Raw genomic sequence first — 57,129 nt, 5'->3', positions numbered from 1 at the left:
CGACCGTGATGTGGCTGGTCCGCTTGCGGATCCGGTAGGCGCGGCCCTGGGCACGCGGCCGGATGCGCTTGAGCGTCGGGCCCTCGTCGGCGTAGGCGTTCTTGATCCAGAGCGTGTCCGGGTCAAGGTCGAGGTTGTTCTCGGCGTTGGCCATGGCGCTGGCGAGCACCTTCGCCACCGGCTCGCTGGCCGCCTGCGGGGCGAACCGGAGCACGGCCAGGGCCTCGTTGGCGTTGCGGCCCTTGATCAGCTCGATCACCCGGCGCACCTTGGTCGGCGAGTCCCGGACGAACCGAGCGCGAGCGAAAGCCGTCGGCAGTGCTTCCGCTGCCTCGGCCTCCGCACCATTACGCGCGTTCATCGTTACTTCCTTCTCTCAGGTGCGCGCTCAGCGGCGACGCGACTTGCGGTCATCCTTGACGTGGCCCTTGAAGGTCCGCGTCGGGGCGAACTCGCCCAGCTTGTGCCCCACCATGGCCTCGGTGACGAACACCGGGACGTGCTTGCGGCCGTCGTGGACCGCGATGGTGTGACCGAGCATGTCCGGGATGATCGTGGACCTGCGGGACCAGGTCTTGATCACGGTCTTCTTGCCCGACTCGTTGAGCGCGTCCACCTTCTTGAGCAGGTGGTCGTCCACGAACGGGCCCTTTTTCAGGCTACGCGGCATGTTCTTCTACCTCCCTGCTCAGCGCTTCTTGCCGGTACGCCGGCGGCGGACGATCAGCTTGTCGCTTTCCTTGCGACGGCGGGTGCGGCCCTCCGGCTTACCGTTCGGGTTCACCGGGTGACGACCACCGGACGTCTTGCCCTCACCACCACCGTGCGGGTGGTCCACCGGGTTCATGACGACACCGCGGACGGTGGGGCGCTTGCCCCGCCAGCGGTTGCGGCCCGCCTTGCCCCAGTTGATGTTCGAGTGGTCGGAGTTGCCGACCTCGCCCACGGTGGCCCGGTTGCGCACGTCCACGTTGCGGATCTCGCCCGAGGGCATCCGCAGCTGGGCGTACGGCCCGTCCTTGGCGACGAGCTGCACGCGGGCACCCGCCGACCGGGCGATCTTGGCGCCGCCGCCGGGCCGGAGCTCAATCGCGTGGATCACGGTGCCGACCGGGATGTTGCGCAGCGGCAGGTTGTTGCCGGGCTTGATGTCGGCGCGAGGGCCGCTCTCCACCCGGTCACCCTGCTTGAGCTTGTCCGGCGCGATGATGTAGCGCTTCTCGCCGTCGGCGAAGTGCAGCAGCGCGATGCGGGCCGAGCGGTTGGGGTCGTACTCGATGTGCGCGACCTTGGCGGGAACGCCGTCCTTGTCGTTGCGCCGGAAGTCGATGATCCGGTACGCACGCTTGTGGCCGCCGCCCTTGTGCCGGGTGGTGATCTTGCCCGACGAGTTGCGGCCACCGGACTTGCTCAGCGGGGCCAGGAGCGACTTCTCCGGCGTCGACCGGGTGATCTCGGCGAAGTCGGAGACGCTCGAGCCACGCCGTCCCGGCGTAGTCGGCTTGTACTTGCGGATGCCCATGTCTTCTCAGTCCCTTACGCGGCTGGTCCGCCGAAGATCTCGATCGGCTTGCTCTCGGCCGACAGCGTCACGATGGCGCGCTTGGTGTCCTTGCGCTTGCCGAAGCCGTACCGGGTGCGCTTGCGCTTGCCGGGGCGGTTGATCGTGTTCACGCTGATGACCTTCACGCCGAACACCTTCTCGACCGCGACCTTGATCTGGGTCTTGTTGGCGTCCGGGCGAACCAGGAACGTGTACTTGTGGTCCTCGAGCAGCCCGTAGGACTTCTCGGAGATCACCGGCGCGATGAGGATGTCGCGGGGGTCGGGGATCGCCACGGAACTCACTGCTCGTCACTCCCTTCGGCCTCGCTCGACGTCGCGGAAGCCTTGGCGCTCCTGCCCTTGGCCGGGCCCGCAAGGAAGGCGTCGAACGCCGCCTTGGTGAACACCACGTCGTCGTTGACCAGCACGTCGTAGGTGTTGAGCTGGTCCGGCGTGATCAGGTGGACGTGCGAGAGGTTGCGGGCCGAAAGCCAGCTCAGCTCGTCGTCACGGTGCAGCACCACGAGAACGCGCTTCGCCTGCGACAACGACGAGAGAACCTTCTTGGCGTCCTTCGTGGACGGCTTCTCGCCGGTGACCAGCTCGGTCACCACGTGCACCTGGCCGGCCCGCGCCCGGTCCGAGAGGGCGCCACGCAGTGCGGCGGCCTTCATCTTCTTCGGGGTGCGCTGCGTGTAGTCACGCGGCGTGGGGCCGTGCACCGTGCCACCGCCGGTGAACTGCGGCGCGCGAACCGAACCCTGACGAGCCCGGCCGGTGCCCTTCTGCCGGTACGGCTTGCGGCCACCGCCGCGGACCTCGCCGCGGGTCTTCGTGTCGTGCGTGCCCTGGCGAGCGGCGGCCAGCTGAGCCACCACGACCTGGTGCATCAGCGGGATGTTCGCCTGCACGTCGAAGATCTCGTCGGGGAGCTCGACCGTGCCGTCGGCCGTGCCCGCCGGGGTCTTCACCTCGACCGTCGCGGTCATGCCGTCACACCACCCTTCGCGGCGCTGCGGACGAAGATCAGGCCGCCCTTGGGGCCGGGAACGGCACCCTTGATCAGCAGCAGGCCGTCCTCAGCGCGCACCGAGTGCACGGTGAGGCCCTGCGTGGTGACCCTCGCGTTACCCATCCGGCCCGCCATGCGGAGGCCCTTGAACACCCGACCCGGCGTGGCGCAGCCGCCGATCGAACCGGGAGCGCGGTGCTTGGCCTGGTTACCGTGGCTGGCGCCCTGGCCCTTGAAGCCATGGCGCTTCATCACACCGGCGTAGCCCTTGCCCTTGCTGGTGCCGGTCACGTCGACCACCGCACCGGTCTCGAACACCTCGGCCGTGATCTCCTGGCCGACCTCGTACGAGTCCGCGTCGGTGGTGCGCAGCTCGGCAACGTAGCGCCGGGGCGTCACGCCCGCCTTCTCGAAGTGACCGGTCTTCGGCTTGCTGACCCGGCGCGGGTCGATCGCGCCGAAAGCCAGCTGCACGGCCGAGTAGCCGTCCTTCTCCTGGTTGCGCACCTGGGTCACCACGTTCGGCCCGGCCTGCACGACGGTCACCGGAATGATCCGGTTGTTCTCGTCGAAGACCTGCGTCATGCCGAGCTTGGTGCCCAGAATGCCCTTCACTTGCCTGTCAGACATAATCCGTCTCTTATCTCCGCCGCTGCGCGTGCCCGATGGTCGGACCCTGCAAGCAGGTCCTCCGACGCTTACTGGATGTTCACGTCGACACTCGCCGGCAGGTCGATGCGCATGAGCGCGTCGACCGTCTTCGGCGTCGGGTCGAGGATGTCGATCAGCCGCTTGTGCGTGCGCATCTCGAAGTGCTCGCGCGAGTCCTTGTACTTGTGCGGCGAGCGGATGACGCAGTAAACGTTCTTTTCGGTGGGCAGCGGCACCGGCCCGACCACGGAAGCGCCGGTGCGCGTGACCGTCTCGACGATCTTGCGTGCGCTGGCGTCGATCGCCTCGTGGTCGTAGGCCTTGAGCCGGATGCGGATCTTCTGTCCCGCCATGGTGGCAGCTCGTTCCTTCGTCTCGTGCCGCTATCTCAAACCAACGCTCGGCGCCGGTTCTCGCACGTCAACGACCTGGTCTCCGGTCCACGCGGTCGGGCGTGTCGCGCCCACTGCACAGACCGATCCCTCAGGATCGTCGTTCGTGCCTAGGTCTTTACCTCGTGAAGCACCGGCCAAGCCGGATGCTCCTGACTCGCGGAAGCCGCAAGCCCAGGACACTCACGGCAGGGCGGCCGATTCATATTGGGTTTGATTCCTCAGAATCGGCCGCCCCGCGTCGAGCAACCTTAATAGGATGCCATATCGAAATCAGGCATCCGCACCCGGGGGTGCGTTACTTGATGATCTTGGTGACCTGGCCGGCGCCGACGGTACGGCCACCCTCGCGGATGGCGAACCGCAGACCCTCGTCCATGGCGATCGGCTGGATCAGCTTCACCGAGATGTTGGTGTTGTCGCCCGGCATGACCATCTCGGTGCCCTCCTCGAGGGTCACCACGCCGGTCACGTCCGTGGTACGGAAGTAGAACTGCGGGCGGTAGTTGTTGAAGAACGGCGTGTGACGGCCACCCTCGTCCTTGGAGAGGATGTAGACCGAACCCTCGAACTCCGTGTGCGGAGTCGTGGTGCCGGGCTTCACGACGACCTGGCCGCGCTCGACGTCCTCGCGCTTGATACCACGGAGCAGCAGGGCGGCGTTGTCACCGGCCTGGCCGTAGTCGAGCATCTTGTTGAACATCTCGATGCTCGTCACGGTGGTCTTGCGAGCCTCGGGGCGGATGCCGACGATCTCGACCTCTTCGTTCAGCTTGATCTCGCCGCGCTCGATACGGCCGGTGACGACCGTACCGCGACCGGTGATCGTGAAGACGTCCTCGACCGGCATGAGGAACGGCTTGTCGACCTCACGCTCCGGCTCCGGAACGTTGTCGTCCACGGCCTCCATGAGGTCGAGCACGCTCTGCGCCCACTGCTCGTCGCCCTCGAGGGCCTTGAGGCCGGAGACGCGGACCACCGGAGCGTCGTCGCCGGGGAACTCCTGCGAGCTGAGCAGCTCACGGACCTCCATCTCGACGAGCTCGAGGATCTCCTCGTCGTCGACCATGTCGGCCTTGTTCAGGGCCACCACGATGTAGGGCACACCGACCTGACGCGCGAGCAGCACGTGCTCACGGGTCTGCGGCATCGGGCCGTCGGTCGCCGCGACCACGAGGATCGCGCCGTCCATCTGGGCCGCACCGGTGATCATGTTCTTGATGTAGTCGGCGTGACCCGGGGCGTCGACGTGCGCGTAGTGACGCTTGTCGGTCTGGTACTCGACGTGCGAGATGTTGATCGTGATACCGCGCTGCTTCTCCTCAGGCGCGTTGTCGATCTGGTCGAACGCACGCGACTGGTTCAGCTCCGGGAACTTGTCGTGCAGAACCTTGGTGATCGCCGCGGTCAGGGTGGTCTTCCCGTGGTCGACGTGACCGATGGTTCCGATGTTGACGTGCGGCTTGCTCCGCTCGAACTTCGCCTTCGCCACTGGAATGTCCTCCTGGACTTACTTACTCGCTGGCCAGCGTGGCTGCCGGCCTGCGACTCGATCTGGTCGGTTGTGCGGACCTTAGGGGGAGGCCCCTTTCGCGCCCGCGTTGGGTGCTGGTGGAGAGTTACTCCCCCGTCGCCACTGGGTCTGATGGAAGGCTCCGGGCTCGCTCCGCTCCTCGCTCGCCGGGGCTCGCTACGATGCTCACTCCCCCGTCGCCTTCGCGATGATCTCCTTCGCCACGTTCGCCGGAACCTCGGCGTAGGAGTCGAACTGCATGGAGTAGTTCGCACGACCCTGGGTGCGCGACCGCAGGTCGCCCACGTAGCCGAACATCTCCGACAGCGGCACGAGCGCCTTCACGACGCGCGTGCCAGACCGCTCCTCCATGGCCTGAATCTGGCCACGGCGGGAGTTCAGGTCACCGATGACGTCACCCATGTAGTCCTCAGGGGTGGTGACCTCGACGGCCATCATCGGCTCGAGCAGTACCGGGTTCGCCTTCCTCGCGGCTTCCTTCATCGCCATCGAACCGGCGATCTTGAAGGCCATTTCCGAGGAGTCGACCTCGTGGTACGCACCGTCCAACAGGGTGAACTTCAACCCGACGAGCGGGTAGCCGGCCAGCACGCCGTACTGCATCGCGTCCTGGGCGCCCGCGTCGACCGACGGGATGTACTCCCTCGGCACGCGGCCACCGGTCACCTTGTTGTCGAACTCGTAGAGCGCGCCGTCCGTGGTCTGCAGCGGCTCGAGCTTGACGATCACCTTCGCGAACTGACCGGAGCCACCGGTCTGCTTCTTGTGGGTGAACTCGAGCTTCTCGACCGTGTTGCGGACGGTCTCGCGGTAGGCGACCTGCGGCTTACCGATGTTCGCCTCGACCTTGTAGTCCGACTTCATCCGGTTGACGAGCACCTCGAGGTGCAGTTCGCCCATACCCTCGATGATCGTCTGACCGGTCTCCTCGTCCTGGCTGACCCGGAAGGTCGGGTCCTCCTCGGCGAGCTTCTGGATCGCCGTGGAGAGCTTCTCCTGGTCGGCCTTGGTCTTCGGCTCGATGGCGACCTTGATGACCGGCTCGGGGAAGGTCATCGACTCCAGCACGATCGGGTTCTGCGGATCGCACAGGGTCTCACCGGTCGTGGTGTCCTTCAGGCCGATCACGGCGTAGATGTGACCGACCTGGGCCTCGTCGACCGGGTTCTCCTTGTTGGAGTGCATCTGGAAGATCTTGCCGATGCGCTCCTTGCGCTCCTTGGTCGAGTTCATGACCTGAGCGCCGGAGGCGACCTTGCCCGAGTAGACCCGGATGTAGGTCAGCTTGCCGAAGAACGGGTGCGCGGCGATCTTGAACGCCAGCGCCGAGAACGGCTCGTCGACCGAAGCCTTGCGCGAGGCCGGGGTCTCGCCGTCGGTCAGGGTGCCCTCGACCGCGGGGACGTCCAGCGGCGAAGGCAGGTAGTCGATGACGGCGTCGAGCATGGGCTGCACGCCCTTGTTCTTGAACGCCGAACCGGCCAGCACCGGGAAGGCGGAGCGCTCGATCACCATCTTGCGGATGGCGGCCTTGATCTCGGCCTCGGACAGCTCCTCGCCGCCGAAGAACTTCTCCATCAGGGAGTCGTCGGTCTCCGCGACGGCCTCGACGAGCTTCTCGCGGTACTCGGCGGCCTTGTCGGCGAGCTCGGCCGGGATGTCCTCGACCTCGTAGTCCTCGCCCTTCTTGACATCGCCGCGCCAGGTCAGCGCCTTCATGCGGACCAGGTCGATGACGCCCTGGAAGTCGCTCTCGGCGCCGATCGGCAGCTGGATGACCAGCGGGCGCGCACCGAGGCGCTCCTCGATGGTGCGCACGGTGAAGTAGAAGTCCGCGCCCAGCTTGTCCATCTTGTTGACGAAGCAGATCCGGGGGACGTCGTACTTGTCGGCCTGGCGCCACACCTGCTCGGACTGGGGCTCGACGCCCTCCTTGCCGTCGAAGACGGCGACCGCGCCGTCGAGCACCCGCAGGTTGCGCTCCACCTCGACGGTGAAGTCGACGTGCCCCGGGGTGTCGATCAGGTTGATCTGGTGGTCGGCCCAGAAGGTGGTGGTGGCAGCCGAGGTGATGGTGATACCCCGCTTCTGCTCCTCCTCCATCCAGTCCATCGTCGCGGCGCCGTCGTGCACCTCGCCGATCTTGTAGTTGATCCCGGTGTAGAACAGGATCCGCTCGGTGGTGGTGGTCTTACCGGCGTCGATGTGGGCCATGATGCCGATGTTGCGGACCTTGTTCAGGTCTGTCAGCACGTCACGTGCCACTTCAGTGTTCCCCTGTCTCAAGCGTGGGGCCCGGCATTGGCTCGATCAGTCGGACCGGGCGGCGGTGTTCGTTGCTCACCAGCGGTAGTGGGCGAAAGCCTTGTTGGACTCGGCCATCTTGTGGGTGTCCTCGCGGCGCTTCACGCTGGCCCCGAGGCCGTTGCTCGCGTCGAGCAACTCGTTCTGCAGGCGCTCGATCATGGTCTTCTCGCGGCGGGCCCGCGCGAAGGTGACGATCCAGCGCAGCGCAAGGGTGGTCGACCGGCCGGGCTTGACCTCGATCGGCACCTGGTAGGTGGCACCACCGACCCGGCGGCTCTTCACCTCGAGGGTGGGCTTCACGTTGTCCAGCGCGCGCTTCAGCGTGACGACCGGATCCGTGCCGGTCTTCTCGCGAGCGCCTTCCAGTGCGCCGTAGACGATGCGCTCGGCCAGCGAACGCTTGCCGTCCGTCAGCACCTTGTTCACCAGCTGCGTGACGAGCGGCGAGGCGTAGACCGGGTCAGCGATCAGCGGCCGCTTCGGGGCCGGACCCTTGCGGGGCATTAGCTCTTCTCCTTCTTCGCGCCGTACCGGCTGCGCGCCTGCTTGCGGTTCTTCACGCCCTGCGTGTCGAGCGAACCGCGGATGATCTTGTAGCGAACACCCGGCAGGTCCTTCACACGGCCGCCACGCACGAGCACCATCGAGTGCTCCTGCAGGTTGTGGCCTTCACCGGGAATGTAGGCGGTGACCTCGATGCCGCTGGTCAGCTTCACACGCGCGACCTTGCGCAGCGCCGAGTTCGGCTTCTTGGGCGTGGTGGTGTACACGCGGGTGCACACGCCGCGCCGCTGCGGGCTCCCCTTGAGCGCCGCGGTCTTCTGCTTGGCAGCCTTGTCCTGGCGGCCCTTGCGGACCAGCTGCTGGATCGTGGGCAATGGACCAGCTTTCTGTCGCGTCCTGTAGCTCTACGTTGTCTCCCCGGTCCCCGAGGTCGGGCGTGTCGGCCCGCGTCAGGATCTCTCGATCCGCTAACTTCCCATCGGGATTGCCGTGGATCTCCGTCTGGCCCTGGTCGCGAACCGGGCACGAGGCACCGGCTCATGAGCCGACAGGCACACGGAGTGGCCCGACAGCCTGCCGGGCACGGTCGTCAAAGATACCCGCCTGTGTTCATGGCGACCACATCGGGGGTCGGTTTCGACCGACGACGCGGCACGGACGGGTGGCTTACGTCCACCAGTTTACCGGATACGCACCCGGAAACGAGGTCCGATGGTCCATGATGGGGCCGCATCGCGCTGGTCAGTGCCAGCAACCATAGTCCGGGAGGCCCCTCGTGTCAGCGGAGTTCGAGCAACTCGTCGCGGAGTTCGAAAAATTCCAGTCGAAGATCAAGAATGTCGACGACCAGCTCGCCAACCTCGGCCAGATGCAGAGTGAGATCTCCGAGCTCCAGGGAGTCGCCACCTCGGCCGACCGCTCCGTCACCGTCGTGGCCGGCCCCGGCGGGGCCATCAAGGACATCCAGCTCACTGACAAGGCGATGGCCCAGCCCCCACAGGCCCTCTCGGCCACGCTGCTCTCGACCGTGCAGCAGGCGGTCGCCGAGTCGGCCCGCAAGCAGGCCGCGATCGTCGAGGAGCACATGGGCGGCGGACTGAACCTCACCGACCAGGTGCTGGACTCGCAGGCGCGGTTGTTCGGCAAGGACCCGGAGGAGCTGCGAGCCGCCATGGCGGAGGAGCGCCCTCGCCACCGGTCGGCCGAGGAGGAGCGCCACGACGACTACTCGCAGCGGAGCGTGCTGAGCTCCGGCGACGACCGGGGCAGGCAGACTCCCCCACCGCCCAGCTCTGGCGGCTCCTCCGCTGGCGACACGTTCCTCAAGAACCTGTTCGACGACCAGCGATGAGCGGCGGCTACCACGTCGACGTCCCGGCGTTGCACGAGTACAAGGACAACCTGGGCAGCTACCAGGAGCAGGCGGGCAGGTTCACCGAGCTGGTCGCCAGTGCCGACGTCGGCGACGAGTCCTGGGGGATCATCGGGCTCTTCACCAAGAGCCAGTACACGGAGACGCTCGGTCAGCTCCAGGAGCACCTGAGGAGCATGCAGGACGGGCTGAAGTCCGCTTCGGACAAGATCACCAGCGCCGCCGAGCTGTACCAGGCCATGGACGACGAGGTGGCGCGGCTCATGAACGAGATCCTGAACCGGATCGAGGCCGCCAAGGAGTCACGTCATGGCTGAGGTGAAGGACGCCACCGAGGGCGTCGACGTCCAGGTCTCCGGCGACTCCGGCTTCATCAACACCGGCAACATCGTCGGTGCGCTGCCCGGACCGATCAGCGGCGGCGTCGGCCTGGTCAGCAGTTTCGTCGAGGGGCCAGGCAAGGACCCCGACGTCGGCGACGTCGCCCACCACGCCGCGTCACTGCTCACCGACAGTGTCGGGTTCGTGCAGTCGCTCGCGAGCACGGCGATGGAAATCGCCTCCGATCCGCTCGGCTGGCTGATCGGGCAGGGCCTCGACTTCCTCATCAGCGTGATCCAGCCCCTGCAGGACGCCCTGCACTTCGTGAGCGGGGACGGTCCGGCGCTGGAGGAGGCCGCCGGCAACTTCGGCAGTATCGGCGAGGGCTTCCAGGCGATGAGCGAGGACTTCGTCCGCGTAGCCGACGAGGCGCTCGCCGGGTGGAGCGGCGAGGCGTCGGAGGCCGCGAAGGCCGCGCTGGCCGACTTCGCCGACGGGGTCAGCGGCGTCGCCGCCAAGTCCGGCAACGTCGCTGAGATCCTGCAAGCCTCCAGCATGCTGATGACCGTCGTGGAGGAGGTCATCAAGGCGATCATCACCGAGTTCGTCAAGTGGCTGATCATGATCTGGGTTCCGGCGCTCGCCGCCGCGATCCCCACCGCGGGCGCGTCGACGGCCGCCGCGGGCACGGCCACCACCGCTCAGGCGACCACCACGGTCACCAGCACCACGCAGAAGGTCAACAAGCTGACCCAGCTGCTCAACAAGATCAAGGCCTGGTTCGCCAAGCTCAAGTCCACGTTCACCAAGACGTTCACGAAGGGCGGCATCATGGACGCCGCCCGCGACGGCGTCGCGGACGCGGCACGGGACGCCGGGATCGACGCGAGTCAGAGCATGGGCCGCAAGCTCGCCAACGCCGGTCTCGCGAGCCTCGACAAGGGCGCCGAGGCCGCGATCAAGCAGGTGACCGGCATCGACCCCGGCAAGACCGACGACCCGGGCGGGCTCGCACAGGGCTTCGTCAAGCACCAGCTCGACCAGTCCGAGAAGGAAGGCAAGCGCGCCGACTACGACGCCATCGGCACCGAGCAGTCCGACAGGGAAACCTCGAGCGACCTCGATGTCTGAGATGCCTGAGAGGAACCGGCTTGGGTAGCAGCGAGATCGTCGGCGGCGCCATCGGTGCCGTCATCCTCCTGGCGGTGATCGCCGTGGGGCTGCACCGCGTGTTCGTGGCCGGGCCGCGCAGGCGGGCGACCGAAACCGACCGCGTGGCAGGCATGACAGGGCTCGTGCAGCGTCTCAACGCGACAGTCCACACGGCACAGAGCGGGACGCGGCCCTCCTTCGGCGTCCTGCCCGAACCCCGCTACAACCACGCCAGCGACGCGCTCCGCCCGATCGAGCAGTTCGACCAGGCGGTCGAGTTCGCCCACCGCAACCACCAGGTGCTGGGCGTCGACTACACGTACAACGTCAGGGCCATCGAGGCAGGCCGGAGCGTGGTCCGGTGGCTGCAGAACAACATCGTCCAGGTGCGCACCCCGCCGACCCCGCGCCTGCGGATCTCGGCGCGCAAGCCGGCGGGGCTCACCTACCGAGGTGACGAACTGACCGTGTTCCAGCTCGGCAACGCGCGCTTCGACGACGTCTTCGAGGTGGCGGCCGCGGACGAGCGTTTCGCCAGGACGGTGCTCACCGGGCCGGTGCTCGACCTCCTGCTGTACGGAAGCCGGTACCGGGACAAGTTCCTCGAGTTCGACGAAGGCGTGGTGCGCTCCGAGTTCGCTGGGCGGCTGGACGCGGACGTGCTGCTCGCCAACGCCGACCTGCTCATCGACTTCGTCGAACGCCTCCCCGCGCAGGCGTGGCAGTTCCGCTAGGCGGCGAGGCCTCCGGTGGCGAGGGCAGCCCTCGGACCGCAGTGAAGGCCACCTTCACTGCGTTCAACGCAGTCAAGGTGGCCTTCACTGCGGTTGGGGCGAGGGCGGAGGTCGCCGCCCTCGCCCGCTCCCAGCAGTAGGCACGGAAAACGAAGAGCCCCCGCAGCACCTGGCTGCGGGGGCTCCGTCGTTCGTGCCTTCTAGCGGAAGTCGCGACCGAAGTCGTAGTCGTCCAGCGGCACGGCGGCACCGGTGCCCGTACCGAACACGTCCGGGGTGTAGTAGCCGTCGTCGTAGGACGGGATCGCGTACGCCGCGACCCGCGCCTCCTCGGTCGGCTGCACCTGGATGTTGCGGTACCGGTTGATGCCCGTACCGGCCGGGATCAACTTACCGATGATCACGTTCTCCTTGAGGCCCACGAGCTTGTCGCTGCGGCCGTTGATCGCCGCGTCGGTCAGGACACGCGTGGTCTCCTGGAACGACGCCGCCGACAGCCACGAGTCCGTGGTCAGCGAGGCCTTCGTGATACCCATCAGCACCGGGCGACCCGAGGCAGGCTCGCCGCCCTCGGCCACCGCCTGCCGGTTGACCTGCTCGAAGCGCGTGCGCTCGGGCAGCTCGCCGGGCAGGAACTCGGTGGCGCCGGAATCGATGATCGTCACGCGGCGCAGCATCTGCCGCACGATGACCTCGATGTGCTTGTCGTGGATCGACACACCCTGCGCCCGGTACACCTTCTGGACCTCGTCCACCAGGTGCATCTGAGCCTCGCGCGGACCCATCACACGCAGCACCTCGTGCGGGTCCGGCGTGCCCTCGAGCAGCAGCTGACCGACGTTGACGTGGTCGCCGTCCGCCAGCGGGCCGTTCGGGCCGACCGCGAGCCGCTGCCGCTTCGACAGCTTGTCGAAGACGATCTCCTCGCTGCCGTCGTCCGGGATCAGCGTGATCTTCCAGAACCGCTCGCTCTCCTCGATGCGCACACGGCCATCGACGTCGGCGATCGGCGCCTTGCCCTTCGGGACCCGGGCCTCGAACAGCTCGGTCACACGGGGCAGACCCGTGGTGATGTCGTCACCGGCGACACCACCCTGGTGGAAGGTACGCATGGTCAGCTGCGTGCCGGGCTCACCGATCGACTGGGCGGCGACGATACCCACGGCCTCACCGACGTCGACCAGCTTGCCGGTCGCCATCGAGCGGCCGTAGCAGGTCGCACACACACCCTGAGCCGACTCGCAGGTGAGCACGCTGCGCACCTTGACCTTGGTGATGCCGCTCGAGATCAGCGTCTCGATGGCCGGGTCACCGAGGTCGTCACCGGCGTTGAGCACCACGTTGCCCTGAGCGTCGACCGCGTCGACCGCGAGGCAGCGCGCGTAGGCGCTGGTCTCGACGTGCTGGGTGCGCACGACCCTGCCGTCGCCGAGGTCCTCACCGATGACCATGTTGATGCCGCGACCGGTGCCACAGTTGATCTCGCGGACGATGACGTCCTGCGACACGTCCACCAGACGACGGGTCAGGTAACCCGAGTCGGCGGTCCGCAGCGCGGTGTCGGCAAGACCCTTCCGGGCACCGTGGGTGGCGATGAAGTACTCCGCCACCGAGAGACCCTCACGGAAGTTGGACTTGATCGGACGCGGGATGTACTCACCCTTCGGGTTCGACACCAGACCGCGCATACCGGCCAGCGACCGGACCTGGGTCATGTTGCCCGCCGCGCCGGACTTCACGATCATCGCGATCGGGTTGTCCTCGGGGAAGTGCTCCTCCATGACCTTGGCGACGTCCTCCGTCGCCTGGCCCCACACCTTGACGAGCTCGTTGTTGCGCTCGGCGTGCGAGAGCTGGCCACGCTGGTAGCGCTTCTCCACCTGCGACGCCCTGGCCTCGTACTGGTCCAGGATCTCCTTCTTCTCCGGCGGCACGAGCACGTCGGAGATGGCGACCGTGACACCGGAGCGCGTGGCCCAGTGGAAGCCGGCGTCCTTGAGCCGGTCCAGGGTCTGCGCGACCTGCGTCATCGAGTACCGCTCGGCGAGGTCGTTCACGATGACCGCCTGCCGCTTCTTCGGCAGGGGCTCGTTGACGAACGGGTAGTCGGCGGGCAGCAGCTCGTTGAACAGCACCCGGCCCAGCGTCGTCTCGGCCAGCCAGGTCTGGCCCGGCTCCCAGCCGTTCTCGCGGAGCTTGGCCTCCTCGGCCTTCGGCGGCTGGCGGTCCTTGACGCGGATCTTGACCGGCGCGTGCAGACCGACCTGCTTCATGTCGAACGCCATGATGGCCTCGGCCACCGAGGAGAACGCCTGACCGGCGCCCTTGGCCTTCTCGTCCAGCCTGGTCAGGTGGAACAGACCGGTGACCATGTCCAGACGCGGCATGGCGAGCGGACGACCCGAAGCGGGCGACAGGATGTTGTTCGCCGACAGCATCAGGATGCGGGCCTCGGCCTGCGCCTCCGCCGACAGCGGGAGGTGCACGGCCATCTGGTCACCGTCGAAGTCCGCGTTGAACGCCTCGCAGACCAGCGGGTGCAGCTGGATGGCCTTGCCTTCCACCAGCTGCGGCTCGAAGGCCTGGATGCCGAGGCGGTGCAGCGTCGGAGCACGGTTGAGCAGCACCGGGTGGCCGTTGATGACCTCTTCCAGCACGTCCCAGACCTGCGGGCGAGCCCGCTCCACCATGCGCTTGGCGGACTTGATGTTCTGCGCGTGGTTGAGGTCGACCAGCCGCTTCATGACGAACGGCTTGAACAGCTCCAGCGCCATGTCCTTCGGCAGACCGCACTGGTGCAGCTTCAGCTGCGGACCGACGATGATGACCGAACGGCCGGAGTAGTCGACACGCTTGCCCAGCAGGTTCTGGCGGAACCGGCCCTGCTTGCCCTTGAGCAGGTCGGACAGGGACTTCAGCGGACGGTTGCCGGGGCCGGTCACCGGGCGCCCGCGGCGGCCGTTGTCGAACAGCGCGTCGACGGCCTCCTGCAGCATCCGCTTCTCGTTGTTGACGATGATCTCGGGCGCGCCGAGGTCGATCAGTCGCTTGAGGCGGTTGTTGCGGTTGATCACGCGGCGGTACAGGTCGTTGAGGTCCGACGTGGCGAAGCGGCCACCGTCGAGCTGCACCATCGGCCGCAGCTCCGGCGGGATCACCGGGACGGCGTCGAGCACCATGCCGCGCGGGTCGTTGCCGGTGGCCTGGAAGGCCGCGACGACCTTGAGCCGCTTGAGGGCACGGAGCTTCTTCTGCCCCTTGCCGCTGCGGATGGTCTCGCGCAGCGACTCGGCCTCGGCGTCCACGTCGAACTCGGTGGCCAGCTTCTGGATGGCCTCAGCGCCCATGCCGCCGGTGAAGTACTCGCCGTAGCGGTCGACCAGCTCGCGGTAGAGCAGCTCGTCGACGATCAGCTGCCGCGGCTCGAGCTTGGTGAACGTGGACCAGACCTCCTCGAGGCGGTCCAGCTCACGCTGGGCCCGGTCGCGGAGCTGGCGCATCTCACGCTCGCCGCCCTCCTTGACCTTGCGGCGCACGTCGGCCTTGGCGCCCTCGGCCTCGAGCTCGGCGAGGTCGGCCTCGAGCTTCTGCGCCCGCGCCTCGATGTCGGCGTCGCGCTTCGCCTCGATGTTCTTGCGCTCGACGCTGATCTCGTTCTCCAGCGTCGGCTGGTCGTTGTGCCGCAGCTCGGTGTTGACGCCGGTGATGACGTAGGCCGCGAAGTAGATGATCTTCTCGAGGTCCTTCGGCGCCAGGTCGAGCAGGTAGCCCAGGCGCGAGGGAACACCCTTGAAGTACCAGATGTGCGTGACCGGGGCGGCCAGCTCGATGTGGCCCATCCGCTCACGGCGCACCTTGGCACGGGTCACCTCGACACCACAGCGCTCGCAGATGATGCCCTTGAAGCGAACTCGCTTGTACTTGCCGCAGTAGCATTCCCAGTCGCGGGTCGGACCGAAGATCTTCTCGCAGAAGAGCCCGTCCTTCTCCGGCTTCAGGGTGCGGTAGTTGATGGTCTCCGGCTTCTTGACCTCACCGAAGGACCACTGACGGATGTCGTCGGCGGTGGCCAGCCCGATCCGGAGCTCATCGAAGAAGTTGACGTCCAGCAAGATGCTGCATCCCCTTGGGGTTGATTCGACTGGAGGGGTCGGCTACCTGGTGGCGGGCGTGCGGGAGGCTCGCCCGCCACCAGGTGGCTGGGTCATTGCACGACGTCGTCCACCGAGGGCGACTCGTTGCGGGACAGGTTGATGCCGAGGTTCGCAGCCGCACGCTCGAGGTCCTCGTCGTCGGAGTCGCGCATCTCGATGGCGGCCCCGTCGCTGGAGAGCACCTCGACGTTGAGGCAGAGCGACTGCAGCTCCTTCAAGAGGACCTTGAAGGACTCCGGGATACCCGGCGACGGCATGTTCTCGCCCTTGACGATGGCCTCGTAGACCTTCACGCGGCCGAGCACGTCGTCGGACTTGATGGTCAGCAGCTCCTGCAGCGTGTACGCCGCGCCGTAGGCCTGCATCGCCCAGCACTCCATCTCACCGAAGCGCTGGCCACCGAACTGCGCCTTACCACCCAGCGGCTGCTGCGTGATCATGGAGTACGGACCCGTCGAACGGGCGTGGATCTTGTCGTCCACCATGTGGTGCAGCTTCAGGATGTACATGTAGCCGACCGACACCGGGTACGGGAACGGCTCGCCGGAGCGGCCGTCCAGCAGGGTCGCCTTGCCCTCCGGGCCGACCATGCGGTCGCCGTCGCGGTTCGGCTTGGTGCAGGAGAGCAGCCCCATGAGCTCCTCCTCCTTGGCACCGTCGAACACCGGGGTGGCGGTGTTCGTGCCGGGCTCGACGTCCCGCAGCTCGTCGGAGAGGTTCTTCGCCCACTCCGGAGCCCCGTCGACCTTCCAGCCCTGCGAGGCCAGCCAGCCGAGGTGCAGCTCGAGGATCTGCCCGATGTTCATCCGGCGCGGCACACCGTGGGTGTTCAGCACGACGTCGACCGGGGTGCCGTCCTCGAGGAACGGCATGTCCTCGACCGGGAGGATCTTGCCGATGACGCCCTTGTTGCCGTGCCGGCCCGCGAGCTTGTCGCCGTCCTGCACCTTGCTCTTCTTCGCCACGTAGACGCGGACGAGCTCGTTGACGCCCGGGGGCAGCTCGTCGTCGTCCTCGCGGGAGAACACGCGGATACCGATGACCTTGCCGGTCTCGCCGTGCGGCACCTTCAGCGAGGTGTCGCGGACCTCGCGCGCCTTCTCACCGAAGATCGCGCGGAGCAGGCGCTCCTCCGGGGTCAGCTCGGTCTCGCCCTTCGGCGTGACCTTGCCGACCAGGATGTCGCCGTCGCGGACCTCGGCACCGATGCGGATGATGCCGCGCTCGTCGAGGTCGGCGAGCACGTCCTCGGAGACGTTCGGGATGTCCCGCGTGATCTCCTCGGCACCCAGCTTGGTGTCGCGCGCGTCGATCTCGTGCTCCTCGATGTGGATCGAGGTGAGCACGTCGTCCTGGACGAGCCGCTGCGAGATGACGATGGCGTCCTCGTAGTTGTGGCCCTCCCACGGCATGACCGCCACGAGCAGGTTCTTGCCGAGCGCCATCTCACCCTTGTCGGTGGACGGCCCGTCGGCGATGACCTGGCCCTTCTCGACCCGGTCACCCTCGTCGACCACCGGGCGGTGGTTGAAGCACGTGCCCGCGTTGGTGCGACGGAACTTGTACAGTCCGTAGCTCTTCCGCGTGCCGTCGTCGTGCATGATCGTGACCATGTCGGCCGAGAGCTCCTCGACCACGCCGGCCTGCTCGGCCACGAGCACGTCACCGGCGTCGACGGCGGCGGTCAGCTCGACACCCGTGCCCACCAGCGGCGACTCGTTGCGCAGCAGCGGCACAGCCTGACGCTGCATGTTCGCGCCCATCAGCGCGCGGTTGGCGTCGTCGTGCTCGAGGAACGGGATCATGCCGGTGGCCACCGACACCATCTGCCGCGGCGAGACGTCCATGTAGTCGATCTCGAGCGGGTCGATCAGCTCGACCTCGCCGCCCTTGCGGCGACCCAGCACCGACTCCTCGACGAAGTGGCCGTCCTCGGTCAGCGGCGCGTTGGCCTGCGCCTTGACGAAGCGGTCCTCCTCGTCGGCGGTCAGGTAGTCGACCTGGTCGGTGACCCGGCCCTCGACGACCTTCCGGTACGGCGTCTCGATGAAGCCGAACGGGTTCACCCGCGCGTAGGAGCACAGCGAGCCGATCAGACCGATGTTCGGGCCTTCAGGCGTCTCGATCGGGCACATCCGGCCGTAGTGGCTGGGGTGCACGTCGCGGACGTCCATGCCGGCGCGCTCACGGGACAGACCACCGGGGCCCAGCGCCGAGAGGCGGCGCTTGTGGGTCAGGCCCGACAGCGGGTTGTTCTGGTCCATGAACTGCGACAGCTGGGAGGTTCCGAAGAACTCCTTGATCGCCGCGACGACCGGGCGGATGTTGATCAGGGTCTGCGGCGTGATCGCCTCGACGTCCTGGGTGGTCATCCGCTCGCGGACCACGCGCTCCATGCGGGAGAGACCGACCCGGATCTGGTTCTGGATCAGCTCGCCGACGGTGCGAAGGCGACGGTTGCCGAAGTGGTCGATGTCGTCGGTCTCGACGGGGACCTCGGTCTCACCGGGCTTCATCGTCTCCTCGCCCGCGTGCAGGCGGACGAGGTACTCGATGGTGGTGACGATGTCCTCTTCGGTGAGCGTGCCGCTGTCGTACGGCAGGTCGAGGCCGAGCTTCTTGTTGATCTTGTACCGGCCGACCTTGGCGAGGTCGTAGCGCTTGTCCTTGAAGAACAGGTTCTCCAGGAGCGTCTGCGCGCTCTCCTTCGTCGGCGGCTCGCCCGGACGCAGCTTGCGGTAGATGTCGAGCAGCGCCTCGTCGGTGCCGGCCGTGTGGTCCTTCTCCAGCGTCGCGAGCAGCGTCTCGGAGAAGGAGAACCGCTCCCGGATCGCCTCGGTGGTCCAGCCGAGGGCCTTCAGCAGGACGGTGACCGGCTGGCGGCGCTTGCGGTCGATGCGCACCCCGACCGTGTCGCGCTTGTCGACGTCGAACTCGAGCCACGCACCACGGCTCGGGATGATCTTGACGCTGAAGACGTCCTTGTCGGTCGTCTTGTCGATGGTCTGGTCGAAATACACACCCGGCGAACGGACGAGCTGCGAGACCACGACGCGCTCGGTGCCGTTGATGATGAAGGTGCCCTTGTCGGTCATCACGGGGAAGTCGCCCATGAAGACCGTCTGGCTCTTGATCTCGCCGGTGTTGTTGTTGACGAACTCGGCGGTGACGAACAACGGCGCCGCGTAGGTCATGTCCTTGTCCTTGCACTCCTCGACCGAGGCCTTGACCTCGTCGAAGCGCGGATCGGAGAAGGACAGGGACATCGAACCCGAGAAATCCTCGATCGGGGAGATCTCGTTGAGGACCTCCTCGAGACCACCGACCGGGTGCTCGTCACCCTCGTTGACGGCGCGTTCGAACCACGCCTCCGAGCCGGTGAACCATTCGAAAGACCGAATCTGCACGTCAAGCAGGTTGGGAGTACTCAGCGGTTCACGGATCTTCGCGAAAGAGACCCGCTTCGGTGCTCCTGGAATTCCCGTTGACTCTCGAGTCGAGTTGGTCGCAGCAGTGGCCTGGTTCGCGGGAGAGACTGCCAAGATGCGTCCTTCCGGGGACATAGCGGTTGAGCAGCCGCGTTAGCAACTAGCAACACGTACTGTCAAGGGTGCGGTGTTGCCGACCATCCTAGCTACCGCATATGGGCAGCCTGAAAGTGGGCAGCGCAAAGAAGCAGTCTAGCCCTGAAGACGCTACTTGTCGAGGGGGCACGCCCGACGGGGCCCAGCCTCATTCGCCGTCCTCCTGGCTCGCCTCCCGCAAGGCTCGCCGTTGCCTGTAAGCGTGAACCCCCGTGGACGCTGAGTCAAGCGCCCACGCGCTCTTGCCGTCGGTTGGCGCAGTGGCGCCGGGGCGCACAAGTGCTTGCCACCTCGGCACACGCCGAATCCGCTCAGCGCTCTGTTCAGTTCTCGGCGGGCGGCGGAGGACGAGCCGCCCGGAGCGCGGCCTCGCGAGACGTGCACGTCGGCGGGCCCTGTGCCCCTCCGGCCGGCCGGTCATGGCCAGGAGCTTCCGTCAGGGGAGCTCCTCCGGCCCGAACGTGGGGCCTGCCGCCCTCGCGGTCCGCACCACGGCAGCGGCGCGATTCAGTTCTCCGCGGGCGGCTGGTTCTGCTGGCCCGACGGCGGCACCGGAGTGGGCTGGCCCGCGGCGTAGGTGTCCATGTCGGTCACCTTCCACTTGCCGTCGCGCTTCTCCGTCGTGAACCACAGCGCCGCGCCTCCCGAGGAGTTCTGGTTGTCCGACGCCCGCGTGGCGGTCTGGTCGATGTACACCATGACCTTGGCCCGGTCGTCGTCCAGCATCACCACGGCGCTGCGCGTCGCCTTCACGGTGACGACCATCTGCTGCTCGGGAGCCAGCCGCTTGAGCTCGCCCATGAACTGCTCGTACTGCTGCCGTACCTGGTCGTTGACCAGCAGCTCGTCCGCCGCCTGCTCGTTCTTCGGGATGTCGTTGTAGTCGATCGAGAACAGCCGCTCGGCCGCCGAGCTCATCTCCTGCTTGACCTGCGCCGTGCCGGCCACGTCGAGCAGAGCCGTGTTCTCCGTCCGCGCCGAGGCGTCACTGCCCTTGAACTGGAAGAAGACCGCCAGCCCCGCGAAGAGCAGGCCGACCACGAGCAGCACGCCGACCAGCGCGAACGAGTTCCGGAAACCCCGCTTCGGCAGGGGCTCGCCGTCGGGTTCGGCGACCTCGACCTCGTCCTCGGAGGCGGGCTTGGCCGTGCCCGAGTCCCGGACTTTGCGGCGCGGGGCGGGTCGTTTCGGGGCCTCGGTCTCGCTCTCCGCCGGTTCCGGCGGCGTCAGCGCCTCGGGTTCCGGCCCCGGCGGCTCGACGGCCTCAGCGGCCTCCTGAACCTCAGCAGGCTCAAGAGCCTCGGGCTCCTCCGGCTCGGTGCTCTCGGGAGTCTCCGGACGCGGGCGGGGCGAGGGCGCCGCCGGCTTGCGCAGACCGGCGACGCGCGGGCGCCGGGCGGGCGGCGGCGTCGCCCCGGTCGCTCGGGGAAGGCGGCGGGAAGCTGACACGACTGACTCCGATCCGATGCTGCTCGTTGCGCTTACTGCGTCGTCGCCGCGACCGGCACGTCACCGATCTGCGACACCTTCCAGACCTGCTCGCCGTTGTCGTCGACGCGCTTGAGCTGGACCTCCAGGCGCAGCGTCTTGGTGCCCTGCTCCTGCCCGCGCGTGACCTTGGTGCTCACGGTGGCGAGCGCGCTCGCCACGCCCTCACGCTCGTTGAGCTCCTCGACGGCGACGTCCTGCACCGTCGACACCACCTTGGTCTTGGCGTCCGAGATCGCCTTTCGATAGGTCTGCTCGGCGCTGCTGATCTGGGTCTTCAGGTCCTCGGTGACCAGCGACTTCTGGCGGTTGAAGTACTCGTCGAGGTTCTCGTGGTCGACCTCGGTGAACGCGGTGACGGCCTGTCCGGCCACGCGCACGACGTCCTCGCGCGCCGCCGCGACGTCGGCGTTGTCGTCGGCGGCCGCGACCCACCACATCGCCCCGAACACCGCGGCCACGACGACGGCCGCGATCGCGAACGCCGCGCTGCCGAACAGGAGCCACCTCGGCGGCCCCGAACTCGCCCGCGGCTCCGGTCCGCCCGGCTCCCGCTCGGGAGCCTCGGCGTCGACCCGCGTCTCTTCCGGCTCCTCCGAACTCATAACGCTCCAGGGTAGGTCGGGGGTGTGTGGTCTGGATCAGCCCGGCAGGCCGATCAGCTGCCCAAGGCTCGTGATGCTCAAGCCGGGGCTGCCCGCGACGCCGGGGACGCCGCGCAGCGACGCGAGCTCCTCCTCGTCACGGGTGGAGTTGGCCTGCACCTGCTCCTGGCTCGGCGCGACCGGCACGCCGTTGAACGGCGCGTTCTGCGATCCGCGCACGCTGATCGGGCTGCCCGCAGGCTCGGCGCAGTACGCGTCCTCCTTCGGCGCGCGCTCGCTCATGTCGTTGCCGGGCCGGTACTCCTCGGGCGGCAGGTAGCCCTTCGTGCACGACGGCGGGTTGAACAGGTTCAACGCGAGCCCGAGGTGGGCGGTGCCGTCGCCCGGCGCCACGCTGAACGCGCCCGCGGACACCATCGGGTAGGTCACCATCGCCTGCTCGAGCCCGTCGAGCCTGGTCACGAAGATGTTCGACGTGGTCAGCAGGTTCGCCACCAGCGAGCTGAGCCCGGGGCCCGTTTCCGCGAGCACCTCGCTGACCTGAGTGGACACCTGCGGCGTGATGTCGATCAGCCTGCGGATGTCGCCGTCGGAGTTCTTCAGCGTCTCCGACAGCGAGGCCAGGTCGCTGCTGAAGGAACGCATCGACCCGGCCAGGTCGTTCTGCGTGTCGAGCACGATGTTGCCCTGCTCCAGCAGTTGAACGGTCTGCGGGAGGTACTGCTGCGCGACCCTCGTGAAGTCGCGCGTGGTGTCCATCAGCACCTGAAGGTCGTCGCCGGTGCCCCGGAAGGCGTCGTAGGACTCGTCCACCACCGTGCGCAGCGCGTCGGTGGGAACGGACGTGGCGAGGCTGTCCAGGTCGCCGATCACCTTCTCGGTCGGGATCGGCGTCTTGGTGCGTTCGGCCGGGATCACGGCGCCGTCCTCGAGATACGGACCGTGCTCGGTCACCGGCTGCAGGTCCACGTACTGCTCGCCGACCGCCGAGCGGTTGGCGACCAGCGCATGCAGGTCGCGCGGCACCTGCGGGGCGTCCGGCTCGATCTCGAGGTTCGCCTGCAGGCCGGTCTCGGTGAGGCTGAGCTGGCCGACCTTGCCGATGTTGTAGCCGCGGTAGGTCACCTCGGCACCGGTGAAGATGCCGCCCGACTCGTCGAGCTGGAGCCGGACCGTGTAGCCGCCCTCGCCGAAGACCTTCTCGACGTCGGTGAAGCGCACCAGCGCGTACACGATCGCGAGCACCGAGATGATCGCGAATGCGACGAGCTGGATCTTCGTCCTGCGCACGAGCATCAGCCGGCACCCCCTGACAACACGTCGAAGATCCCCTGGACGCCCGTGTTCCGCGGCTGCTGCGGCTGTCCCGTCGGGGCCTGCTGGGTGGCCTGCGGCTGCGAGCCCGGCAGGGGCAGCGGCGGCGGCGCGTTGTCCGGCGTGCCCTGCTGCCCGCTGGTCAGCTGGCCGAGGATCGGGACGTCCTGCAGCGGGTTCTGCCTGCTGCGGCCCATGTTGGCCAGCACCTCGCCGAGGTTGAGGTCGATCTTCGCGTAGAGGTTGAAGTAGTCACCCTTCGCGCCCTCGACGGCCGCGTCGCTGAACGGGTAGGTCAGCAGGATCTCGAGCGCCTTCGGCAGGTCGGAGCCCGCCTCGCCGAGCTTCTGCAGCGTCGGCAGGAGCGCCCGGAGGTTGGCCACCAGGTCCTCCTGGCTGGCGTTGACGGTGTCCACCGCGACGCCGGAGAGGCCCTCCAGCGCCTGGAGCATCGTCACGAGCTGTCCGCGCTGCTGTTCGAGCACCTGCAGGCCGGGGCCGAGGTCCTCGATCGCGCCCGCGATCTGGTCCTTCTGCGCGTTGAGCGTGCCGGAGAGCCGGTTGAGCCCGTCGAGTGCGCGGGTGATGTCGCCCGACTGCGCGTCGAGGGTGCTCACCAGCCGCTCCGCGTTGTGCAGCAGGGCGCGGACGTCGGGCTCGTTGCCCTCAAGGGTGTTGTTGAGCTCCTTGGTGATGACGTTGAGCTGCTCGACCCCGCCGCCGTTGAGCAGCATCGACAGCGCGCCGAGCACCTCCTCGACCTCGACGTTGCGGTTGGTGCGCGACACCGGGATGAGGTCCCCGTCCGCGAGCTTCGCCTGGGCGGGCGCCTCGGGCGGGGTGGTCAGCTCGACGTACTTCTCGCCGAGCAGGCTCGACTGGCGCAGGTTCGCGATGGCGTTGGCGGGCAGCTGGACGTCGCCGTTGACCACCACGGTCACCTCGGCGGTCCAGCCGTCCTCGGCGAGGCCGATGCTCTCCACCTGGCCCACCGGGACCTCGTTGACGCGAACACCCGACTGCGGCACCAGGTCCAGCACGTCGCGGAACTGCACCTTGACGCGGTACGGGTCGTCGCCGAGGTCCGCGCCGCCCGGGAGCGGCACGTCGTAGATGCCCGTGAAACCGCAGCCGGACACGGCGAGCAGCGCCGAGGCGGACACGGCGACCAGGGTCTTCCGGAACCGCATCACTGCCCACCTCCCGAGCTCAGCAGCTGGTCGGTCAGCGGCACCGGCAGCGGCGGCAGCTTGCCCTGGTTCAGCGCGTTCACCGACTGGGCCAGCGACGGCAGCTGGAGTGTGCCGTCGAGCAGCGGCGCCACCTGCCCGCACAGGTCGCCGAGCGCGTCGAGCGCGTCCGGCGTCTGCTTGAGGAAGCCGCAGATCATCGCGATGGGCGGCTGGGTCAGCTCGTTGAGGTTGGCGCGGGCGTCGAGCGTGCCCGACGACGCGTTGTAGGTGTTGGCGAGGTTGCCCAGCGCCAGCGGGGCGATGTCGAGCGTCTCCGCGAGCGCGGCGCGCTGGTCGACGAGCACCCTGGTGACGCTGGCGAGCTTGTCCACGTTGGACTTCACTCGGCCGCGGTTGTCCTCGATGAAGTCCCGCACGGAGTACAGGGTGGTGCTCAGTTGCTGGACCGTGGCGGCCAGGTTGTCCTTCTCCCCCTCCAGGAAGGAGCTGACGTCGGCGAGCTGGGTCTCGAACTGGCGCACCTGGTCGTCGCTGTTCGCGAGCGTCGTAGACAGCTTGGCGAGGTTCTCGACGGTCTTGAACAGGTCACCCGAGTTGCCCGACAACGTGCCAGCGGCCTGGCTGAGCCGGTTGATCGTGTCGTTCAGCGCCTTGCCGTTGCCCTCCATGTTGTCGGAGAGGGTGTTCAGCAGGTCCGACAGCGACCCGTCACGGTTGGCGCCGTTGGGGCCGAGCGACTCCGAAACGCGGCTGAGACTCTCGTTGAGCTCGTCGACCTCCAGCGGCACGGCCGTGCGGTTCATCGGAATGGTGGCGCCCTCCTCCAGCGTGGGCCCGCCGGTGTAGGCGGGGCCGAACTGGACGTAACGGTCGGACACCAGCGACGGCGCGACGATCACGGCCTGCGCGTCGGCGGGGATCGCGACCTCGCGGTCGTAGGTCATCTCGACCTTGACCCGCTCCCCCTGCGGCTCGACCTTGGTGACCTCGCCCATCTCGACGCCGAGCACGCGCACGCTGTTGCCGACGTAGAGGCCGACCGCGCTGGGAAAGTACGCCGTCACGTGCTTCTGGCCGGCGTCCTTCAGGGTCCACCACAGGCCGCCCGCGACCACGAGCCCGAGCACGCACGCGATCGTGATGGCCCGCGCGAGGCTCTGACCGAAGCGGGTGTCACTCATCGCGCGTTGCACCCCTCTTCGTTGAGCGGGCCGACCGAGGGCAGCAGCAGGCCGCAGATGTAGTTGTCGAACCAGCGGCCGTTGCCGATCGTGTTGTTGAAGACCCGGATGAACGGCGCGAACCGGCGGATGCCCTCCGACAGCGACTCCTGGTTGCGCTGCAGCATGCTCGTGAGCTGGTCGAGCTGGGTCAGCACGGGATCGAGTTGCCCCTGGTTGTCGTCCACCAGGCCCTGGAGTTCGGTGGCCAGCGCCTGGCTGCCCTGCAGCAGGGCCGAGATGGCCTGTTCGCGCCTGGTCAGCTCGGCCAGCAGCAGGTTGCCGTCCTCGATGAGCTTCGTCAGCTCGGCGTCGCGGTCGGCGAGGGTCTGGCTGACCTGCCGCGTGTTGGCCAGCAGCGTCGAGAGCTGCTGGTCGCGCGAGGCGATCGTGTTGGACAGCTGTGAGAGCCCGTCGAGCGCGCCACGCACGTCGTCAGGGGTGTCGGCGAAGGTCTCCGAGAGGACGTCGAAGCTCTGCGCGAGCTGCTCGGTGTCGATCTCGTCGACGGTCTGGGACAGCCCACGGAAGGCCTCCAGCACGTCGTAGGGCGCGACCGTCCGCTCCCTCGGGATGGTGTCGCCGGGGTCGAGCGCCCGCTCGCCGACCGGGTCGAGGGCCACGTACTTCTGCCCGAGCAACGTCTTGATCTTGATGGCCGCGCTGGTGCGGTCGCCCAGCCACGCGTCCTTGACCTTGAACGACACGCGCACCCGGTCGCCCGCGAGCTCGACGTCGGTCACCTTGCCGACCTTGACCCCCGCGATGCGGACCTCGTCGTCGGACTGCAGGCCGGCCGCCTCGCTGAACTCGGCGGTGTAGGTGGTGCCGCCGCCGATGATCGGCAGGTCGTCGGAGTTCAGCGCCGCGACCGTGCCCAGCACCATGAGCACGATGCCGACGACGGCGATCGGGATCGGGTTGCGTTTCTGGAAGCTCGTCATCAGCCCATGCACCGTTCCCTGCCGACCGGGGCGATCGGCACCTCGACCGGCTTGCTCATCAGGCCGGGGATCTGCACGCTGCCCTCGGTGGAGCACAGGTAGAAGTTGAACCACGAGCCGTAGTCGGCGGTCGCGGTCATCCTGGTGACCTTCTCGGGCAGGAACCGGATGAAGTGCTCCACGAGCGGCTCACTGTCGTTCAGGTTCTTCGCCAGTACGCCCAGTGCCTCGATGTCCTGCTTCAGCGGCTCTCTCGCCTCGTCGAGCAGGCCCGCCGTGGTGGTGGTGAGTTCGCCGAGCGACTCGATCGCGTCGCCGATCGGCTCGCGGTCGCTGGAGAGGCCGGACACGAACTGCTGGAGCCGCACGATGAGGTCGGACAGCTGGGGCGTGCGTTCGTTGACGGTGGCCAGCACGCTGTTGAGGTTGTCGATCACCTGGCCGATGACCTGGTCCTTCTCGGCGATGGTCGTGGTAAGCGACGCCGTGTGCGCCAGCAGGCTCTCCACGGTGCCGCCCTCGCCCTGCAGAACCTGGATGATCTCGAAGGACAGCTTGTTCACGTCCTCGGGAGCCAGCGCGCGGAAGAGCGGCTTGAAACCGTTGAACAGCTCGTTGAGGTCGAGGGCGGGCCTCGTGCGCTCGACCGGGATGTTCCCGCCGGGTTCGAGCTGTCCCGCGGGCTGGCCAGTGCCCTGGTCGAGCGAGACGTAACGCTGGCCGACGAGGTTGCGGAACTTGATCGTGGCGGTGACCCCGGCAGGCAACCTGCGGCCCGAGTCCACCTCGAACTCCACCTCGGCCTGCCTGCGATCGACGATCCGCACATCGCTCACCTGGCCGACGCGTACACCCGCGATCCGCACGTCGTCGCCGGGCAGCAACATCGCGGCGTCGGTGAACCGGGCCGTGTAGGCGTTGGTCTTGGTCAGGTTCACGTTGGCGATGCTGATGCCGAGGATCGCGGTGAACACGACGGTGACCACGATGAAGATCGTCAGCTTGGTGAGCGGAGCTGCCAAACCCCTCATGCCCGGCCCCCCGTCTGAACGCGCGACCGCGAACGTGCCTTCGGCGAGAGCGCGTTCGTGGCACTCAGCTCAGGCGACGGGGCACATCCACCCTTTCTATTCACGCACGTTCACCTCCGCTCCCCGATACAGCGGTCCGACCAGCAGCGCGCCCCAGCCGGGCACGTCGGCGGCGTCCATGCCCACCTGCGGGCCGAGGAGCTGCGACAGGAGCGCGTACTCGGCCGGGGTGTTGGCGGGGTTGCCGCCCGCCGTGGTGCCGCTGCCGTTGTAGCCGCCCGCGTTGGCCGCGTTGTTCGCCGGGTTCAGCCCATCGTTCTGCGAACGCGCGGGCTCCGGCGGCTCGCTGCCGTCCTTGACGGGGCCGTCCGGCGGGTACTGCGGGAAGGGGTCCGGGTACTCGTCCATGGCGTAGCAGCGCGGACCGCGCTTGTCCGCGTACTCCGGCTCGTCCTGGCCGGGGATGTAGGGCCCGCGGTTGGTGGTGATCTCGATCGTCGCGTGCAGGCCGGGCCTGTCGGTGCCCTTGCCGAACGCCTCGTCGATGCGCGGCAGCAGATCGGCCATCTGCCCGATGAAGCAGGGGTACTCGGGCGAGTACTTCGCGAGCAGCTCGGCGGTGGGTCTCGCCGTCTCGCCGAGGCTGACGATGTTGGCCGAGTTGGCTTCGAGGAACGACCGCAGGTCGGTGGACGCCGTGGTGAGGTTGCCGTAGAGCGTCTGCAGGTTCTGCCGCTGCTCCACCACGGTGCGGCTCGTGGTCCTGAGGTTGTCGAGGGTGCGCACCAGGTCCGGGGCGGCGACCGACAGGTTGTCGGAGAACTCCGCCAGCTCACGCAGGTTCTGCTGCAGCGCAGGCAGGTGCGGGTTCAGCTCGCCGACGTACGCGCCGAGCTCGGAAAGCGTCGCGCCCAGCTCGTCACCCCGGCCCTGCAGTGCCGTGGAGATGGCGGTGAGCGTGCTGGAGAGCTTCTGCGGCTGGACGGCCTGCAGCACCGGCATCAGGTTTTCGAGCGCCTGTTCCAGCTCGATCGCGCTGGACGTGCGGTCCTGCGGGATCACGTCACCATCGCGCAGGGCCTGCGGCGAGGCCTGCTCAGGGATCTCCAGTGACACGAACCGCTCGCCGAACAACGTCTTCGGCAGGAACCGGGCGGACACGTTGCTCGGCACGAGCGGCGCCTGCCCGGGATCGAGGTGCAGGGTCAGCTTCGACCCGGTCTCGGTCGGCGAGATGTCCGCGACGCTGCCGACGATCAGCCCGCGCACCTTCACGTCGGAGTTCTCGGTGAGCTGGTTGCCGATCGTGTCGGCCTCGAGCGTGACGCTGACGAACTTCGAGAAGCTCTTGTTGTACAACGCGATGCTCAGGTACACGCCGCCCACGAGCACCACGATGAGCAGCAGGCCCAGCAGCCTGCGGCGCAGTGTGACCATCGCCTGGCTCATCCCGCGATCCTCACCGTCGTGTCGGTGCCCCAGATTGCGAAGCCGATGAAGAAGTTGACCACGGCCACCGTCACGATCGACAGCCGCACCGCGCGACCGACGGCGACGCCGACGCCCGCGGGACCACCGGAGGCCCGGTAGCCGTAGTAGCAGTGCGTCAGGATGATCAGCACACTGAAGATCAGCACTTTGAGGAACGAGTAGAAGACGTCCTGCGGTGGCAGGAACATGTCGAAGTAGTGGTCGTAGGTCCCCGCCGACTGGTCGTAGATGTAGATGACCACCAGCCGCGAGGCGAGGTAGGAGCTGAGCAGGCCGATCACGTACAGCGGGATCACCGCGACGAACCCGGCGATGATCCGCGTGGTCACCAGGTACGGCAGGCTCGGCACGCCCATCACGTCGAGCGCGTCGATCTCCTCGGAGATCCGCATCGCGCCGAGCTGAGCGGTGAACCCGGCGCCGACGGTCGCCGACAGCGCGAGCCCGGCCACCAGCGGCGCGATCTCACGGGTGTTGAAGAACGACGTGAGGAAGCCGGTGAACGCCGAGGTGCCGATGGAGTTGAGCGCCGAGAATCCCTGCAGACCCACGAGCACACCGGTGAACAGCGTGAGGCCGACCATGACGCCGACTGTGCCGCCGATGACGGCCAGCGATCCCGAGCCGAAACTGACCTCGGCGAGCAGGCGCAGGACCTCCTTGGTGTAGCGCCGGATCGTTCGCGGTGCCCACGCGAGCGCGCGCAGGTAGAACGACATCTGGTCGCCGAGGACGTCGAGCGTCTCGAGTGGACGGTTCGCGAGCTTCTTCGCGTTCTGGGAGAACGTGGCCATCGTCTAGTCCAACTTCGCAGGAACGACCTGCAGGTAGATCAGCGTGATCACGAAGTTGACCACGAACAACAACAGGAACGTGATGACGACGGACTGGTTGACCGCGTCGCCGACGCCCTTCGGTCCCGGTGGCGGATTCAGCCCCCGGTAGGCGGCCACGACCGCGGCGATGAAGCCGAATATCAGGGCCTTCAGCTCACCGACCCACAGGTCGGGCAGCTGCGCCAGCGCGGAGAAGCTCGCCAGGTAGGCCCCCGGCGTGCCGTCCTGGAGCACGACATTGAAGAAGTAGCCGCCGAGCACACCGATGACGCTGACCATGCCGTTGAGCAGCACCGCGACGAGCATGCACGCGAGCACTCTCGGCACGATGAGCCGCTGCACGGCCGAGACGCCGAGCACCTCCATCGCGTCGATCTCCTCGCGGATCGTGCGCGCGCCGATGTCGGCGCAGATCGCCGAGCCGCCCGCGCCCGCCACGAGCAACGCGGTGACCAGCGGGCTCGCCTGCTGCACCGTGGCGAGCACGCTGCCCGCACCCGTGTAGGACTGCGCGCCGAGCTGCCGGGCCAGCGAGCCGAACTGCAGGGAGATGACAGCGCCGAACGGGATAGCGACCAACGCCGTCGGCAGGATCGTGACGCTGGCGATGAACCAGGACTGCTGGATGAACTCCCGCAACTGGAACGGCCGCTGGAAGATGCCACGTAGGACGTCGAGCCCGAGCGCGAAGAGCTTCCCGGTTTCCCGCAGCATCCCCATGCCGGGAACCCTGGCCGTGGAGGCCCGAGAGCTCATGAACATCCTCGCCGTGCTCGTTCCTCGCGGGCCGAGACCGTCCATGAGGCACGACCGCGCTGTGTCATCTGGAGCGATTCCTCGCTGCGCTCGCCACCGCTCATGGACGTCCCTGCTGCGGGTAGGGAGGTGGAAGGCGGTCGGTGTCGGTCACCGGTCTCGGCTCCCGCCAGCCGGATCCGGGCAGGGCGGCGACGTCCTCGGTGGGCAACTGGCCCCGCTGCGAGGTGATGCCGTGGTGGGGCTGGACGCCGTAGTGCCGCTGCTCCTCGGGGCTCAGCGACTCGATGATCCCCTCCTGCGCGGCCGGCGGCAGCGTGTGCAGGATCCGCATCACGCGGTCCTTGCGGCGGCGCGCGCCTCCCCGCTCCGGCACCCCGGGGGTCGGCTGCATCTGCTCGGGGATCCCGGTCACGTCCTCGACGCCGCCCGCGTGGTGGCCGGCCTCGAACATGGCCTTCTCAGCGGCCATCGTGGCGGAGTCCTTCTCCTCGCTCATGCCGATCGGGCCGTCCATCCGACCGTTGAGGAACTGCTTGACGACCGGCTCATCGCTGGTCAGCAGCACCTCGCGCGGCCCGAACATCACCAGCTCCTTGCGGAAGAGCATGCCCAGGTTGTCCGGCACGGTTCGGGCGAGGTTGATGTTGTGCGTGACGATCAGGAACGTCGCGTCGATCTGCGCGTTCACGTCGAGGAACAGCTGGCTGATGTAGGTGGTGCGGACCGGGTCCAGACCGGAGTCCGGCTCGTCGACGAGGATGATCTCGGGGTCCAGCACGAGCGCGCGCGACAGACCTGCCCGCTTGCGCATACCACCGGAGATCTCGCCGGGAAGCTTTTTCTCCGCGCCGGAGAGACCGGTCATCTCCAGCTTCTCCAGCACGATCCGCCGGATCTCGGTCTCCGACTTCTTCGTGTGCTCCCGCAGGGGGAACGCCACGTTGTCGTAGAGGTTCATCGACCCGAACAGCGCGCCGTCCTGGAACAGCACACCGAACAGCTTGCGCACGTCGTAGAGCTTGCGCTCGGAACACGTGACCACGTCGACGCCGTTGATCACGCACTTGCCGCGGTCCGGTTTGAGCAGGCCGATCATGGACTTGAGGAAGACCGACTTACCGGTGCCGGAGGGGCCCAGCATCACCGACACCTCGCCCGGCGGCAGTGTCAGCGTCACGTCACGCCAGATGGTCTGCTTGCCGAAGGACTTCGTCAAGCCCTCGATGACCACCTCGACACCCATCGCACCTCCCGGAGCCCATTCGCGGCAGCACGCCCCGAAGCTTGCGTCACCCACATGCAACGAGCCGGGCGCGCACAGGTTACTCACCAGTTCTGATCAGCGGAACGCGGCCGCGACCGTCAAAGGTGGGAGCAAGGTAACGCACCGAGGTACCGGATGCACGAAAAGGGCGGGCATCCCGTGATCGGATACCCGCCCTTCGCGGTGCTCTGTGCAGCCAGGTCTACCAGGTCACTTGACGGAGACCTTGGCGCCGGCGGCCTCGAGCTTCTCCTTGGCGGCGTCGGCGGCGTCCTTGTCGACCTTCTCGAGGATCGGCTTCGGGGCGCCCTCGACGAGCTCCTTGGCCTCCTTCAGGCCAAGGCCCGAGACGACCTCGCGGACGACCTTGATGACCTGGATCTTCTTGTCGCCGGCGCCCTCGAGGATGACGTCGAACTCGTCCTTCTCCTCCTCGGCCGGGGCGGCAGCGCCCGCGGCACCCGGGGCGGCGGCCACGACGGCGGCCGGGGCGGCCGCGGTGACGTCGAAGGTCTCCTCGAACTGCTTCACGAACTCCGAGAGCTCCAGGAGCGTCAGCTCCTTGAAAGCGTCGAGCAGTTCCTCGGTGCTCAGCTTCGCCATGATGGCGTTCCTTCCTTGTTACGACTCGCTGGTCGGGGGTGGTGTTTCGGTCAGCTCTCGGCAGTGTCGGCAGCGCCGTCGCCGGACTCGGACTTGCGCTTCTCCTCGAGCGCGGCGGCCAGGCGGGCGACCTGGGACGCCGGCGCCTGGAACAGCGCGGCGGCCTGGGACAGCTTCGCCTTGAACGCGCCCGCCGCCTTGGCGAGGAGCACCTCACGGCTCTCGAGGTCGGCGATCCGCTCGATCTCGGAAACCGTGAGCGGGCGGCCATCCATGTAGCCGCCCTTGATGACGAGGGCGCTGTGGTCCTTCGCGAAGTTCTTCAGCGCCTTCGCGGCCTCGACCGGCTCGCCCTCGATGAAGGCGATCGCGGTCGGACCCACGAAGAGATCGTTGAGGCCCTCGATGCCAGCGTCCTCAGCGGCACGCTTGACGAGGGTGTTCTTCGCGACCCGGTACTTGGCGGTGTCGCCGAGAGCGCGGCGCAGCTCACTGAGCTGGGACACGGAGAGGCCGGTGTACTCGGTGACAACGGTTGCCGAGCTGTTGCGGAACTTGTCCGCGATCTCGGCGACGGCCGCCACCTTGTCGGGCTTCGCCATGGTCGCCTCCTCTCTTGGCTGGTGACCACTGGCTGCGCCCGGACCCCCAACACGACAAACGCCCCGGCGCAGCAGGCGCGGGGCGTCGATACACACTGAGTCAGTGTGGCGATCCTCGTCCTCCTGCGCGGGCCGCCCGCCGTACTGCGGACCTTCGTTCCCCGGGCGCGGTGCCCGGAGAAGACCAGCGGTCTTCGGTAGAACCGCTGACCAGCATACGTGACCCGCGGAGCCCCCTCACCGCCGCCCCTCCCGCCAGCCGCAGTGAAGGCCACCTTCACTGCGTTGAACGCTGTGAAGGTGGCCTTCACTGCGGCCGGCCGGGCGACCTGGAGCCACATACCGTGCGCGAGCGGGCATCATGGGTCACGTGGTTGAGCAGCGACCTGACGGACAGCCCGGGCCCGAGCAGGGACCGGCGTCCGAGCACGCGCCCGGATCGGACATCCAACCCGCCCGGCAGGCGCAACCCGCCCAGTCGCCGCCTCCCGATCTCGACCAGGAGCAGCTGCGCCAGTTCCAGCAGTTCCAGCAGTTCCAGGACTTCCTGAGGTTCCAGGAGGCGCAGCGACAGGGCGGAGCCGAGGTCGTACCCGGCCAGCAGCCGCAGTACCACCCCGCGCCCGCGGCGACCCAGCAGCTCATCCACCAGCCGCCCGCTCCCCCGCGCCGCAGGGTGCCCGGCTGGCTGCGGTGGCTCGGCAAGAAGATCCTCGGCTGGCTGATCTTCTTCCTGCTCCTCGCGCTGGCCCTGACCTGGGCCTACAACTACTTCTTCGGCTCCGACGAGGGGGACAGCACCAAGTCGGCTGCCCAGATGGGCGGTGGGAAGTACCACACCAACGAGCTGCTCTCCGACGAGCCGTACGAGGCCGTGCGCCAGGTCTACGACGCCATCGCGCAGGTCGACCCGAACACCAACGAACCGCTCGTCGCCGAGGCGTGCGGCCGCTTCTCCCAGGAGACGCAGCAGCAGTTCGCCGACCACCTCGGCTACCGCGACTGCAGGCAGGCCGTGCTGGCGCTCAACAAGAAGGTCACCCACGTCAACGACTACGCCGAGTCGGTCTACCCGCAGCCCTACGACCCGGGCATCGCGAGCATCCGGATCGACTCGTGCGTGTTCGACATCGAGGGCGGCCCCGCGCTCGGGACGTTCGTCGTGACCAAACAGGACTACGCGAACCAGTGGCTCATCACCGGCCACGAACGCGGCCCCGTGAACTGCCCCAGCCCCAGCAACTAGCACACAGCGAAAGGGGCGGTCACCCGTTCGTTCCGGGTGACCGCCCCCTTCGTCGCTCCTGGAGCCCTACGCGTTCGCGTCCTCGGCGAGGAGGTCACGCGTGCGCGCCGGGTCGACCGGGATGCCCGGGCCCATCGTGGTGCTGAACGTGACCTTCTTGAGGTAGCGGCCCTTCGCGGCGGAGGGCTTCGACCGCAGCACCTCGTCGAGCGCGGCGGCGTAGTTCTCCACCAGCTTGTCGGCGTCGAACGAGGCCTTGCCGATCACCATGTGCAGGTTGGCCTGCTTGTCGACGCGGAAGCTGACCTTGCCGCCCTTGATGTCGGCGACGGCCTTGCCGACCGCAGGGGTCACGGTGCCGGTCTTGGGGTTCGGCATCAGGCCACGCGGGCCGAGGATGCGGGCCACCCGGCCGACCTTCGCCATCTGGTCCGGTGTCGCGATCGCGGCATCGAAGTCGAGCCAGCCACCCTGGATGCGCTCGATCAAGTCGTCGGAGCCGACCGCGTCAGCACCGGCGGCCTCGGCCTCAGCGGCCTTGTCGCCGATGGCGAAAACGATGACGCGGACGGTCTTACCCGTTCCGTGCGGCAGGTTCACGGTGCCGCGGACCATCTGGTCGGCCTTGCGGGGGTCGACGCCGAGTCGCATGGCGACCTCGACGGTGGCGTCCATCTTGACCTTGGAGGTCTCCTTGGCGAGCCGAGCGGCCTCGAGCGGCGCGTACAGCCTGCTCTTGTCGATCAGCTCGGAGGCCTGACGGTAGGCCTTGCTGCGCTTGGTCATGCTCTGTCCTTCGAATCTGTGAGTGGATCAGTCGTGGTACGGGCCAGCGCCTGGCCCTTCCACACGGGAGCGCTGTGGCTCAGTCGACGACCGTGAGGCCCATCGACCGGGCGGTGCCGGCGATGATCTTGGCGGCCTGGTCGGTGTCGTGGGCGTTGAGGTCGCTCTTCTTCGTCTCGGCGATCTCGCGCACCTGGGCCATGGTCACCTTGCCGACCTTGGTCTTGTGCGGCTCGCCGCTGCCCTTCTCGATCCCGGCGGCCTTCAGCAGCAGCTTCGCGGCCGGCGGGGTCTTGAGCTTGAAGTCGAACGAGCGGTCCTCGTACACGGAGATCTCGACCGGCACGACGTTGCCGCGCTGCGACTCGGTGGCCGCGTTGTAGGCCTTGCAGAACTCCATGATGTTGACGCCGTGCTGGCCCAGCGCGGGACCAACGGGCGGAGCCGGGTTCGCGGCACCCGCCTGGATCTGCAGCTTGATGATCGCTGCAAGCTTCTTCTTCTTGGGTGGCATTCCTGTTTCCTGTTCAGCGTTTCTCTCCCCACGCACCTGCCGTGGCGCGGGGACCTTCCGGCCGCCAGGTAGGCGACCGTCAGATCTTGGAGACCTGGTTGAACGACAGCTCGACCGGCGTCTCCCGGCCGAAGATCGAAACCAGGACCTTCAGCTTCTGGGCGTCCGCGTTGACCTCGCTGATCGTCGCGGGCAGCGTCGCGAACGGGCCGTCCATGACGGTGACCGACTCGCCGACCTCGAAGTCGACCTCGACCGAACGGGCGGCCGAAGGGGCCTCGGCCGCGGCGGCCTCGCCCTTGCCCGCCTTCGCGGGGGCGGCCTTCTCGGCCTGCGGCGCGAGGAACTTCAGCACGTCGTCCAGCGTAAGCGGCGACGGGCGCGACGTGGCGCCCACGAAGCCCGTGACGCCGGGGGTGTTGCGCACCGCACTCCACGAGGCGTCGTTGAGCTCCATCCGGACCAGGATGTAGCCGGGCAGCACCTTCCGCTGGACCTGCTTGCGCTGGCCGTTCTTGATCTCGGTGACCTCTTCGGTCGGCACCTCGATCTGGAAGATGAAGTCCTCGACGTCGAGCGTCTGTCGCCGGGTCTCGAGGTTGTTCTTGACCTTGTTCTCGTAGCCGGCGTAGGAGTGCACCACGTACCACTCGCCGGGCAGCGACCGGAGCTCGGCGCGGAGCTTCTCGACCGGGTCCTCGTCCTCTTCGGGCGCGTCGGCGGCTTCGGTCTGCTCCGCGACGGCGGAGTCGGCCGCGTCGTCGGTGTCGTCGGTGTCGTCGGTGCTGTCCGCGGCGGCATCGGCGGCGTCGGCCTCCGTGTTCTCGGCGGCCTCGACCGGCGTCGCGTCGGCCTCGGTGGGGTCCGAGTCCGCCTCACCGGTGGCCGCGAGCACCTGCTCGTCGGAAAGGCCGGTCAGGTCCTGACCGGCTCCTGAGCCGTTCTCGGAGGTCACTTTCCGTCCTCTCAGTTGATCGCGTGTGGTGGTCGCGGGTGTCGCGTGCGACCCCGGGGCCACTCGCCAGGCCTGGTAGGCCGCTCAGTTGCCGAATACGAAATCCACGCCCTTGAGGAAGACGAAGTCGAGTCCGTACACCAGCGCAATCATGAACGCCACGAACACCAACACCACACTGGTGTAGGTGACCATCTGCTTGCGCGTCGGCCAGATAACCTTGCGCAGCTCCGCCCAGACCTCACGGATGAACCGCACGAGCCGCGAGACCAGTGAGCCCCGCTTGCCGTCCTTGCGGTCACGCCTCGGCGTCGGCCGGTCCTTGCCGGCTGGCTTGACGGGCTTGTCCGAAGTCTTCCCCTTCGGAGCGGGACGCTTCTTCGCCTCGGCGCTCTCGGCCTCGGAGCCCGTGCCGGCAGGGCGCGCGGAGGCGCGGCGCTCACGCCGAGCCGCGGCGGTGACCGGACGGGACGAGCGCTTCGACGCCCGGTCCTTGTCCTTCTCCCCGTCCTCGCTCACGAGCTACTCCTCCGCTCCACCTGACACGTCAACGCAGGGGTGACAGGACTTGAACCTGCAACCTGCGGTTTTGGAGACCGCTGCTCTGCCATTTGAGCTACACCCCTTCGAGCGGCGATACCGCTCGCGCGGACGCACTCAACCCACCCCGCTGCGCTCGCAGGGCCGAGTGTCGGGCGTTCCAAGTTCGGAAGTCTACGGCAAGCCCGGAAGCCCCTCGCAACCGCGCCCGGTTGTGGGCTCCGGGGCGGCTGTCCACCGGCCGCGACGCGCGTGAAAAAATGTCGGCATGGCCACACCTGCAAGCACTGTCACCAGCCCTCGTTCCCGCGTATCCGCAAGGATCGCGGGCATCACGCCGTCCGCGACGCTCGCCGTCGACGCGAAGGCGAAGGCACTCAAGGCGGAGGGTCGCCCGGTGATCGGCTTCGGCGCCGGCCAGCCCGACTTCCCCACCCCCGACTACATCGTCGAGGCCGCAGCTGCCGCGGTGCACGAGCGCGCCAACCACGGCTACACCGCCGCGGGCGGGCTGCCCGAGCTGCGCGAGGCGCTCGCCGCCAAGACGCTGCGCGACTCCGCGTTCGAGTGCGACGCCTCGCAGATCCTCGTGACCAACGGCGGCAAGCAGGCTGTTTATTCCGCGTTCGCCACGTTGCTCGACCCGGGCGACGAGGTGCTGCTGCTCGCCCCGTACTGGACCACCTATCCGGAGTCGATCACCCTCGCGGGTGGCGTGCCGGTGCAGGTGACCGCCGACGAGTCCACCGGCTACCTCGTGACCGTCGAACAGCTCGAGGCGGCCCGCACCGACAAGACGAAGGTGCTGCTGTTCAACTCGCCGTCCAACCCGACCGGCGCGGTCTACCCGCGTGAGCAGGTCGAGGCGATCGGCCGCTGGGCCCTCGAGCACGGCATCTGGGTGGTCACCGACGAGATCTACGAGCACCTGGTCTACGACGGGGTCACCGCCGCGTCGATGCCGGCCGTGGTGCCCGAGCTGGCCGACCAGACGCTGATCCTCAACGGCGTCGCCAAGACCTACTCGATGACCGGCTGGCGGGTCGGCTGGATCATCGGCCCGCAGGACGTGATCAAGGCGGCGTCGAGCTTCCAGTCGCACCTGTGCGGCAACGTCGCCAACGTCTCGCAGCGCGCCGCGCTCGCCGCCGTGTCCGGGCCGCTGGACGCCGTGTACGAGATGCGCAAGGCGTTCGACGTGCGCCGCAAGCGGATCGTCTCGCTGCTCTCGGACATCCCCGGGGTGGAATGCCCGACGCCGGAGGGCGCGTTCTACGCCTACCCGTCGGTGAAGGCGCTGCTGGGCAAGGAGATCCGCGGCCAGCGCCCGGAGAACACGGTCGAGCTCGCCGACCTGATCCTGCGCGAGGTCGAGGTCGCCGTGGTGCCCGGCGAGGCGTTCGGCACCCCCGGCTACTTCCGGTTCTCGTACGCGCTCGCCGAGGCCGACCTCGTCGAGGGCGTCAACCGCGTCGGCTCGCTGCTCTCCGAGGCGAAGTAGGCACACCGTGCGCAGGGCGCTGGCGACCGCGCTGCTCGCCGTGGTCGTCAGCGCATGCGCACCGGGTCCGGACGCCGTCGACGAGACCGCGCCGCACGCCGGGCACTACGTCGCGCTCGGCGACTCCTACGTCTCCGGTCCGGGCACCGGCACGCCCACGGGTGTGCCGAGCGGGTGCGGGCGCTCGGACAACAACTACCCGCGCCTGATCGCCGCCGCGCTGGGCGTGGAGAAGCTCTCCGACGTCAGTTGCGGCGGTGCGCGCACCGAGCACCTGACCGCCCCGCAGCCGACCCCGCAGGGCACCAACCCGCCGCAGCTCGACGCGCTGAGACCAGGTACAAGCCTGGTGACGCTGGGTATCGGCGGCAACGACGTGAACCTCATCGAGCGCGCGGCCGAGTGCGCGCGCGGCTCCTCGTGCCTGGACCTGAACGCCGCCGGGGTGCCGGAATGGCTGGCCTCGGTGCTCGCGGAGGTCGGCATACGCGTCGGCTCGGCGCTGGCCGAGATCGCCAGGCGGGCACCGTCGGCCAGGGTGATCGTGGTGGGCTACCCGACGATCCTGCCCACCGACGCCGGCGAGTGCGCCCTCGAGTACCCCGAGTCCGTCGACCGGCTCCCTTCGCTGCGGCGGGGCCTGGAGGCCCTCAACGCGATGCTCGCCGAACAGGCGGCGAAGCACGGCGCCGAGTACGCCGACACGGTGACGCCCACCAGGGGCCACGGCGTGTGCGCGCCGCCGGAGTCCCGCTGGGTGGAGGGCCTTGAGTCGGTGACCGGCGCACACCCGCTGCACCCGACGGCGCGCGGCGAACGGGCGCTCGCCGACGCCGTGCTCGGCGTCATCCGCTGACGCGCACCACGGCCTGCGCCTTGCCCAACACGGTCTTGCCGTCGAACTTCGCCGTGATGTCGACGCGGGCGGTGCCGTCCTCGCGGACCTCGCCGACCTTGCCGGTGAACTCCACGAGCGCACCCTCGGCGTCGTCGGGCACCACGACGGGCCTGGTGAACCGCACGCCGTACTCGACGACGCGGCCGGGGTCGCCCACCCAGTCGGTGACCATGCGGGCGCCGAGCGCCATCGTCAGCATCCCGTGCGCGATCACATCCGGTAGGCCGACCTCCTTGGCGAAGCGCTCGTTCCAGTGGATCGGGTTGAAGTCCAGCGACGCGCCCGCGTAGCGCACCAGCTGGTCCCTGGTGACGTGCACGGAAAGGCCGGGCAGCTCGGCTCCGACGTTCATGCTCATTCCCCCCTTACCACGAGCTGGGCGTGCGTGGTGCAGACCGGCTCACCTTCGACAGTCTCGATGTCGGCGTGGACGCTCAGGAAGTCGTTGCCCGCGCGGACGAAGATGTCGTCGATGTGCGTGGTCAGCCGCAGCTCGTCGCCCGCTCGCACCGGGCGGTGGTGGATGAACCGCTGGTCGCCGTGGACCATGCGCGAGTAGTCGAGGCCGAGCTCGGGGTCGGCGACGATCGCGTTGATCGAGGCGAGGTTGATGATCGTCAGGAACGTGGGCGGCGCGATGACGTCGGGATAGCCCGCCGCCTCGGCCGCGGCCGGGTCGCGGTACAGGGGGCTGTCGTCACCGATCGCGTCGGCGAACTCGGCGATCTTCGCCCGGCTGACCTCGTAGGTGCTGGTTGGCGGGTACGTCCGGCCGATGAAAGAGGGATCCAGGGGCACCCGTGCAGGTTACCGGGGGCCGTGCGGGCCCTGGCCCGCCCTCACGGCCCCCGGTGTCCGCGTCCGCTGTCGCTAGTGCCCCCGCCGGAAGTTCGCCACATAATTCGGCGGCCCAGCTTCCCTCCGGCTGCGGTGCCGGTCCGCCCAAGTACGGCCCAGTACGAGGACGAACCGGCGCCTTGCCAGCGGAAACCTGGATCCACCGACTCAGGCAACAGACTTCCGGCGGAGGGCACTAGTTCAGCGCCACGCCGTAGGCGTTCAGGGCCTCGACGACGGGCTGGAAGAACGAGCTTCCGCCGCCCATGCCCGAGGTGATGCCGAGCCCGACGCTGCCCGCGAACATGCAGCCGCCGGAGTCACCCGAGTTCACCGCGGCCGAGGTCTGCACCAGCTGGTGGACCGAGCCCTCGGCGTAGTTCACGGTCACGTCCACTGCCTGCACGGTGCCGCAGGTCAGGTTGGTCGTGGAGCCGCTCTTGCAGATCTCCTGGCCGACGGTGGCGTCGGCGGCCGAGGTGATGGGCTGCGTGGAGCCGTCCCACAGGGTGACCTCGCCGGGGGCGCTGCCGGTGGTGTTCTCGATCAGGCCGTAGTCGTTCTCGGGGAAGCTTGCGTCCACCGAAGGGCCGACGTTCCACTCGGCGACGGCGCCCGTGCAGTGGCCGGCGTCGACGATGTAGTTCTGGCCGTCGCGGTTGGTGTTGAAGCCGGCCGAGCAGCGGCTGCCGCCCCCGGTGATGGCCTCGCCGTTGTAGATGGCCTTGTGCATGCCGCCCGCGACGTGCTCGACGCGCACGGCACCGCCGAGGCCCTCGGCGGCCGAGACGAGCTCGGCGGCCGCGCTGTCGTCCGCCGCGTCGGCGACGGTCAGCACGAGCTGGTTGGCGGTCGGGTCGAGCCCCAGGGAGGTGTGCGCGACGGTGGGCAGGGCATCGAGGGTGCCGCGCGCCTCGGCGAGCTCGGCGGCCGAGCGGGTGACGACCTTGGCGACCGCGCCCACCTGCTCCACCTTCGCGGCGGCGACGTCGCTCGTGACGTTGACGACCGGGCGGCCTTCCGCGTCCAGGTAGCTCCCGGCCTGCTGTGCGCCGAGCGCGGAGGTGATCTCGCTGATGGTCTCGGCGCCGGCCTGCTGCGCCTGGAGTAGCCGCTCGGCGGCGGCATCGGTGATGCCCCGTTCGGAGGTGATGCTGGCGATGGCCGCACCGGCCACGTCGCTCGAGTAGCCCCCGACACTCGCCGCGGACGCCACCGAGGGGGCCAGGAGACCCAGCGTGAAGGCGCTGGCTGCCAGGGTGATCGCGGTTCTGGACCTGGTGTTCATACCGGTTCTCACTTTCGCAGGGTTGTCACCCGGTAGAGTGAGTCCGGTCACCCGTGAACCGCTAGCGTCTTTCGTTGGCTTCTTTCCAACCAGCTGGACACACAACAAGGCCGCCCCCAGATCGGGGGCGGCCTTGTTGATCAGGAGCTCAGCGGGTCTCCTTGTGGTTGCGGTGCGTGCCGCAGTTCGGGCAGAACTTCTTCATCTCCAGGCGATCCGGATCGTTACGCCGGTTCTTCCTGGTGATGTAGTTGCGGTGCTTGCACTCCTCGCACGCCAGCGTGATCTTCGGTCGCACGTCGGTGGCAGCCACTTCGGCTCCTCTACTAGCTACTCGTACCCACCATTCCGGGGGGTCCGGGGGGCGGAGCCCCTCCGGGCGGGGGTTTGGGGGGTCGCACCCCCCAAGGTAATGGCGGAGCCAGACCGGTTTGCGCTCTCCGCAAACACAGCCCGCCCACTGGCGTAGCGGTGGCCGGACTTGAACCGGCGACACAGCGATTATGAGCCGCTTGCTCTACCGACTGAGCTACACCGCCTCACACGATCTTGGCCGCGATACACCAGCTTACGCATCGCGGCCCAGATCTCCGAGCCCCTTTACGGAATCGAACCGTAGACCTTCTCCTTACCATGGAGACGCTCTGCCGACTGAGCTAAAGGGGCGTGCTCAACGAGCCTCGAAAAGAGTACCTGAGGCCCCGATCGGCCGGGAAACCGGGGGTCCGCAACGGGAAATCATCAGGTCAGCAGGGTCAGGACGATCTCGGAGTGGTGCCCGAGCGAGCGCGCCGTGCGGGCCTGCAGCCAGGCCTCCAACCGCTCCTCCGACAGCGGCCGCGAGATCAGGTAGCCCTGCGCCACGTCGCAGCCCATGGCCTCCAGCTGGTCGCGCGCGACGTCCTCCTCGACGCCCTCCGCCACCACGGTCAGGCCCAGCGAGTGGCCGAGCTCGACGATCGAGCGCACGACGGCGAGGTCGCCGAGGTCGGTGCCCATGCCGAGGACGAAGCTCTTGTCGATCTTGACCTGGTCGACCGGCAGCTGGCGCAGATAGGCCAGCGACGAGTAGCCGGTGCCGAAGTCGTCGACGGCGAGCACGATGCCGAGGCTGTGCAGCTCCCGCAGGATCGGCAACGCTCGCTGCGGGTCGGCCATCACGCCCGACTCCGTCAGCTCGAACGTCAGCAGCTCCGCGGGTACTCCGAAGCGGTCGAGTGCGGCCGCCACCTTGACCGGGAACTCCTCGTCGGCGAGGTTGCGCACCGAGAGGTTCACGGCGACCGAGATGCGCAGGCCCTCGTCGAGCCAGCGGCGCACGCGGTCGAGCGCCTTGTCGAGCACGAACGACGTCAGCGCGCCCACCAGCCCCGCGGCCTCGACCGCGGGCACGAACTCGTCCGGGTCGACCCGGCCGAACTCGGGGTGCTGCCAGCGCACGAGTGCCTCGACGCCCAGCACGTGCTTGCCGGGCAGGGAGACCTTCGGCTGGTAGTGGACGGTGACCTGGCCCTCCTCCAGTGCCTGCCGGAACTGGGTGACCATCTGGAACCGGCGCAGGAAGATCTGACCCATGCTCGGCACGTAGCCACGCACCTCCTCGCCGCCGCGGGTGGCCCGCACGGCCATGTCGGCACGCTGCAGGAGCGTGTCGACGTCGACGAGGTGTCCGTTCTCCTCTGAGCTCGTGGAGGCGTAGCCGACCATGGCGTTGGCCTCCACAGTTAGCCGGTCGACGGGGTACGGGGCGGACAGCTGGGCCCGCAGCCGCTCGGCGATGCGGTGCGCGTCGTCGGGGAGGCAGCCGACGAGCAGGGCCGCGAAGGACGCGCCCTCGAGCCGCGCCAGCGAGACCTCGGGGCCGAGCACGTCGCGGATGCGCCGGCCCGCCGCCATCACCATCCGGTCGGCCCACGCGTAGCCGAGGGCGTCGCTGACCTGGGAGAACACGTCGAGGTCCACCCGCAGCACGACGGACTGCACGCGCTCGCGCAGCGGTTCGCGGGCCACCTGCCGGAAGCCGGGCCGGTTGAGCAGGCCGGTGAGCGGGTCGTGGTAGGCGTCGTGCCGCAGGGTCGCTAGCAGCCTGCGGTTGTCCAGCGCCGTCGCCAGGTGGCTTGCCATGGTGCCGAGCAGCTGCACGTCGTACTTGCCGAAGCCGCGCCAGCGGGAGAGGCGATCGTGCGCCTCGACCACGCCGAGCAGCTGGTTGGCGCTGCGCAACGGCACCACGAGCGACTCCTGCGCGCCGCGGTCGAGCAGTGCGGCACGGACCTCGGGGTTGGCCTCGGTGACCCGGAAGTGCCGCACGTGGGCGCCGGGCAGGCGCAGCAGCGGGTCGTCGGGGCGGACGAAGCTCACCGGGAGCTCGTCACCCGCGACGACGGAGCGCATCGGCTCGTCGGGCTCCAGCCGCAACCGCAGCACGACCCTGGCCGCGGCGAGCTGGTCCTTGATCCGCTCGGCGATCGTGGACCACTCGCCGAAGTCGACTTCTTGGCCGAGCTCGTCGCCGAGGCTGGCGGGGCGCGCGGCCGCCTGCTGACCGGAGCGGGCGACCATGAGGCTCACGTCGGAGAGGGCCTCCATGTCGCGCTGCTCTCGCAGCAGGTCGGAGTAGGCCCAGTACAGCGCGGCGAGGCCGAGGCTCACGGCGAGCACGATCGGCCACGCCTCGGGAGTCTTGGAGATGACGAGATAGCCGGTGAGGCCCACCGACGCGTTGACGAAGCCGACCACGAGGATGCGGCCCGCGAGCCGCAGCGCGGTGCCGACCCGCATGCGGCGGCGCAGCACGCGCACGGCGGCCATCGCGAGCAGCGTGCTGGCGAGCGGCGCGGTGAGGGTGCCGGCGAGTGCCGCGAGCCACGGCATCTCGCCCTGGCCGCTGCCGAGGGCCTGCTTGACCAGACCGGCCACGGCGAACGCGCTGGTGACCTCGAAGATGAACGCGCCCGCGTTGTAGAGGACGCGCCCGGTGACCTTTCTCGCGAGCAGGGTGGTGACGCCGGCGACGACGTGTGCGGCGAGCACAACTTCGAAGGGCGCCACGAAGAAACCGATGACGAGTGGGATCTCGGTGAAGGAGATGGTCCAGGAGATCCCGCTGCGGACGTCGACGTTGACCCCGAGCTGTTCCGCCCCGAGGAACGCGAGTGCGAGCAGTGGTCCGATCCACCACAGGTGGACCGAACCCTCGAACGGCTCCCAGAGCGACACCGCGGCCGCCGCGAGCAAGCTCAGCGGCAACACGGCTACTGTGTAGTAACGGAATCTCCGCTCATCGGTCCTGGCCTCGGCGGACGCGGGACCGCTCGGACGAGAGGCAGGTGCCTCGGCTGCAGCCGCACTGGATCCGACAGACTCGTCGTGCGCGTCCGGCATGCAACCTCCCTTCCGTCCCGCTGTGCCCGCGGGGGCCAGCTCGCGAACGAGGCATCACTGTACCCCGGAGGGCGTATCAAGGCCTCGATTCGAACGCCATGAGATCACCTCAGGGTTAACGCGCCACCAACGAAGTGACATGTCAGCCTCAGTGAGGGTGATCTCACCGTCCTCATGGTCGCCGCCCGTAGTCGATCCCTGAGTGACATACCTCATACCATGTCCGCTTGGATAAGGCCATGGAGATCGATGCCATCGCCGCCGAGCACGCCAAGCGGCTGGCCGCGGCGGACGCACTGTTGCCGAAGCCCTTGCCATGGGACGCCGAAAGCGGGACCCGGCTGACCACTCGCGACGGGATCGCGCTCGCGACCCGGTCGCGCGTCGAGCCGGGAACGCCGGAGGCGCTGTGGCGACCCCTCACCGAGTACCGCCTCGATGTCCGGCTCGGGGGAACCGATCCTGGTGCGGCCTTCGGTTCGCTGCTCACGGAGTGGGACCTGCTGCTGGAGGAGACGGGGTCCACCGACTGGGACAGCGCCGCCGTGGTGACACGGCCGAGCAGGGACACGGTCGGGACCGGTGAGCTGCTGCGCCGGGGGTTCGCCCCCACGCGGGTGCTCGCCGTGCGGCCCGCCGACCGGCACGCGAGCGGCCCGCCCGCGGTGCCCGGTGTGCGCATCCGGCACGCGGAACCGTCCGAACTGGCCACACTGGTGCGGTTGCAGTTGGAGCTCCGGCAATACGACGCGCAGTTCGGCCTCGTGACGCGGCGCGACGGTGAGGAACGCGCGATCACCGCAGCCACCAGCGCGATGCTCGCCGACGCGGGCGCGGTCGTGCCGTCACTGTGGATCGCGGAACTCTACGGCAAGCCGCTCGGTTTCGTACACGTCGAGCTGCCGCCGGCCGCCGACTGGATCGGCGGGTACGTCGCGGTGGAGCGGGCCGGTTACCTGGCCTCGATGCACGTCGCGGAGGAGGCCCGCAGCACCGGTGTCGGCTCGGCGCTCGCCGCGCACGTGCACCAGCTGTTCGACGAGGCGGGCATGGAAGCCGTGCTGTTGCACCACGCGCTGGCCAGCCCGCGCTCGACGCCGTTCTGGTACGCGCAGGGCTACCGGCCACTGTGGACCTCCTGGTACCGCAGGCCCGCGGCGCGGGGCTGAGGCGCTGATCGCTCCCGGCGAACACCAGCGGGGAATCTGGAGGCGCTCCAGAAAGTTGAGCGAGATGTACTCAACAAGACGGGAGCGTATTGATGACCCAGACACAGCTCCTCCCCGTACTCCCACTCGACGACGACGTCGTGCTGCCGGGCATGGTCGTGCCCTTCGACCTCGCGGAGCGGGACACCCGCGACGCGGTCGAGTCGGCGCAGGCGAAGGCGCCGGGTGTCGCGTCGCTGCCAGGAATCCGGTCGGCGGGCGCGGGCAAGGCCGAGGTGCTGATCGTGCCCAGGATCGACGGCGAGCTCGCCGAGGTCGGCACGGTCGCGACGGTCGAACGCATCGGCCGCGTCCCCGGCGGCTCCTCGGCCGCGCTGGTGCGCGGCACGCGCCGCGCACTCGTCGGCTCCCCTGCCGACGGTCCCGGCGAGGCCCGGTGGGTGCACGCAGACCCCGCCGTCGAGCTGCCCGCCGACGAGCGCACCCGCGAGCTGGCGGCGGAGTTCAAGTCCGTCGTGATCTCACTGCTGCAACAGCGCGGCGTGTGGCAGATGCTCGACGCGGTGCAGCAGCTCGACGACCCGTCCGCGATCGCGGACCTCGCCGGCAACGCGCCGTACCTGGGCACCGAGCAGAAACTCGAGCTGCTGCGCACGCTCGACATCACCGCCCGGCTGGAGACCGCGCTGGAGACCGGCAGGGCGTACCTGGCCGAGCTGAAGGTGAACGACACCATCCGCAAGGACGTCGAGCAGGACATGGAGAAGCAGCAGAAGGAGTTCCTGCTGCGCCGCCAGCTCGAGGCGATCCGCAAGGAGCTCGGTGAGCTGGACGGCAGCGTCAAGGACGACGACTACCGCGCCCGCGTGGAGTCGGCCGACCTGCCCGAGCACGTCCGCAAGGCCGCGCTCGCCGAGGTCGACAAGCTGGAGCGGACCTCCGACCAGTCCCCGGAGGGGGGCTGGATCCGCACGTGGCTCGACACGGTGCTGGACATCCCGTGGCAGGTCAGGACCACCGACGTGCACGACATCGCGGGCGCGCGCGAGGTGCTCGACGCCGACCACGCCGGACTCGACGACGTGAAGGAACGCATCATCGAGTACCTGGCCGTGCGGCAGCGGCGCGCCGAGGCACTCCTTACCGCCGAGGCGCCGTCGGGCACAGCGGAGTCCACTGTGGGCGGTCGGCACGGCGGGGCCGTGCTGGCGCTGGCGGGCCCTCCCGGCGTCGGCAAGACGTCGCTGGGTGAGTCGATCGCCAAGGCGATGGGACGCAAGTTCGTGCGCGTGGCGCTGGGCGGCATCCGCGACGAGGCCGAGATCAGGGGTCACCGGCGGACCTACGTCGGCGCGCTGCCCGGCCGGATCGTGCGCGCGATCAAGGAGGCCGGGTCGATGAACCCGGTGGTGCTGCTCGACGAGGTGGACAAGGTCGGCGCCGACTACCGCGGCGACCCGACGGCGGCGCTGCTGGAGGTGCTCGACCCCGAGCAGAACCACACGTTCCGCGACCACTACCTCGAGGTGGAGCTGGACCTCTCCGACGTCGTGTTCCTGGCCACGGCCAACGCGCTGGAGACCATTCCGGGGCCGCTGCTCGACCGCATGGAGCTGGTGACACTCGACGGCTACACCGAGCACGAGAAGGTGACCATCGGGCGCGATCACCTGCTGCCCCGCGAGCTGGAGCGCGCGGGTCTCGCCGAGGGCGACGTGACGTTCACCGACGCGGCGCTGAGCCGGATCGCGGCGGAGTACACACGCGAGGCGGGGGTGCGGAACCTGAACCGCGCGATCGCGAAGGTGCTGCGCAAGGTGGCGACCAAGGTGGCGTTGGAAGAGGTCACGCTGCCGCTGACGGTCGGCGAACCCGAGTTGGAGGGCTACCTCGGGCGGCCGCGGCACGTGCCGGAGTCGTCGCTGCCGGCCGGTGAGCAGCGCACGGCGACGCCGGGTGTCGCGACTGGGCTCGCGGTGACGGGTGCCGGCGGCGACGTGCTGTACGTCGAGGCGTCACTGGCCGACGCGGAGACCGGCGGCACGGGGCTGACCCTGACCGGTCAGCTCGGCGACGTGATGAAGGAGTCGGCGCAGATCGCGCTGTCGTACCTGCGCTCGCGGGGAGCCGAGCTGGAACTGCCGGTCGGCGACCTCAAGGAGCGCGGCGTGCACGTCCACGTGCCTGCGGGCGCGGTGCCGAAGGACGGCCCCTCGGCGGGCGTGACGATGACGACGGCGCTGGCGTCGCTGCTGTCCGGCAGGCTCGTGCGCGCCGACGTAGCGATGACGGGTGAGGTGTCGCTGACGGGCCGCGTGCTGCCGATCGGCGGCGTGAAGCAGAAGCTGCTCGCCGCGCACCGGGCCGGCCTGCGGACGGTGATCATCCCGCAGCGCAACGAGCCGGACCTGGACGACGTGCCAGAGGAGATCCTCGCCCAGCTCGACGTCCACCCGGTGAGCAGCGTCCGTGAGGTGCTGGCCATGGCGCTGGAGCCCGCCTCGACGCCCCTCGCCCACGCGGCGTGACAAAAGCCCCCAAGGCCACCTTTGTTGCGTTGAGCGCAACAAAGGTGGCCTTGGGGGCAGTCGGGCAGGCCTCTCAGGCGGGGGTGCGGGAGCGGTCGCGGAGGCGCTTGACCACGAAGAGGGTCACCGCGGCGACGCCGAGAACGATCACGATGATCTGGAACACGCCCGCGTACTCCTCCACCACGTGCCAGTTGGCTCCGAGGGCGTAACCGGCGATCACGAAGATCGAGTTCCAGATGAGGCTGCCTAGCGTGGTCAGCAACAGGAAGGTCCAGAACTGCATCCTCTGGATGCCTGCCGGGAGCGAGATGAAACTCCGCACCAGCGGCACCATCCGCCCCAGGAACACCGCCTTGGTGCCGTGCTTGGCGAACCACTCCTCGGCCTTGTCGAAGTCCTCGGGCTTCACCAGCGGCAACTTGCAGATGAGCCACCGGGTGCGCTCACGGCCGAGCAGCTGCCCGAGGTAGAAGACGATGATCGCGCCGAGCACCGACCCCGCCGTAGTCCAGATCAGGGCCTCGACCAGCGAGAACGTGCCGTTGGCGGCGCTGAACCCCGCCAGCGGCAGCACCAGCTCGCTCGGGATCGGCGGGAACAGGTTGTCGAGGCCGACCGTGATGGCGGCACCCGGGCCCCCGAGTACGTCCATCAGGTCGACGGCCCATCCGGCGATACCTCCGAGTTCGCCTGAGTTGTCCTGGGCCAGCTGCGCGGTCATGTAGGGCCTTTCGGGTCATTTGTTCTATTTGGGCAACTACCCTCGAAGCTACGGACACGCGCGTGCTGTCGCCATGAAGTCCGGCACCGACTTCCGGGGGCGTCCACCACAGGGCGATCTTGTGGAAAACCTCAGTACCGCTCTGTGACCACGCGGCTAGCCTCGGGGCTGTGCCCCGAGCAGCCGACGGACTCCTGCGCCGAGGGTGCCGGACCACGATCGGGCTGGCCCTCGGCGCCGTGCTCGCCTTCGTGGAGGCGGCCTACGTGCTGCTGAGCCTGCCCGCGCTCGTCGTGCCTTCGGCGCGCCGTCGTGTGCTCGCCGGGACCCGCCGGCTCGCCGAGATGGAACGCGCTCGCCTCGCGCGGTACCTGTGTAGCGAGAACTCCGCCGACTACGGCGGCAGGCGCGCGCTGGAGTATCTCGCCGTGCGCTGCGTCGTCGGCGGCCTCGGCGCGGGGGTCTTCGTGCTCATCCTCTGGGGCGCGGTGTCCGGGCTGGTGATGGCCAGCCAGTTCTTCTCCGGCGCGCCCATCGGCGGCGGGGATCCGATCGGCGACGACCACGACTGGTACGACCTTCCCGCTGTGGTGCTGCTCGGGCTCCTGCTGGTCTTCATCGCCGTGCAGGGGCTCGTCGGCGTCGCGACGCTGGATCGCCGGGTGGCTCACCGGTTCCTCGGGCCGAGCGAGCAGGATCTGTTGCGCCGCAGGGTGTCGCAGCTCGCCACGAGCCGGGCTGAGGTGATCGAGGCCGTCAACGACGAGCGCAAGCGAATCGAGCGGGACCTGCACGACGGCGTCCAGCAGCGGCTCGTCGCGCTCGGCATGGTGCTCGGCAGGGCCTTGCGCAGCAAGGATCCCGAGCACGCCAGCGAGCTGGTTCGGCAGGCACACGACGAGTCGCAGCAGGCGCTGCAGGACCTGCGCGAGGTCACCTGGCGCGTGTACCCGATCGCGCTGGACTCCGGCGGGCTCGAAGTGGCGCTCGAATCGCTGGCCGAACGCTCCAGCGTGCCCGTGACGCTCGACTACGCACTCCCGGAGCGGCCGGGCGCGGCCACCGAGACGGTGGCCTACTTCGTGGCGTCGGAGGCGGTGACCAACGCGATCAAGCACGCGGGCGCGTCGCGGATCGGCATCAGCGTCGCCGGGGACGGGACGATGGTGACCGTGCGGATCACCGACGACGGCGCGGGCGGCGCGCAGGCTTCCGGCGGCGGACTCTCCGGGCTGGCCCGGCGGGTCGCCGCCGTGGATGGCGTGTTCACTGTGGACAGTCCGGCCGGAGGGCCGACCACGATCGAGGCGGAGCTGCCGTGCGCGTGATCCTTGCCGAGGACTCGACCCTGCTGCGCGAGGGGCTGGTCCGCCTGCTCGCAGAGGAGGGGCACGAGGTGGTGGCCGCGGTCGACGACGGCGCCGCCCTGCTGGAGGCCACCGAGCGGCACCGGCCGGACGTGATCGTCACCGACGTCCGCATGCCGCCCGCCCACAGCGACGAAGGTCTGCGCGCGGCGCTGGAGATCCGCAGGCGCTGGCCGGAGATCGGCGTGCTCGTGCTCTCCCAGTACGTCGAGAAGCGCTACGCCACCGAGCTGATCACCGACGACGCGGGCAAGGTCGGCTACCTGCTCAAGGACCGCGTCGCGCAGGTCGGCGAGTTCCTCGACGCGCTGGAGCGCGTGGCCGCGGGCGGGGCGGCGTTCGACCCCGAGGTGGTACGCAGGCTGCTGGCCCGCACCACGCACGTCGACCCGCTCACCCGGCTGACCACCCGCGAACGGGAGGTGCTGGAGAAGATGGCGCAGGGCCACACCAACGCCGGCATCGCCGAGCAGCTGCACATCTCGCAGAGCGCTGTCGAGAAGCACGTCAACGCGATCTTCGACAAGCTCGACCTCGCCCACACCACGGGCTTCAGCCGCCGCGTGCTCGCGGTGCTGCGCTTCCTCGGCTCCTGACCCATCCAGCCGCAGTACCCATCCAGCCGCAGTGAAGGCCACCTTCACTGCAGTTGGGGCCGCTTCTCCTTGACCAGGGCGTACAGGCCGGCCGAGGCGAGCATGATGCCGCCCGCGACCCAGGTGCCGACGGCCCAGCTGCCCGTGGCGTCGCGCAGCACGCCGCTCACCACGGGGCTCGCGACGGCGCCGATCTCGGAGATCAGGTTCAGCAGCCCGAACGCCGACCCGCGCTGCTTCTCCGGCACCAGATCACCCGTGATGCCCTGCGCTATCGGCTGCAGCGCGTTGAAGAAGAGCCCCGAGCAGAACAGGATCAGCCCGAGCAGTAGCAGCGACGGCTGTCCGTCACCGCTGATCGACAGCGCGAACGCGAACACCAGCAGCGAGTAGACGATGCTGAACGAGATGAGCAGCGGCTTGCGGCCGTAGCCCTTCCGCAGCGCGCGGTCGGCGAGCCAGCCGCCCGCGGGGAAGCCGAGGATGCCTGCCCCCGCGTTGAACGCCGCCGTGAGCGCCGCGGCGAGCAGCGAGCTCTCCGTTGCCTCGCGGACGATCTCCACCGACCAGAAGCTGAAGAACCACAGGTTCCACAGGATCGCGATGTAGGCGACGTAGACGATCACGATGTCCCTGCTGAGCAGGGTCGACGCCTCGGGTGTGCGGCGCAGGCGTCCCACGATGACGGCGATGACGATCGCGGCGAGCAGCCCGGAGCCGAGCGCGGTGCCCCACGTGGGCCAGCGCAGCTCGTCGGCGACGATGAACAGCCCGAGCACGGCCACGAGCAGCGGCGCGGAGACGCCGACGAGCCGCAGCATCGGCGGGCCGAGCCGGAGCGGGCCGCCGAGCCGGGCGCGGAAGAAGTACCAGCACAGCCCGGCCACGACCAGCGACACGACGGCGAAGACCACGAACGGCATCCGCCACGCCTCGACGCCCATGCCGAGCGCGGAGCCCCAGTCGATCAGCAGCGGTGTGCAGACGATACCGATGGTGAGCCCGATCGACAGCCCGGAGATCACCACACCGAGGCCGAGCGTGCGCCGTTTCGGCGGGGTGTGGTTGAGGATCAATGTCCGGTCGTTGGAGTAGAAGACGCCCTCGCCGAGACCGGTCAGCACGCGGGCGCCGACGAACGCGATGAGCCCGACCACGACACCGGACACGAGCGTCAGCACACCCGCCCACAACAGCGAGAGCACGATCATCTCGCGGTGGCCGAAGCGGTCGCCGAGCCTGCCGCCGGGGTACTGCGTGAGCATGTAGCCGGTGAAGAACAGCGAGCCGACGAGACCGCCGAGTGCGCGCGGATCGCTGGACTCCCCGATGAAGCCGACCTCGTTGGCGATCATCCAGCTCACGACGGGACCGGTGAGCGTGCGGTCCGCGTAACTGACCACCCAGCCGAGCAGCAGTACCGCCCACAGCGCCTTGTACGGCTTGCGGGTCTGCTGCTCCCCCGGCAGGAACGACGTCGACTCTGACCGTGTCATGGGGCAGCACGGTCGCAACAAACGTCCGGATCCGCCCGCCCCCCGTTTCGGTGAACGGAATGCGCGGAAAACCGCAAAAGCCTTTCAGTGGGTGAAAACCGACGTGGCCGCGGGCGCGCCCTTGACCGCACAGTCGGGGCGTCTTCCACCACCGCGCAAGGAGCGACGTCAATGCCGACAACGCCGACATTCGCCCGCAACCAGTGGTACGTGGCCGCGTACAGCCGCGAGCTCGGGCGCGAACTGTTCCCGCGAACGATCCTCGGCGAGCCGATCGTCTTCTACCGCACGGAGAACGGCGACGCGGTCGCGCTCGCCGACCGCTGCGTGCACCGCCGCTACCCGCTCTCGGAGAGCAGGCTCGAGGGCGACACCATCGTGTGCGGCTACCACGGGTTCACCTACGACCGGGCCGGTTCGTGCGTGTTCGTGCCCGGCCAGTCCCGCATCCCGCGCACCGCGCGCGTCGCGAGCTACCCGCTCGTGGAGCAGGACTCCTTCGTGTGGGTGTGGATCGGTGACCGGGACAGGGCCGACCCCGGGCTGATCCCACGGGCGCCGTGGCTGGCCGACCCCGCGTACACGACGGTGTCGGGCATGGAGCCGCTGCGGGCGCGCTACGAGCTGCTCGTGGACAACCTCATGGATCTCTCCCACGAGACCTACCTGCACGGCGGCTACATCGGCACGCCGGAGGTGGCGAACACGCCGATCACCACCGAGGTCGACGAGGAGAACGAGGTCATCTACGTCTCGAGGCACATGGCCGACGCCGAGTGCCCGTCGTTCTACGCGAAGTCGACCGGGATCGAGGGCCGCATCACGCGATGGCAGGACATCGAGTACCACCCGCCGTGCCTGTACCTGCTGCACAGCCGCATCGCTCCGGTCGGCGTGCTGCCGAACGACGACGGCACCGATCCGGACGCGTTCCACGTCGAGGTGGTCTACGCGATCACGCCCGAGACCGAGCACAGCACGCACGACTTCTGGGCCGTGGCGCGGGACTTCGCGCTCGACGACCAGGAGGTCTCCGACTTCCTCGCCGAGAGCAACCGCACCGTGGTGCTCCAGGACGTGCGGGCGCTCGACGTGCTGGAGCAGGTGATTCAGTCCGAACCGGACGGTTACCAGGAGCTGAGCGTCAACATCGACACCGGCGGACTCGCGGCACGGCGGTTCCTCCGGCGCATGGTCGAGCGGGCGGAGCCGAAGGCGGTGGCGCGGTCATGACACCGCGGACCGCCATGCTGCACGGCGACACCGTGTTCCGCATCCACTGGGTGCTGAACACCGACCGGCTGCTCGGCGTGTGCCACTGCGGCGCCGAGCACGAGGCGGAGGATCCAGTCGAGCTGTGGGACTGGCTGCTCGCCCACCCCGAAGGCCACGAACCGCGCGCCGAGAGCGCGACGCCGCCCCCGGTGCGGCGGCTGGCCGGCGTCTGAGGAGGACCTTTCCATGGACGAACTCGAACTGGTGGTCGCCCGTAAGGAGACCGTCGCCGAGGGCGTGGTGTGCCTGACCCTGCGCCATCCCGACGGCGAGCCGTTGCCGTCGTGGGAGCCCGGTGCGCACGTGGACCTGCTGCTCGCCGACGGGCTCGAACGGCAGTACTCGCTGTGCGGCGACCCCGGCGACAGCTCGGCGCTGACCGTCGCGGTGCTGCGTGAGCCAGAGAGCAGGGGCGGGTCGGCGTTCGTGCACGAGCGGCTCGCCGAGGGCGCGACGACGCGGGTTCGCGGGCCGCGCAACAACTTCGCCCTCACCGACTCGCCGCGGTACCTCTTCCTCGCGGGCGGCATCGGCATCACCCCGATCGCGCCGATGGTGGCCGAGGCCGACGCACGGGGCGCCGACTGGCGGCTCGTCTACGGAGGGCGCAGCAGGGCGTCGATGGCGTTCGCCGACGCGCTCACCGCGAAGTACGGACACCGCGTGCGCGTGCTGCCCGAGGACGAGACGGGGCTGTTGCCGCTCGACGAGCTGCTGGGGACGCCGGAACCGGAGACGGCGGTGTACTGCTGCGGGCCTGAGCCGTTGCTCGCGGCCGTTGAGCAGCGGTGCGCGGCGTGGGGACCGGGCGTGCTGCACGTCGAGCGGTTCGCGCCGAGGGACGACGCCGACGCGGGGCCGCGCGAGTCGTTCGAGGTGGAGCTGGCCGTGTCCGGCAGGACCCTCACCGTGCCCGCGGATAAGTCGATCTTGGAGACGCTGGAGGACGCCGGGGTGCCGGTGTTGTCGTCGTGTCAGGAGGGCACGTGCGGCACGTGCGAGACCGATGTCCGCGAGGGCGTTCCCGACCACCGCGACTCGCTGCTGACCGACGAGGAGCGCGCGGCGGGCGAGACGATGTTGATCTGCGTGTCCCGTTCGCGCGGGCCGCGGCTGGTGCTGGAGCTGTAGCCTTTACCGGCTGGCTCGGCGAAGGAGTTGAGGTGGGCGAGGGTGCCCGGTCGGTGACCGCCAAGGTGCTCGCCATGCTGGAGGCGTTCACCCCGGCGACGCCGGACCTCTCCCTCAGCGAGCTGGCGCGGCGCGCGGGTGTCTCGCTGCCGACCGCGCACCGGCGGGCGGCCGAGCTGGTGGCGTGGGGAGCGCTGGAACGCGGCGCCGACGGGCGGTACCGGATCGGGCTGCGGCTGTGGGAGGTCGCGGCGCTGGCTCCGCGTGGGCTCGGCCTGCGGGACGTGGCGATGCCGTTCCTTGAGGACCTGTACGAGGTCACGCACGAGAACGTCCAGCTGGCGGTGCGCGAGGGGCTCGAGCTGGTGTTCGTGGAGCGGATCGCGGGCAGGCACGCCGTGCCGGTGCTGACCCGCGTCGGCGGGCGGTTCGCCCTGCACGCGACCGGTGTGGGCCTGGTACTTCTGGCGCACGCGCCCGTGGAGGTGCAGGAGCAAGCGCTTGCGGCCCCGCTGCACGCCTACACGCCGAAGACGATCACCGACCCCGATCGGCTGCGCGAGCTGCTGGCCGCGGTCCGCCGCAACGGCTACGCCGTGAGCGACGGCCAGGTGACCCTCGACGCGCTGTCGGTGGCCGCGCCGATCCGCGGCGCCGACGCGGCCGTGGTGGCGGCGGTATCGCTGGTCGTGCGCGCCGACACGGCGGAACCCATCGCGCTGGCCCCGCTGGTGCAGGCCGCCGCACGCGGCATCTCGCGGATGCTGGCCCCCCGACCCGGTGGCTGGTGACCCGTTAGCGTGGTGCGGTGCTCCGGCGAACGGTCAAGTTCCGGGCGGATCCCGACGCGGGTCTGCTCTCGGCCGAGCTGCTGGACGAGGACGGCAACCTGCTGCAGGCGCGTGTGCTCGACGCCCGAGACGCGGCACTGCTCGGCGAGTGGCTGGAGGCCGAGGCGGACGAGGCCGTGGCCAACGGCAGCCGATGGGTCCGTTCGAGAGCCTGGCACCACCTCTTCCCCACAGACCCATCCGAGTGAACCCCAGCTGCCCCCCAAGGCCACCTTTGTTGCGTTGAACGCAACAAAGGTGGCCTTGGGGGCCTTTAAGAGGCGGGGCGCGGGCGTACCGTGGCCTGCATGGCTGACGAGGACACGATCGCCAGGATCGACGCGCTGATCGCCGAGGAGCGGGAGCTGCGCTCCCACGCCACCGGCAACGGGCTCGACGACGCGGGCAAGCGGCGCCTTCGGGAGCTGGAGCAGCAGCTCGACCAGTGCTGGGACCTGCTGCGGCAGCGGCGTGCCCGCGCCGAGTTCGGCGACGACCCCGACGAGGCCCAGCCGCGGCCGATCAGCGAGGTCGAGTCCTACCAGCAGTAACAGGCCGGGCATCGAGGCGGTTCGAACTGATGCGCCCGGCGCTGCCCGGGGCTACCGTTTAGCAAGACCGCCTCGAGCCGGCCAGCACGAGGGCTCGGGGATGCACCACTGGTGGTGGAGGTGCAGCCTTGGACACTCAGATCGGCCTGCGGCCGACGCGAATCCGCCAGCCCGCTACCCGCACGGGGAAGCGAGGTCAGCAGGTACTGGCCTGGATCCGCACCACCGATCACAAGAAGATCGGGATGCTCTATCTCGTCACCTCGATGGTCTTCTTCATGATCGGCGGCCTCATGGCCCTGCTGATCCGGGGTGAGCTCGCCTGGCCCGGACTGCAGTTCCTGTCGCAGGAGCAGTACAACCAGCTGTTCACGATGCACGGCACGATCATGCTGCTGCTCTACGCGACGCCGATTCTGTTCGCCTTCGCCAACCTCGTGCTGCCGTTGCAGATCGGCTCCCCCGACGTCGCCTTTCCCCGGTTGAACGCCTTCTCGTACTGGCTGTTCCTGTTCGGCGGCACGATCGTGCTCAGCTCGCTGCTCACCCCCGGTGGCGGCGCGGACTTCGGCTGGACCGCGTACACGCCGCTGTCGCGCGCCGAGTACTCCGTTGGCCCCGGAGGTGACCTTTGGATCATGGGCCTGATCGTGTCCGGTCTCGGCACGATCCTCGGCGCCGTCAACATGATCACCACGGTCGTGTGCCTGCGCGGGCCGGGCATGACCATGTGGCGGATGCCGATCTTCACCTGGAACATCCTGTTCACCAGCGTGCTGATCCTCGCCGCGTTCCCGATCCTCACGGCGGCGCTGTTCGCGCTCGCGGCCGACCGGCATCTCGGCGCGCACGTGTTCGACCCCGCCAACGGCGGCGCGATCCTCTGGCAGCACCTGTTCTG

Annotated in this window: 55 protein-coding genes and 3 tRNA genes (1 of these 58 only partly in view); 18 read left to right on the top strand and 40 right to left on the bottom strand. The window is 68.7% G+C overall.

What is annotated here, in order from left to right; genetic code table 11:
- The 11 genes from rplV to rpsL form a co-directional block, all read right to left on the bottom strand.
- Window positions 1–361, bottom strand: partial view of a 50S ribosomal protein L22 gene (gene rplV, locus DI005_RS05095; RefSeq protein ID WP_112276854.1) — the 5' portion only. It extends 59 nt beyond the left edge of the window; only the first 361 of its 420 coding nucleotides appear in the window; its start codon is at window positions 359–361; the stop codon falls past the left edge of the window.
- A 27-nt stretch (window positions 362–388) separates the two neighbouring features.
- The gene (rpsS, locus tag DI005_RS05090; RefSeq protein WP_009152380.1) at window positions 389–670 is read right to left on the bottom strand and encodes a 30S ribosomal protein S19; all 282 of its coding nucleotides are present in this window, start codon (window positions 668–670) and stop codon (window positions 389–391) included.
- Window positions 671–688: 18 nt separating this feature from the next.
- Complete coding sequence (rplB, locus tag DI005_RS05085; RefSeq protein WP_112276852.1) at window positions 689–1,522, bottom strand: 50S ribosomal protein L2; 834 nt, start codon at window positions 1,520–1,522, stop codon at window positions 689–691.
- A gap of 14 nt (window positions 1,523–1,536) precedes the next feature.
- Window positions 1,537–1,848 (bottom strand): 50S ribosomal protein L23, encoded by a 312-nt coding sequence (rplW, locus tag DI005_RS05080; protein ID WP_112276850.1) that lies wholly within the window; start codon window positions 1,846–1,848, stop codon window positions 1,537–1,539.
- Complete coding sequence (gene rplD / locus DI005_RS05075; protein ID WP_112276848.1) at window positions 1,845–2,534, bottom strand: 50S ribosomal protein L4; 690 nt, start codon at window positions 2,532–2,534, stop codon at window positions 1,845–1,847. Before rplD ends, rplW begins: the two co-directional genes overlap by 4 nt.
- Window positions 2,531–3,187 carry a 50S ribosomal protein L3 gene (rplC, locus tag DI005_RS05070; RefSeq protein WP_112276846.1) on the bottom strand — a complete coding sequence of 219 codons (657 nt, stop codon included), beginning with the start codon at window positions 3,185–3,187 and terminating at the stop codon, window positions 2,531–2,533. Before rplC ends, rplD begins: the two co-directional genes overlap by 4 nt.
- Window positions 3,188–3,255: 68 nt before the next feature.
- A complete protein-coding gene (gene rpsJ, locus DI005_RS05065; protein ID WP_003883485.1) occupies window positions 3,256–3,561 on the bottom strand; it encodes a 30S ribosomal protein S10 in 306 nt (101 codons plus the stop codon).
- Between the two features lie 337 nt (window positions 3,562–3,898).
- Window positions 3,899–5,092, bottom strand: coding sequence for an elongation factor Tu (gene tuf, locus DI005_RS05060; RefSeq protein WP_110334820.1), 1,194 nt, complete (start codon window positions 5,090–5,092; stop codon window positions 3,899–3,901).
- A 207-nt stretch (window positions 5,093–5,299) separates the two neighbouring features.
- Window positions 5,300–7,399, bottom strand: a complete 2,100-nt coding sequence (gene fusA, locus DI005_RS05055) for an elongation factor G (protein WP_112276844.1) — start codon at window positions 7,397–7,399, stop codon at window positions 5,300–5,302.
- 75 nt (window positions 7,400–7,474) lie between these two features.
- Complete coding sequence (gene rpsG, locus DI005_RS05050; protein WP_110334818.1) at window positions 7,475–7,945, bottom strand: 30S ribosomal protein S7; 471 nt, start codon at window positions 7,943–7,945, stop codon at window positions 7,475–7,477.
- Complete coding sequence (gene rpsL / locus DI005_RS05045; RefSeq protein ID WP_003102113.1) at window positions 7,945–8,319, bottom strand: 30S ribosomal protein S12; 375 nt, start codon at window positions 8,317–8,319, stop codon at window positions 7,945–7,947. Before rpsL ends, rpsG begins: the two co-directional genes overlap by 1 nt.
- 401 nt (window positions 8,320–8,720) lie before the next feature.
- On the opposite strand from rpsL, the gene DI005_RS05040 reads away from it, so the two are divergent.
- The 4 genes from DI005_RS05040 to DI005_RS05025 are packed head-to-tail and all read left to right on the top strand — an operon-like array spanning window position 8,721 to window position 11,524.
- Window positions 8,721–9,296 (top strand): YbaB/EbfC family nucleoid-associated protein, encoded by a 576-nt coding sequence (locus DI005_RS05040; protein ID WP_112276842.1) that lies wholly within the window; start codon window positions 8,721–8,723, stop codon window positions 9,294–9,296.
- Complete coding sequence (locus DI005_RS05035) at window positions 9,293–9,634, top strand: type VII secretion target (RefSeq protein WP_113641392.1); 342 nt, start codon at window positions 9,293–9,295, stop codon at window positions 9,632–9,634. The genes DI005_RS05040 and DI005_RS05035 overlap by 4 nt, the downstream gene beginning before the upstream one ends.
- Complete coding sequence (locus tag DI005_RS05030) at window positions 9,627–10,769, top strand: hypothetical protein (RefSeq protein ID WP_112276838.1); 1,143 nt, start codon at window positions 9,627–9,629, stop codon at window positions 10,767–10,769. Before DI005_RS05035 ends, DI005_RS05030 begins: the two co-directional genes overlap by 8 nt.
- A gap of 20 nt (window positions 10,770–10,789) precedes the next feature.
- Complete coding sequence (locus DI005_RS05025) at window positions 10,790–11,524, top strand: hypothetical protein (RefSeq protein WP_113641391.1); 735 nt, start codon at window positions 10,790–10,792, stop codon at window positions 11,522–11,524.
- Between the two features lie 200 nt (window positions 11,525–11,724).
- Here the strand turns inward: DI005_RS05025 and DI005_RS05020 are convergent, their stop codons facing one another.
- The 15 genes from DI005_RS05020 to rplJ form a co-directional block, all read right to left on the bottom strand.
- Window positions 11,725–15,636, bottom strand: coding sequence for a DNA-directed RNA polymerase subunit beta' (locus tag DI005_RS05020; protein WP_112276834.1), 3,912 nt, complete (start codon window positions 15,634–15,636; stop codon window positions 11,725–11,727).
- Between the two features lie 92 nt (window positions 15,637–15,728).
- On the bottom strand, window positions 15,729–19,220 hold the full coding sequence (locus DI005_RS05015) for a DNA-directed RNA polymerase subunit beta (RefSeq protein ID WP_112276832.1): 3,492 nt from the start codon (window positions 19,218–19,220) through the stop codon (window positions 15,729–15,731).
- Window positions 19,221–19,769: 549 nt separating this feature from the next.
- Complete coding sequence (locus tag DI005_RS05010) at window positions 19,770–20,711, bottom strand: hypothetical protein (protein WP_113641390.1); 942 nt, start codon at window positions 20,709–20,711, stop codon at window positions 19,770–19,772.
- 32 nt (window positions 20,712–20,743) lie between these two features.
- Window positions 20,744–21,355 (bottom strand): hypothetical protein, encoded by a 612-nt coding sequence (locus DI005_RS05005; RefSeq protein WP_112276828.1) that lies wholly within the window; start codon window positions 21,353–21,355, stop codon window positions 20,744–20,746.
- 36 nt (window positions 21,356–21,391) lie between these two features.
- Window positions 21,392–22,651, bottom strand: coding sequence for an MCE family protein (locus tag DI005_RS05000; RefSeq protein ID WP_113641389.1), 1,260 nt, complete (start codon window positions 22,649–22,651; stop codon window positions 21,392–21,394).
- A complete protein-coding gene (locus DI005_RS04995; RefSeq protein WP_112276824.1) occupies window positions 22,651–23,859 on the bottom strand; it encodes an MCE family protein in 1,209 nt (402 codons plus the stop codon). Before DI005_RS04995 ends, DI005_RS05000 begins: the two co-directional genes overlap by 1 nt.
- On the bottom strand, window positions 23,859–25,043 hold the full coding sequence (locus tag DI005_RS04990) for an MCE family protein (protein ID WP_113641397.1): 1,185 nt from the start codon (window positions 25,041–25,043) through the stop codon (window positions 23,859–23,861). The genes DI005_RS04995 and DI005_RS04990 overlap by 1 nt, the downstream gene beginning before the upstream one ends.
- Window positions 25,040–26,026: an MCE family protein gene (locus DI005_RS04985; RefSeq protein ID WP_112276822.1), complete on the bottom strand. Its 987-nt coding sequence runs from the start codon at window positions 26,024–26,026 to the stop codon at window positions 25,040–25,042. The genes DI005_RS04990 and DI005_RS04985 overlap by 4 nt, the downstream gene beginning before the upstream one ends.
- Complete coding sequence (locus DI005_RS04980; protein WP_112276820.1) at window positions 26,026–27,057, bottom strand: MCE family protein; 1,032 nt, start codon at window positions 27,055–27,057, stop codon at window positions 26,026–26,028. The genes DI005_RS04985 and DI005_RS04980 overlap by 1 nt, the downstream gene beginning before the upstream one ends.
- Before the next feature lie 96 nt (window positions 27,058–27,153).
- On the bottom strand, window positions 27,154–28,506 hold the full coding sequence (locus DI005_RS04975) for an MCE family protein (protein ID WP_113641388.1): 1,353 nt from the start codon (window positions 28,504–28,506) through the stop codon (window positions 27,154–27,156).
- Window positions 28,503–29,342 (bottom strand): ABC transporter permease, encoded by an 840-nt coding sequence (locus DI005_RS04970; RefSeq protein ID WP_113641387.1) that lies wholly within the window; start codon window positions 29,340–29,342, stop codon window positions 28,503–28,505. Before DI005_RS04970 ends, DI005_RS04975 begins: the two co-directional genes overlap by 4 nt.
- Window positions 29,343–29,345: 3 nt before the next feature.
- On the bottom strand, window positions 29,346–30,140 hold the full coding sequence (locus DI005_RS04965; RefSeq protein ID WP_112277101.1) for an ABC transporter permease: 795 nt from the start codon (window positions 30,138–30,140) through the stop codon (window positions 29,346–29,348).
- Between the two features lie 100 nt (window positions 30,141–30,240).
- Window positions 30,241–31,386, bottom strand: a complete 1,146-nt coding sequence (locus tag DI005_RS04960; protein ID WP_112276816.1) for an ABC transporter ATP-binding protein — start codon at window positions 31,384–31,386, stop codon at window positions 30,241–30,243.
- Between the two features lie 231 nt (window positions 31,387–31,617).
- Window positions 31,618–32,010 (bottom strand): 50S ribosomal protein L7/L12, encoded by a 393-nt coding sequence (rplL, locus tag DI005_RS04955; protein ID WP_112276814.1) that lies wholly within the window; start codon window positions 32,008–32,010, stop codon window positions 31,618–31,620.
- A 50-nt stretch (window positions 32,011–32,060) separates the two neighbouring features.
- Window positions 32,061–32,612, bottom strand: coding sequence for a 50S ribosomal protein L10 (rplJ, locus tag DI005_RS04950; protein WP_112276812.1), 552 nt, complete (start codon window positions 32,610–32,612; stop codon window positions 32,061–32,063).
- Window positions 32,613–32,973: 361 nt separating this feature from the next.
- Between rplJ and DI005_RS04945 the strand changes: the two genes are divergently transcribed.
- Entirely contained in the window at window positions 32,974–33,858 is an 885-nt protein-coding gene (locus tag DI005_RS04945; RefSeq protein ID WP_113641386.1) for a hypothetical protein, read from the top strand.
- 66 nt (window positions 33,859–33,924) lie between these two features.
- Here DI005_RS04945 and rplA read toward each other — a convergent pair whose 3' ends face one another.
- The 5 genes from rplA to DI005_RS04920 form a co-directional block, all read right to left on the bottom strand.
- Window positions 33,925–34,644: a 50S ribosomal protein L1 gene (gene rplA, locus DI005_RS04940; protein ID WP_112276808.1), complete on the bottom strand. Its 720-nt coding sequence runs from the start codon at window positions 34,642–34,644 to the stop codon at window positions 33,925–33,927.
- A gap of 79 nt (window positions 34,645–34,723) precedes the next feature.
- Entirely contained in the window at window positions 34,724–35,158 is a 435-nt protein-coding gene (gene rplK, locus DI005_RS04935; protein ID WP_110334795.1) for a 50S ribosomal protein L11, read from the bottom strand.
- 79 nt (window positions 35,159–35,237) lie between these two features.
- Window positions 35,238–36,113: a transcription termination/antitermination protein NusG gene (gene nusG, locus DI005_RS04930; RefSeq protein WP_113641385.1), complete on the bottom strand. Its 876-nt coding sequence runs from the start codon at window positions 36,111–36,113 to the stop codon at window positions 35,238–35,240.
- Window positions 36,114–36,197: 84 nt separating this feature from the next.
- Window positions 36,198–36,632, bottom strand: coding sequence for a preprotein translocase subunit SecE (secE, locus tag DI005_RS04925; RefSeq protein WP_112276804.1), 435 nt, complete (start codon window positions 36,630–36,632; stop codon window positions 36,198–36,200).
- A gap of 34 nt (window positions 36,633–36,666) precedes the next feature.
- Window positions 36,667–36,739 (bottom strand) — tRNA-Trp (locus DI005_RS04920).
- Window positions 36,740–36,921: 182 nt separating this feature from the next.
- On the opposite strand from DI005_RS04920, the gene DI005_RS04915 reads away from it, so the two are divergent.
- Window positions 36,922–38,154 carry a pyridoxal phosphate-dependent aminotransferase gene (locus DI005_RS04915; protein ID WP_112276802.1) on the top strand — a complete coding sequence of 411 codons (1,233 nt, stop codon included), beginning with the start codon at window positions 36,922–36,924 and terminating at the stop codon, window positions 38,152–38,154.
- Between the two features lie 7 nt (window positions 38,155–38,161).
- Window positions 38,162–39,010 (top strand): SGNH/GDSL hydrolase family protein, encoded by an 849-nt coding sequence (locus DI005_RS04910; protein WP_233519999.1) that lies wholly within the window; start codon window positions 38,162–38,164, stop codon window positions 39,008–39,010.
- Here the strand turns inward: DI005_RS04910 and DI005_RS04905 are convergent.
- The 7 genes from DI005_RS04905 to DI005_RS04875 form a co-directional block, all read right to left on the bottom strand.
- Complete coding sequence (locus DI005_RS04905) at window positions 39,000–39,404, bottom strand: MaoC family dehydratase (RefSeq protein WP_113641384.1); 405 nt, start codon at window positions 39,402–39,404, stop codon at window positions 39,000–39,002. The genes DI005_RS04910 and DI005_RS04905 overlap by 11 nt on opposite strands.
- A 2-nt stretch (window positions 39,405–39,406) precedes the next feature.
- Window positions 39,407–39,850, bottom strand: a complete 444-nt coding sequence (locus tag DI005_RS04900) for a MaoC family dehydratase N-terminal domain-containing protein (protein ID WP_112276798.1) — start codon at window positions 39,848–39,850, stop codon at window positions 39,407–39,409.
- Window positions 39,851–40,085: 235 nt separating this feature from the next.
- Window positions 40,086–41,177, bottom strand: a complete 1,092-nt coding sequence (locus DI005_RS04895) for a S1 family peptidase (protein ID WP_113641383.1) — start codon at window positions 41,175–41,177, stop codon at window positions 40,086–40,088.
- 148 nt (window positions 41,178–41,325) lie between these two features.
- The gene (gene rpmG / locus DI005_RS04890; protein WP_110334787.1) at window positions 41,326–41,490 is read right to left on the bottom strand and encodes a 50S ribosomal protein L33; all 165 of its coding nucleotides are present in this window, start codon (window positions 41,488–41,490) and stop codon (window positions 41,326–41,328) included.
- 153 nt (window positions 41,491–41,643) lie between these two features.
- Window positions 41,644–41,716 (bottom strand) — tRNA-Met (locus DI005_RS04885).
- Between the two features lie 54 nt (window positions 41,717–41,770).
- Window positions 41,771–41,843: transfer RNA gene (locus DI005_RS04880), tRNA-Thr, on the bottom strand.
- 75 nt (window positions 41,844–41,918) lie between these two features.
- Window positions 41,919–44,561, bottom strand: coding sequence for a bifunctional diguanylate cyclase/phosphodiesterase (locus DI005_RS04875; protein WP_112276795.1), 2,643 nt, complete (start codon window positions 44,559–44,561; stop codon window positions 41,919–41,921).
- A 239-nt stretch (window positions 44,562–44,800) separates the two neighbouring features.
- On the opposite strand from DI005_RS04875, the gene DI005_RS04870 reads away from it, so the two are divergent.
- Together DI005_RS04870 and lon are read left to right on the top strand one after the other, a co-directional pair.
- Window positions 44,801–45,730 carry a GNAT family N-acetyltransferase gene (locus DI005_RS04870; RefSeq protein WP_112276793.1) on the top strand — a complete coding sequence of 310 codons (930 nt, stop codon included), beginning with the start codon at window positions 44,801–44,803 and terminating at the stop codon, window positions 45,728–45,730.
- A gap of 92 nt (window positions 45,731–45,822) precedes the next feature.
- The gene (lon, locus tag DI005_RS04865; RefSeq protein WP_113641382.1) at window positions 45,823–48,258 is read left to right on the top strand and encodes an endopeptidase La; all 2,436 of its coding nucleotides are present in this window, start codon (window positions 45,823–45,825) and stop codon (window positions 48,256–48,258) included.
- Between the two features lie 73 nt (window positions 48,259–48,331).
- On the opposite strand, the gene DI005_RS04860 is transcribed toward lon, so the two are convergent.
- Window positions 48,332–48,982: a DedA family protein gene (locus tag DI005_RS04860; protein ID WP_113641381.1), complete on the bottom strand. Its 651-nt coding sequence runs from the start codon at window positions 48,980–48,982 to the stop codon at window positions 48,332–48,334.
- 170 nt (window positions 48,983–49,152) lie between these two features.
- Here DI005_RS04860 and DI005_RS04855 point away from each other — a divergent pair, with 170 nt between their 5' ends.
- On the top strand, window positions 49,153–50,310 hold the full coding sequence (locus DI005_RS04855) for a sensor histidine kinase (RefSeq protein ID WP_199542519.1): 1,158 nt from the start codon (window positions 49,153–49,155) through the stop codon (window positions 50,308–50,310).
- On the top strand, window positions 50,301–50,945 hold the full coding sequence (locus DI005_RS04850; RefSeq protein WP_113641380.1) for a response regulator transcription factor: 645 nt from the start codon (window positions 50,301–50,303) through the stop codon (window positions 50,943–50,945). The genes DI005_RS04855 and DI005_RS04850 overlap by 10 nt, the downstream gene beginning before the upstream one ends.
- Window positions 50,946–50,989: 44 nt before the next feature.
- Here DI005_RS04850 and DI005_RS04845 read toward each other — a convergent pair whose 3' ends face one another.
- Window positions 50,990–52,441, bottom strand: coding sequence for an MFS transporter (locus DI005_RS04845; RefSeq protein WP_112276786.1), 1,452 nt, complete (start codon window positions 52,439–52,441; stop codon window positions 50,990–50,992).
- Between the two features lie 171 nt (window positions 52,442–52,612).
- Between DI005_RS04845 and DI005_RS04840 the strand changes: the two genes are divergently transcribed.
- The 7 genes from DI005_RS04840 to DI005_RS04810 all read left to right on the top strand — a co-directional run.
- On the top strand, window positions 52,613–53,674 hold the full coding sequence (locus DI005_RS04840; protein ID WP_112276784.1) for an aromatic ring-hydroxylating dioxygenase subunit alpha: 1,062 nt from the start codon (window positions 52,613–52,615) through the stop codon (window positions 53,672–53,674).
- Window positions 53,671–53,889, top strand: a complete 219-nt coding sequence (locus DI005_RS04835) for a hypothetical protein (protein ID WP_112276782.1) — start codon at window positions 53,671–53,673, stop codon at window positions 53,887–53,889. Before DI005_RS04840 ends, DI005_RS04835 begins: the two co-directional genes overlap by 4 nt.
- Before the next feature lie 13 nt (window positions 53,890–53,902).
- A complete protein-coding gene (locus tag DI005_RS04830; protein ID WP_113641379.1) occupies window positions 53,903–54,847 on the top strand; it encodes a PDR/VanB family oxidoreductase in 945 nt (314 codons plus the stop codon).
- A gap of 32 nt (window positions 54,848–54,879) precedes the next feature.
- The gene (locus tag DI005_RS04825) at window positions 54,880–55,638 is read left to right on the top strand and encodes an IclR family transcriptional regulator (protein ID WP_255565662.1); all 759 of its coding nucleotides are present in this window, start codon (window positions 54,880–54,882) and stop codon (window positions 55,636–55,638) included.
- Window positions 55,639–55,655: 17 nt separating this feature from the next.
- Window positions 55,656–55,886 carry a hypothetical protein gene (locus tag DI005_RS04820; protein ID WP_112276778.1) on the top strand — a complete coding sequence of 77 codons (231 nt, stop codon included), beginning with the start codon at window positions 55,656–55,658 and terminating at the stop codon, window positions 55,884–55,886.
- Window positions 55,887–55,985: 99 nt separating this feature from the next.
- Entirely contained in the window at window positions 55,986–56,228 is a 243-nt protein-coding gene (locus tag DI005_RS04815) for a DUF2630 family protein (protein ID WP_112276776.1), read from the top strand.
- Between the two features lie 128 nt (window positions 56,229–56,356).
- On the top strand, window positions 56,357–57,129 hold a 773-nt coding region (locus DI005_RS04810), incomplete at its 3' end, for a cbb3-type cytochrome c oxidase subunit I (RefSeq protein ID WP_199542518.1).

Source organism: Prauserella sp. PE36, assembly GCF_003311655.1.
GTDB classification, from domain to species: domain Bacteria; phylum Actinomycetota; class Actinomycetes; order Mycobacteriales; family Pseudonocardiaceae; genus Prauserella_A; species Prauserella_A endophytica.
This window is presented reverse-complemented; position numbering and strand designations above follow the sequence as displayed.

Coding starts and splice junctions, on each gene's coding strand:
- rpsS (WP_009152380.1), bottom strand. CDS start 670: ATGCCGCGTAGCCTGAAAAAGGGCCCGTTCGTGGACGACCACCTGCTC.
- rplB (WP_112276852.1), bottom strand. CDS start 1,522: ATGGGCATCCGCAAGTACAAGCCGACTACGCCGGGACGGCGTGGCTCG.
- rplD (WP_112276848.1), bottom strand. CDS start 2,534: ATGACCGCGACGGTCGAGGTGAAGACCCCGGCGGGCACGGCCGACGGC.
- rplC (WP_112276846.1), bottom strand. CDS start 3,187: ATGTCTGACAGGCAAGTGAAGGGCATTCTGGGCACCAAGCTCGGCATG.
- rpsJ (WP_003883485.1), bottom strand. CDS start 3,561: ATGGCGGGACAGAAGATCCGCATCCGGCTCAAGGCCTACGACCACGAG.
- rpsG (WP_110334818.1), bottom strand. CDS start 7,945: ATGCCCCGCAAGGGTCCGGCCCCGAAGCGGCCGCTGATCGCTGACCCG.
- DI005_RS05035 (WP_113641392.1), top strand. CDS start 9,293: ATGAGCGGCGGCTACCACGTCGACGTCCCGGCGTTGCACGAGTACAAG.
- DI005_RS05030 (WP_112276838.1), top strand. CDS start 9,627: ATGGCTGAGGTGAAGGACGCCACCGAGGGCGTCGACGTCCAGGTCTCC.
- DI005_RS05005 (WP_112276828.1), bottom strand. CDS start 21,355: ATGAGTTCGGAGGAGCCGGAAGAGACGCGGGTCGACGCCGAGGCTCCC.
- DI005_RS05000 (WP_113641389.1), bottom strand. CDS start 22,651: ATGCTCGTGCGCAGGACGAAGATCCAGCTCGTCGCATTCGCGATCATC.
- DI005_RS04995 (WP_112276824.1), bottom strand. CDS start 23,859: ATGCGGTTCCGGAAGACCCTGGTCGCCGTGTCCGCCTCGGCGCTGCTC.
- DI005_RS04990 (WP_113641397.1), bottom strand. CDS start 25,043: ATGAGTGACACCCGCTTCGGTCAGAGCCTCGCGCGGGCCATCACGATC.
- DI005_RS04985 (WP_112276822.1), bottom strand. CDS start 26,026: ATGACGAGCTTCCAGAAACGCAACCCGATCCCGATCGCCGTCGTCGGC.
- DI005_RS04980 (WP_112276820.1), bottom strand. CDS start 27,057: ATGAGGGGTTTGGCAGCTCCGCTCACCAAGCTGACGATCTTCATCGTG.
- DI005_RS04975 (WP_113641388.1), bottom strand. CDS start 28,506: ATGAGCCAGGCGATGGTCACACTGCGCCGCAGGCTGCTGGGCCTGCTG.
- DI005_RS04970 (WP_113641387.1), bottom strand. CDS start 29,342: ATGGCCACGTTCTCCCAGAACGCGAAGAAGCTCGCGAACCGTCCACTC.
- DI005_RS04965 (WP_112277101.1), bottom strand. CDS start 30,140: ATGAGCTCTCGGGCCTCCACGGCCAGGGTTCCCGGCATGGGGATGCTG.
- DI005_RS04960 (WP_112276816.1), bottom strand. CDS start 31,386: ATGGGTGTCGAGGTGGTCATCGAGGGCTTGACGAAGTCCTTCGGCAAG.
- rplL (WP_112276814.1), bottom strand. CDS start 32,010: ATGGCGAAGCTGAGCACCGAGGAACTGCTCGACGCTTTCAAGGAGCTG.
- rplJ (WP_112276812.1), bottom strand. CDS start 32,612: ATGGCGAAGCCCGACAAGGTGGCGGCCGTCGCCGAGATCGCGGACAAG.
- DI005_RS04945 (WP_113641386.1), top strand. CDS start 32,974: ATGGGTCACGTGGTTGAGCAGCGACCTGACGGACAGCCCGGGCCCGAG.
- rplA (WP_112276808.1), bottom strand. CDS start 34,644: ATGACCAAGCGCAGCAAGGCCTACCGTCAGGCCTCCGAGCTGATCGAC.
- rplK (WP_110334795.1), bottom strand. CDS start 35,158: ATGCCACCCAAGAAGAAGAAGCTTGCAGCGATCATCAAGCTGCAGATC.
- DI005_RS04915 (WP_112276802.1), top strand. CDS start 36,922: ATGGCCACACCTGCAAGCACTGTCACCAGCCCTCGTTCCCGCGTATCC.
- DI005_RS04905 (WP_113641384.1), bottom strand. CDS start 39,404: ATGAACGTCGGAGCCGAGCTGCCCGGCCTTTCCGTGCACGTCACCAGG.
- DI005_RS04895 (WP_113641383.1), bottom strand. CDS start 41,177: ATGAACACCAGGTCCAGAACCGCGATCACCCTGGCAGCCAGCGCCTTC.
- DI005_RS04875 (WP_112276795.1), bottom strand. CDS start 44,561: ATGCCGGACGCGCACGACGAGTCTGTCGGATCCAGTGCGGCTGCAGCC.
- DI005_RS04870 (WP_112276793.1), top strand. CDS start 44,801: ATGGAGATCGATGCCATCGCCGCCGAGCACGCCAAGCGGCTGGCCGCG.
- lon (WP_113641382.1), top strand. CDS start 45,823: ATGACCCAGACACAGCTCCTCCCCGTACTCCCACTCGACGACGACGTC.
- DI005_RS04860 (WP_113641381.1), bottom strand. CDS start 48,982: ATGACCGCGCAGCTGGCCCAGGACAACTCAGGCGAACTCGGAGGTATC.
- DI005_RS04845 (WP_112276786.1), bottom strand. CDS start 52,441: ATGACACGGTCAGAGTCGACGTCGTTCCTGCCGGGGGAGCAGCAGACC.
- DI005_RS04840 (WP_112276784.1), top strand. CDS start 52,613: ATGCCGACAACGCCGACATTCGCCCGCAACCAGTGGTACGTGGCCGCG.
- DI005_RS04835 (WP_112276782.1), top strand. CDS start 53,671: ATGACACCGCGGACCGCCATGCTGCACGGCGACACCGTGTTCCGCATC.
- DI005_RS04830 (WP_113641379.1), top strand. CDS start 53,903: ATGGACGAACTCGAACTGGTGGTCGCCCGTAAGGAGACCGTCGCCGAG.
- DI005_RS04815 (WP_112276776.1), top strand. CDS start 55,986: ATGGCTGACGAGGACACGATCGCCAGGATCGACGCGCTGATCGCCGAG.